Here is a 44,511-nt window from a genome sequence, read left to right as displayed (position 1 = left end):
TCAAAATTTAGCTAAATTAATTAAGAGTGAAAATGTTGAAGACCCAGAACTTTTTTCATCAGATGAAACCAGCAATGAAATAATAGAATATATATATGATGATGAAAATAGAATAATTCAAACAAAACAATCGATGTATTTAGCTGAGACCAAAAACAGAATTAATATGGATTGTTTTTTCATCAACCATAACAAGTATGGTGATTGGACAAAAGGTTATTGTTCCGCAAACAAAAAAAATCTAGGCGATTTTAAGAGAGAAATAGAATATTGGTAATTATATTAAAATGAATATTATCCTTTACTATATTTAATTAAAAATTTCTTTATGATAAAAATAGTAAAGATATTAATAATAAAAAGAGAATATAGATGAAAAACCTTTTGTTAGTAGTATGCTGTTTTTTTAATTTTTATGCCTTTGCATCCGTTGATGATGAACGTAACCATATTCGTATTACTAATAATTATCTCTTTCTTCTTTTTCCTGAGTATATTCCGCATTCTGTTCCTATAAAAAAACAAGAATTACTTCTTAAAAATATCCAACCAACATCTTCTGTCAGTAATTTAGAAATATATTCAGATGATAATGGTCTTATTATAGAAGAGTCTGCTCGTGATAAAAAAGGTCTGATTATGGATTATAAGATGCAAGTTTTAACACGAAATGAAAAAGGAACTTTCGTTAATTATTCAGTGCAGTTTGATGATCAAAAAAACGTTACTGAAATTAAAGATTCAAACCAAAAAATAACTTCTTATTATAAATATGATGAACAAGGAAAATTGATTTCTTCAAATGAAAATGTAGATGGGAAAAATTACATAGGCACTTATTTATATGATAAAAACAATAATCTTATTCAGCATAACGAGCGAGAAATCGAAACTATTAGGTCCAAAACAATACTTACTTTTCTGTCAACAAATTTATATTATTATGATGATGAAAATAGATTGGTTTCTTCCATTTCAAAACAGGAGGATCCATTATTAAATGGAAAAACGGCATCGTTACCAAAAGATATCAATGAGTCTAAGTATCGAACATCTACTTGTTACTATAGTCAATATAATGAACACGGTGATTGGACTTTTAGCCAATGTTTTAACGGTGATAGTGAATTAGATATGTCTATAACACGAAAATTAGAATATTAGTATGTATAAGGCAAAAAACTGATAGCGATGGAGCTAAGTTTTACTAGTTATTATACGTATGCTGAAGTAGATGGAGAGCTGTTTAATAAATATATAATTTTTTATATGTCACAAACGTCTCATTATTCTGAATCGATAAATTCGTAAGAAATAAATATTCATATCGTGGCGATAAAAAGTAAACATTTTGATACTCCTAATTTTTTAGTACCCAGACTCTTTTCTTGCAGATCAAATGATAATCAAATTCTTATTTGTTAACGGAGTTATTACCTATAGAGTGGAAAAAATACCTAACAAGAACCTTATGTCTAAGTTAAAAACTGATGATAAGAAAATAATTAATTTTTCTATGATGATAAAATAAGAGAAAATAATTTTATATGCTAATTAGATCAATCCTGAATTATTATCTATTAAATTCAGACCTTTTATCAATTTAAGACGATAATCTTTGTCTTTATCCAATTGATTTAATGTGAGAACTCTAATTTTGATGATGATACCAAAATATACATTAAGTCCTCACATTTGATCTAATAAATTACTCTACTGTCACCGATTTTGCTAGGTTACGAGGTTGGTCGACATCGGTACCTTTAATTAGGGCGACATGGTAAGCAAGTAATTGCGTCGGTACGGTGTAGTAGATTGGTGCAGTAAGTTCTTCAATATGGGGTAAGTTGATAATATGCATAGTATCGTCGCTAACAAAACCAGCATCTTGCTCAGCAAACACATAAAGTTGACCACCACGGGCACGCACTTCTTCAATATTGGCTTTGAGTTTTTCAAGTAAGTCATTCGTCGGCGCCATAACAATAACTGGCATATCTGCATCAATCAACGCTAAAGGCCCATGTTTTAATTCACCAGCTGCATAAGCTTCGGCATGAATATAGGAGATTTCTTTTAGCTTTAATGATGCTTCTATAGCGATTGGATATTCGTCGCCACGACCTAAAAATAGTGCATGATGTTTATCGACAAAATGACCAGCCAGTTTTTTGATTACAGGTTCGGCCATTAATACTTGTTCTATACGGTTTGGTAAAGTTTGTAATGCATGGACGATTGCTTGTTCAGTGATTTCTGCCATATCATTAAGTCGGCCTAACTTTGCCACTAACAGTAATAATACCGTCAATTGTGTGGTAAATGCTTTGGTTGAGGCGACACCAATTTCAACGCCCGCTTTGGTTAGTAAAACCAAATCAGCTTCCCGAACTAAAGTTGACGCTGCTACATTACATACCGCAAGAGTGCTTAGGTAATTGTTCTGTTTAGCTAAGCGTAAAGCAGCAAGGGTATCGGCAGTTTCCCCCGATTGTGATAGGGTAATAAATAAACTGTTTTTGCGACGAGCAGGTTTTCGATAACGGAATTCCGAGGCAATTTCCACATCACAAGGAATGCCAGCTAAGGATTCAAACCAATAACGAGCAACCATGCCTGCATTATAAGCTGTGCCACAAGCAACAATTTGGATGTGTTCAACTTGCTTGAGAATATTTTCAGCATTTGGGCCTAGTTCTGATAAATTGACTTTGCCATGAGCCATGCGACCTTCTAAGGTATTTTTAATCGCATTCGGCTGTTCATAAATCTCTTTTTGCATGTAATGGTTAAAACCTGCTTTGCTGCCAGCATCATATTTGGCATCTGATTCAATGCAAGAGCGATTTATTTGATTAAAATTTTTGTCATAAATCGTCACTGAACGTTGAGTGACAAGCGCTATATCACCTTCTTCTAAGAAGATAAACTGCCGAGTTACCGGTAATAAAGCCAGTTGATCTGAGGCAATAAAGTTTTCGCCAATGCCACAACCAATAACAAGTGGGCTACCAGAACGTGCGGCAACTAGGATATCAGGATTTCGAGTGTCCATAATTACTGTACCATAAGCACCTCGTAAAAGTGGAATTGCTTTTTGCACAGCTTCTAATAAGGAACACTCTTCAGTGCTGATGATGTCATGAATTAAGTGGGCAATGACTTCAGTATCTGTTTCTGAACGGAATTGGTAACCTTTCGCGATAAGTTTTTCACGAAGTGGTTCGAAATTTTCGATAATTCCATTATGCACAACGGCAATAAAGTCGGATATATGTGGGTGCGCATTATGTTCAACTGGTTCACCATGTGTTGCCCAGCGAGTGTGGGCTATACCGGTTGAACCGGCAACTGGTTGTTTGTTTACCGCATCTTTAAGCGCTTGTACTTTTCCTACCCGCCTTATTCGTTGTAATTCACCTGTTGGTGAAATAATAGCAAGTCCGGCAGAATCATAACCACGATATTCTAATCTCTTAAGTCCTTCTAATAAAATATCTGCCACATCACGCTTAGCGATTGCACCTACAATACCACACATCGTTTATCCCTCTTTCGATTTCGTTGGTCTTTTCCAACCCGCAAGTTGTTTTTGTTTTACACGACTAACCACTAATTCATTGTCGTTAACATCGTTAGTAACTGTTGTGCCAGCCGCAATAGTTGCTCCTTTACCTATTTTGACTGGGGCAATAAGCTGGCTGTCAGATCCAACAAAAACATCATCTTCGATAACTGTTTTAAATTTATTAGCACCATCATAATTACAGGTAATTGTGCCAGCACCAATGTTGACATTACTGCCAATTTCACTGTCACCTAAATAACTTAAATGTCCAGCTTTGGTTGCGTGGCCAAGATGAGCTTTTTTCAATTCAACAAAATTACCAACGTGGGCATGATCATCTAGTTTGCTGCCAGGCCTTATTCTGGCAAATGGTCCGATAGTACAGTGCTGAGCAATAATCGAATCTTCAATCACCGAGTATGGACTAATTTCGCTGTTATCGGCGATGGTACAGTTTTTCAAAATACAGCCTGCACCAATAACGACATTATTTCCTAAAGTCACATCGCCATAAATAATCACATTTGTATCAATGATGACATCTTTACCATGATTTAATTTTCCACGTAGATCAAAACGGGTTGGATCAAGTAAGGTTACTCCAGCAAGTAACAATTGCTCGGCTTGATACTGTTGATAATGGCGCTCTAAAGTTGCTAACTGTAATCGATTATTGACACCTTCAACTTCAAATTGCTTTATTGGATGTGAAGTTAAAATTTCATAACCATCTTGATGTGCAAAGGCAATAATATCGGTTAAATAATACTCTTTTTGCGCGTTGTTATTGGTTAAACGAGCTAACCACTGTTTAAGTAATTTGCCTGTAACTAGCATAATACCAGTATTAATTTCGGTGATTTTTTGCTGTTCGGCATTGGCATCTTTTTGTTCAACGATAGCCACAACTTTACCATCTTTGCGTTCGATTCGACCATAGCCAGTTGGGTCATCTAAAATCACTGTTAATAAGGCAATACCTTGTTTGGGTTTACTAGCAATAAGATTTTGCAAAGTTTCAACTGAGATAAGTGGCGTATCACCATATAAAATCAAGATATCTTCATCATCTTGAATGTAAGGGATAGCTTGTTGAACCGCATGTCCTGTCCCTAATTGTTCTGCTTGATAAACAAGTTGCACTAGCTGATTTTGTAACGATTTTTCAAGTTCGTTTTTGCCATGCCCATAAACAATGTTGATGCGATTAGTATTAAGTTGTTGAACTGTATCAATAACATGTTGTAACATCGGCTTACCACCGATTTTATGTAAAACTTTAGGTAGGTTGGAATACATCCGTGTGCCTTTTCCTGCCGCCAAAATAATAGCACTACGTTTTGGAGGTGAAATTGCCATAATCAGTTCCGGTCTGGTTAAATAAGGCTAATACTATAATCAAAGTTTTCCATGAAATCACCCCGAAATTGTTAATTTTTATCCTAAAAAAAGAATTATTGATATTTACCAAGAGTTTTAATAAAAGGGAGCATTGTTATGAATAGCATTATCAAGGTTTTATTGCTTTATACCACTCACGAAAAGCAAACCCTTAAAATTATGCAGCGAATAAAAACACAGCTTGCTGGTAAATGTGATTGTGATTTGATTGAGTTACTACCAAATAGCCACATAGATTTTGCTAGTTACCAAGCAGTATTGATTGGGGGGTCTATTCGCTATGGTTTTTATAGTAAAACCATGAAAAAATTTATTGATGCTAACTCTCTGCAATTAAACACACTCAAATCTGGCTTTTTTGGCGTGAATATGGTGGCAAGAAAACCGAATAAAAATACCCCTGAAACGAATATATATACTAAAAAATTATTAGCTAAAATTGCATGGCAACCAACGATTAAAGCGGTATTTGCTGGAGCACTTTATTATCCAAAATATAATTGGTTTGATCGTAATATGATTCGTTTTATTATGTGGTTAGGTAAAGGTGATACCGATGTGACTAAAGAAGTGATTGAGTACACAAATTGGGACAAAGTAGATGAGTTTGCTCATCAATTTGCGACACTTATCAATGAGTAATCTTAGTTATTTCTATAAAATAAGTCAGTATTCTCGTTAAATATCAAGTCTTAAAGTTCCTTTTAAGAAACTTTGTGATATAGATCAACATTTTTACTAAAAAGGTGTACAATATTGCGCCTAAAGAATTTATCTCCTAATTGGGATTTTAATTGTGATTGAAAATTTAAGAAATATAGCCATTATTGCTCACGTTGACCATGGTAAAACAACCTTGGTTGATAAATTATTAAAACAGTCTGGTACGCTTGATAATTTACGTGGCGACGACAATGAAAGAATAATGGACTCTAATGCGCTAGAAAAAGAGCGTGGTATTACTATTTTAGCTAAAAATACGGCTATCGATTGGAATGGTTATCGTATTAATATTGTTGATACTCCAGGACATGCCGATTTTGGTGGTGAAGTTGAACGTGTAATGTCGATGGTTGATTCGGTATTATTGCTAGTTGATGCAATGGACGGACCAATGCCACAAACACGTTTTGTTACTCAAAAAGCGTTTGCTCATGGTTTAAAACCGATTGTAGTTATCAATAAGGTTGACCGTCCTGGCGCTCGTCCTGATTGGGTTGTGGATCAAGTATTCGATTTATTTGTAAATCTAGGTGCAACTGATGAACAGCTTGATTTCCCAATTGTTTATGCATCAGCATTAATGGGATTTGCAGGACTTGATCATGAAGATATGGCTGAAGATATGACGCCATTATTTGAAGCAATTGTTGAACATGTTGAGCCACCAGCGGTTGACTTAGATGGTCCTTTCCAAATGCAAATTTCACAACTTGATTATAATAACTATGTTGGTGTTATTGGTATTGGCCGTATTAAACGGGGTCGTGTTAAACCAAACCAACAAGTCACTATTGTTGACAGTGAAGGTAATAAACGCACTGGTAAAGTAGGCCAAGTATTAGGTCATTTAGGTTTACAACGTTATGAAGCTGAAGTTGCTGAAGCGGGTGATATTATTGCAATCACTGGTTTAGGCGAACTCGGTATCTCTGATACAATTTGTGATAATAGTTGCGTTGAAGCATTACCAGCATTGAGTGTTGATGAACCAACTGTTACCATGTTCTTTAATGTTAATAGCTCACCATTTGCTGGCAAAGAAGGTAAATATGTGACTTCACGTCAAATTCTTGAGCGTTTAAACAAAGAATTGGTACACAATGTGGCATTGCGTGTTGAAGAAACTCCTGACCCAGATGCATTTAAAGTTTCTGGTCGTGGTGAATTACATTTATCAGTGCTTATTGAAAATATGCGTCGTGAAGGTTATGAGCTTGGGGTATCACGTCCTAAAGTTATCTTTAAAGAGATCGATGGCAAAAAACAAGAGCCTTTCGAACAAGTTACTTTAGATATTGAAGAACAGCACCAAGGTTCTGTGATGGAAGCTTTAGGTTTACGTAAAGGTGATTTAACCAATATGTTACCTGATGGTAAAGGACGTGTACGTTTAGATTATGTTATTCCAAGTCGTGGTCTTATTGGTTTTAGAACTGAATTTATGACGATGACCTCAGGTACTGGTTTACTTTACTCAACATTTAGCCATTATGATGATGTTCGTCCAGGTGAAATCGGCCAACGTAATAATGGTGTAATGATTTCGAATGGTACAGGTAAAGCGTTAGCTTATGCACTTTATAGCTTACAAGATCGCGGTAAATTATTCCTTGGTCATGGTGCTGAAGTGTATGAAGGACAAATTATTGGTATTCATACCCGTTCAAATGATTTAACAGTTAACTGCTTAACGGGTAAAAAATTAACTAACATGCGAGCATCGGGTACTGATGAAGCGACTACGCTTTCACCACCAGTTAAAATGACATTAGAACAAGCATTAGAATTTATTGATGATGATGAATTAGTAGAAGTTACACCATTATCTGTACGTTTGCGTAAACGTCATTTAACTGAAAATGATCGTAAACGAGCATTCAGAAGCAATAAAGAGTAATGTCAGTAAAACTAGCAAGTTTTAACTTGTTAGTTTAAATTAGAAATGAAAACCTCGCTAATTAGCGAGGTTTTTTTTGGCTTTCACTCTGGCGATAGCATCGGCAATTGATTGCTTGCGATCTTTTTGTGTAGTCGCATTACTATTGCTTATTGGCATCGATCTAGGGAATAAAATAGTTGGTGGTACCAGTTGATTGTGACTTAATCGTTGCTGTTTTTTTTGCGTTAACAGTAACTCTTCCTGTTCATTTAAGGCAACACCTAGTGTACTTAAGGTAATACAGTCAGTTGGACAAGTATTAATACAATTACTACAGGATGTACAATATTGTGGCAATATTGTATGTAATACTTGTTTGCTCCCTACAATAGCATCAGTTGGACAAACGCGTATACATTTGCCACAACCAATACAATTTTCTTCATCAATTAACGCTTTATATTGTGTTTGCATAATAATTTTTTAAATTAACTTAAACCAACAATATTACCATCTTTGTCAATATCGATATTTCGATAAGCCGGATTAGTACCAAGTCCAGGCATTGTCATCACATTACCTGCATAAACCCGAATAAAACCAGCACCGGCAGATATTGCTAAATGGCTGATATCAACATCAAAATCGGTTGGCACATTTTTTAAGTTTGCATCAGCACTAATTGACATTGGTGTTTTCGCGATACAAAGTGGTAAGTGATCTAATTTTAATGCTTCGATTTCTTTAATGTTTTTAAGCGCTGTGCCTGATAAATTAGCTTTATTTGCACCATATTTTTTTACCATTGTTTGGATTTTATCTATTAATGGCATACTGTCAGGATAAGGTAACTTGATTTCACTTGGCATATCACACGCTTTAATCACATGTTTGGCAAGTTTTTCTGCACCTTTACCACCTTGAGTAAATACTTCACTGACTTCACAAGCAAATGCACCGTGTTCAATGGCGTATTTTTGTAAAAATGCTAATTCTTCTTCACTATCATGTGGGAATCGATTGATTGCGACAATCACTTGTAAACCATAACTTTTAGCATTATTGATATGCCACGCTAAATTAGCTGCACCAATTTCAAGTAATTCTACATTAGATTCTGAAATCTCTTTTGGTATGGCTTGTCCTGGTTTGATATTATATTTACCACTATTGGATTTTAAGCTACGCACAGTTGCAACAAGCACTACACAAGATGCCTTGATACCAGCTTGACGATATTTAATATTAAAGAATTTTTCCATTCCCATGTCTGAGCCGAATCCTGCTTCGGTTATAACATAGTCAGCTAATTGCATAGCAATGCGGTCTGCAATTACAGATGAATTACCATGAGCAATATTGGCAAATGGGCCTGCATGGATTAATACAGGTGTATTTTCCACTGTTTGCATAAGGTTTGGATTAATGGCATTTTTAAGCAGAACGGTCATTGCCCCAGCAACTTCAAGTTGTTCAGCAGTAATTGGTTCACCACTAGTGTTATAGGCTAAAATAATTCGTCCAATTCGTGCGCGCATATCATGTAGATCAGATGCTAACGCTAAAATTGCCATAAGCTCTGATGCAGCGGTAATTTCAAAGCCATCTCGGCGTTCAACACCGTTAACACCACCACCGACACCAACAGTAATATTTCGTAGCGCACGGTCATTGTGATCGATGACTCGTTTCCAGACAATACGGTTTATATCGATATTTAGACGAGGCAAACCTGTTTGTGCTGTAAATTCCTCACCCAGACGTTCTTCATGGTAAAGTCGAGAATCTAATGCTGTTGAAGCCAGATCATGGGCTGCAGTTATAGCGTGGATATCGCCAGTAAGATGAAGATTTAATGTTTCCATTGGTAATACTTCAGCCTGTCCCCCACCTGCTGCACCACCTTTAACGCCAAACACTGGCCCTAAACTAGGTTGACGAATACAAGCGATAGCAGATTTTCCCAAATAATTTAAACCTTCACTTAATCCAATAGTATTTACGGTTTTTCCTTCACCGAGTGGCGTTGGGGTTATTGCTGTCACTAATACTAATTTACCTTGAGCTTTATTTTGATTTGCTTTAATAATAGATAAATCAATTTTAGCGACATATTTACCATGAGGCAGCACATATTCATCAGGGATATTACATTGTTTTGCGATTTCAGTTATTGGACGTAAAGGCATACTCGTTCTCGTATTAAATTAAACAGGTTGTCAGTATAAAGAATTTAAAATGCCGAATAAAGCAACAATTTTATCTTTATTGATTTTCGGCACAATCTTTAATTATATTGTTATAATGGGCAAATTTTTAAACTATAGGATAATTGTCAAATGAATTGGTTTTCACAGTATTCACTTTTCTTGGCTGAAACAGTAACTGTTGTTGTTGCTATTCTAGCAATATTAATATTTATTTTATGTCAGCGTCGAAAATCATCCACAGTTGCTGGGCGAATGTCAGTCAAAGATATAAGTAAAGAGTATGAACAAGCTAAAGATGAAATGTTAATGTCTAGTATGGACGAGACCGAAGCCAAACAATTCACTAAAAATCTGAAAAAACAGAAAAAACTTGAAAAGAAACAGGCTAAACAAACAGCTAAACTAAATAAGAAACAAACCGATAATGCGTCGTCGGACGATACTGTAAAATTATCCGAGACAACATCAGCTTTACAGACAAAACCTAAACTGTTTGTTCTATCATTCAATGGTAGTATGGATGCGCATGAAGTAGAAGAGTTGCGCCAAGAAATTACTGCCGTATTAGCTATCATCAAACCAGAAGATGAAGTTGTGGTAAAACTTGAAAGCCCTGGTGGGGTAGTGCATGGTTATGGGTTGGCCGCTTCGCAATTATTACGCTTTAGAACACGAAATATTCCTTTTACTGCGGTGGTAGATAAAGTTGCAGCCAGTGGCGGCTATATGATGGCATGTACAGCCAACAAAATAGTTGCAGCACCATTTGCTATTGTTGGTTCAATTGGGGTAGTTGCGCAAATTCCTAACTTTAATCGATTACTTAAAAAACATGATGTCGATATTGAATTGCAAACAGCAGGTGAATACAAGCGAACTTTAACCATGTTTGGTGAAAACACCGATGAAGGTCGCCAAAAATTTAAACAAGAATTAGAAGAGACCCATCTATTATTTAAAGACTTTGTAAAAGAGTATCGTCCTAATATTGATATTGAACAGATTGCTACAGGAGAACATTGGTTTGCAACACAGGCTAAAGAAAAGGGCTTAGTCGACGAAATTAGTACCAGTGATGATTTTATCTTATCGCATCTAGACACGCATAAAATCATAGCAGTTAACTATCAACGTAAACAAAAGCTATCGGAAAAACTCTCGAAAAATGTTGTAAAAGGTATGGAAAGATTATTCTTTAGACAAGGAAACGGACTATAACAGTCCGTTTTTTGATTAAGATAAAATCAAACTGTTCGCATGCGAACAGCATAAATAACCCTACGATAATATTGTAAAAAATTAAAAAAGCATTTTAGAATGTTAATATGTGTTACATTCAACCTAACTCAATTGTTAACAAGCAATTTTAATACTTAAAATTTGCTTGTTAGCATTATTAGATAATTGCTTTTAAATGATATTTTGTCGGTATTTTACAAAAGTTAATAATTTATACATGAAAATATTTTACGTCGATTTTTTGAACTATTAGAATTTTATCTGCTGAAGAAAATCAGTTAGAAAGCAATCAAATATAATAAAAATTAAAATAACACATTGTGTTAATTAAAAAATATCGAAATACATTATAATTTTCATCACCCAATTTATCCAACCAATAACTAAAGCCGTTTAATTTAGATCATCAAGATTCACTATTTCATTTTGGTTTATTTTTTAGTAAATTTTAAGCACTTTGCTAAAATCATTTCACTGCTATTGGTTATGCCGGTAGATCTTTTTAGTGGTATTACTTATTTTACTGTTATTGACCTCTTGCCCTAGTTAAGCGTTGATCATCAAAACATCAAAGATCATTCATGATAAAGGGTCATATTGCTTTATTTACGTTTGTGAACGAAAAAGCTAACTAAGGTTGCTATCATTGTTGGCGTTGAGTGAGAGAGTCATTGAGATAGGTTTATCTACCTTAGGAGGATTAGGTTTGAAATGATAGATTAAACTATGTATTTGCCTAAAATCTCATTTTATCCTTTTTTGTTAGTATCAACTTTTACTAAAGTTAAGTATTGTTATAACAACAGCGTTAAAAAAATTATGAATATTAATAATCAATTATCTCTCTTCACTCCTCTTTTGTTTAAGTTTTGATAAAAATAGTCTGTTTTCAGCTCTGTTGAGTTTGAGTCAAAATAATAATCAGTCATTTTATTATCGGGACCCAATATATATATAAAATGCCTATCATTTAACTCATCTTTTTGATAGCCAACAGCAATAAAATGATCTTCATCTAGCCAAAAAATGGCTTCTAAAAATTGGGTTGTACCAAACCAAAGCACGATCTTTTTGGTTTTATTTTTACGATCGATTAAATAGATTTCTTGGCAATCATCATTGCCGTAAAAAATATATTTATCAGATTGGGTATCATGATCAACATTTAAAAAACTAATATATTTTTGTTTACTTGGTGAATAGTCATACATTTGTGGTATGTAAACATCATCAGTAGCAGATTCAAACCTTTGGTTATGAATACCGTGATAATTTTTATCAAATAGCCAAGAACTTTCATTTCCAGTATAAAAATTTGTTATATCTAAATGATAATAATCGAGCCAATTTTCAATTAAGGGTTTAATCTTGTCGATTGTGGCATTAGATATTTTGCTTTTATTTCTGAACGGATTTGATGCTTGATTTTGTTGCTGCAGATTAATAGAGTTTAGATTATTAGCCGCTATCGCTGTTGATAAACAGCTATTTAACCCAATAAAGGCTATAAAAACAATAATATACTTCATATGATTAACCGATCGATTAGGTGAACATACAATTAATAATTTTTAATCAGAATGTTAATTATTTAATTTTCGAAAATTATAAATTTATAATTATAGTGTAATTAAAATAATGTGTATATTGCTAATAATCGTTAGGATGTAGATTTTAAGTTAAACAACTCTATGTTATTCTAAACTCAATATTCCATCGCAGGACGTTCTATATGAAAAAAGATCCATTTTATGATCGTGAGGCGCAAAAATATGATTCGCCGATCGCCAGCCGTGAGCTGATTTTGGACTATTTAACTCAAGAAGCAAAACCAGCTAATTTAGATAAAATAGCTCAAGCAGTATCAATTAAGAATGATGAACAAAAAGAAGCATTACATCGAAGATTGCGGGCGATGGAACGTGATGGCCAAGTGGTGTTTACACGTCGTAAGTGTTATGCCTTACCGGAAAAATTCGATATGGTGAAGGGGAGTGTTATTGCCCACCGTGATGGCTTTGGTTTTTTAAGGGTAGAAGGAAAACCGGAAGATTACTTTTTATCACCTGAACAAATGAAAAAAGTATTACAGGGCGATGTTATATTAGCACAACCAATTGGAAGCCAATATCGAGGTAAAACAGAAGCACGAGTAGTGCGTATTTTAGAACCAAGAACTAATCAAATTGTTGGACGATATTTTATTGAACAAGGTGTTGGTTTTGTGGTCCCCGATGACAGTCGATTAAACTTTGATATTTTAATCGCGGGTAAACCAAATCGCACCGTAAGAATGGGGTCAGTTGTGGTTGTTGAATTACAACAACGTCCTGAGCGTCGTCAAAAAGCAGTAGGTATTATTAAAGAAGTTCTCGGTGAGATTATGGGAACCAACTTAGCAATAGATATTGCGCTACGTAATCATGAAATCCCTTACGAATTTCCTAAAGCAGTTGAAAAAGAGGTCAACAAATTTAGTGATCAAGTGCCAGAAAGCGCTAAAAAAGGACGTAAAGATCTACGAAATTTACCGTTAGTTACTATTGATGGTGAAGATGCCCGTGATTTTGATGATGCGGTTTATTGTCAAAAAAATCGTGGTGGCGGCTATCGGTTATGGGTAGCAATTGCTGATGTGAGTTATTATGTTCGTAACGGTAAAGCTTTAGATAAAGAGGCTTGCTTACGGGGTACGTCGGTTTATTTTCCATCACGAGTGGTACCAATGTTACCAGAAGTGTTATCTAATGGCCTTTGTTCTCTCAATCCACAAGTTGATCGTTTGTGTTTAGTCTGTGAAATGACGGTGTCAAATAAAGGTCGTTTAACTGGTTATCAATTTTATGAAGCTGTAATGAATTCACATGCTCGCTTAACTTATACTAAGGTTGCCAAAATTTTAGAAGGAGATAAAGAATTACGTGAACATTATCGAGAGTTAGTACCTCATCTTGAAAATCTTTATGGCTTATATAAGGTATTAGATAATTCTCGAGTTACTCGTGGCGCAATTGGATTTGAGTCAGAAGAGCCAAAATTTATTTTTAATGCAGATAAACGTATTGAGAGTATTGAATTAGTACAGCGTAATGAAGCACATAAAATTATTGAAGAATGTATGATTTTAGCCAATGTTGCTGCGGCAAAATTGGTCATTAATGCTGAGATTCCGTCTCTATTCCGCGTGCATGATAGACCTGATGAAGACCGCATGAATAATTTACGCAGTATTTTAAGTGAACTCGGTTTATCACTTGGCGGTGGTGCTAATCCAACGCCTAAAGACATTGCCAAATTAATGGGTGATGTTGAAGCAAGGCCCGATCGTGAGATGTTACAGACTGTAATTTTACGCTCAATGAAGCAAGCAATTTATGATCCCGAAAATCGTGGTCATTTTGGCCTAGCGCTTGACGAATATGCCCATTTCACTTCACCAATTCGTCGTTATCCTGATTTATTATTGCATCGAGCCATTAAATGGGTATTGGCGAATGAACAACATAAAACCAGTAAAACTGGTGGACACCGTTATACCACTAGCGAAATGCTTTATTTTGGTGAACATTGCTCAATGACTGAACGTCGTGCGGATGAAGCCGTGCGTGATGTCGTTGATTGGCTAAAATGTGACTATATGCAAGATCATGTTGGTGAGGTATTTAATGGTACTATCTCTAGTGTGGTTAATTTCGGCTTCTTTGTACGGTTAGATGACCTGTTTATTGATGGTTTAGTGCATGTTTCGTCACTGGAAAATGATTATTATATTTATGATGCATCACGTAGCCGTCTAATTGGTGAGAATACTCGCTTTAGTTATCGTTTAGGCGATAAAGTTCAAGTAAAAGTCGATAATGTTAACCCAGAAGAGCGTAAAATTGATTTTTCTTTAGTTGGCAGTAATAATAAGCCACAACGTCAAGGTAAGACAGCAAAAGATAAAGCTAATAAAGCTGATATCAATTTTGATGCTGATTTACCAGTAAAACGCAAAACTAAAAGTCCAACAGATAGCAAAAAGAAAAAAGCGAACGCCAAAGTAGCAAATAAAGCAGAAGCTAAAGTGAAAAGTAAAAAGCGCGCAAAAGCTAAAACCAAATCTAAAGCGGCTTCTAAGACTAAATCTAAATCAACATCGACATCGACATCAACATCAAGTAATAAGAGAAAAAAGAGTAATTAATAGATGAGTGAAACAGTATACGGAATCCACGCCATTGAAGCATTGTTAACGCGTGCACCAGAAAGAATTATTGAAGTTTTTATCGCTAAAGGTCGAGAGGATAAACGCTTGACTGCTCTTGTTCAAGAATTAGAACAGTTAGGTTTAGCCGTGAAAGTAACCAATAGACAATATTTAGATGAAAAATCAAATAATGGTGTTCATCAAGGTATATTAGCGATGGTTAAACCAAGCCGTGGTTATCAGGAAAATGATATACCACTATTGATGGAACAACATCCTAATCCGGTTATTTTAATTTTAGACGGTGTGACCGACCCACATAATTTAGGTGCCTGCATTCGTACCGCTGATGCTGCTGGTGTCAATTTTATTATTGTGCCAAAGGATCGCTCTGCACCACTTAACTCTACTGCGCAAAAAGTTGCTTGTGGCGCTGCAGAAAGTGTGCCGGTAGTTAGAGTTACCAATTTAGCTCGAACTATGCGGATGTTACAAGATGAATATCAAGTCTGGATAGTAGGTACTGCCGGTGAAGCAAGTAGCACACTTTATCAAACCAATTTTTATAAAAGTTCAAAAAACTTATCTCTGGCTTTAGTCATGGGGGCTGAAGGTGAAGGTATGCGCCGATTAACTAAAGAGCATTGTGATGAGTTAGTCAGTATACCTATGGCAGGAATTGTCTCTTCACTTAATGTTTCGGTAGCGACGGGTGTTTGCTTATTTGAAATTGTTAGACAAAAAAGTAGATAGTTTGAGTGATATATCATGTTAGGATTTTTGAAGAAACTTTTACCCAACCCAAAAACACAGTCTTTATCGCAACGAGACTTAAATGGTCGTAATAATGTTGGTTATCCTACCATGCAATTATCTCGTGAAATTGATAGTTTAGTTAAGTCGAAATATAGTGCAGCTAAACCTATTATTAATTTGTATAAAGATACGTTGTTTTTTAAATGGGGACCGAGTGTTTTCAATAATAAATTGTCTGATGAACAGCTTGCTAGTTTATCTGGGCGAAATGTTCAAATGGTCTATTTATTATTGTTTCGAGATATGTTGAGGCACATTGCAAGCTTTGATAAATTTAAGCACTTTGCGGATGAGTGGCCAGAACAATTTGCCCAAGAATTATTAGATAACTGTAAAATGCTTAGCGACAGTGATGATGTAGATATTGTTAAAAAGCAAGATTTGTTTGCTAATACTCAGCTTTATACCATAGATAATCCGATTGATCCAAAACATCCGGAAACTACTGAAATACCTGATTGGACTGTACCGTTAGCCGAATTAGTGATGTTAAAATCTGACATGATTTATCATTGCCATCGTCCGCTAATGGTAGCCATTCTGAAAAAGTCGAATAAGCTAAAATAACCAGTTATTTGATTAATTATAGTTTGTTTGATTTTATGATAATGCCTATTTAAGCATAAATTATTTCTGGCAATTTGATATCCCAAGGTTGATTATCAATCTTGGCCAATTTTTGGCAGGCAAATGCGAGCCCAATGGGTAAGATCTGTTGTTGTTGGTAATTAGCTAACATTCGGTCGTAATAGCCACCGCCCATTCCCATACGATAACCTCGTTCATCAAAAGCAACTAATGGTGTAAAGACGATATCAAGTTGTGCAAACGGAATGACATTATTGACATTAAGTTTTGGTTCAAAGATACCAAAATGATTTTTTGTGAGTGGCGTATTTGTGGTGTACTTTAAAAAGAGTAGGTGATTTTTACAAAATGGATGGGTAATTGGTAAATAGACTGACTTGTTTTGTTGCCATAGATATTCAATAATCGGCTTAGTATCAACTTCGCCGTCAAATGACAAAAAAATAGCGATATTTTCAGCCTGATTTAAAGCTGGATGTTTTTCAATTTTTTGATAAATAATTTGTTGCGCATTATTGCGCTGTTGTGGAGATAAATCACGTCTTTTTTGACGTATCGCTTGCCGAATATTCATTAGTTATCTATTGAAAAAGAGAATAAAGAAGCACTCCAAGATGTCGTTAGGGTCGTAACCCTTGAACCCAAGGTTCAAGGTGAATAGCATGTTTTAATTTTTAGGTTTCCTAAATATATTAGGCATACACACCAATTAAAAATCACACCACTCTAAATTAAAGAATATCGGCTCAGGGGACTAACCCTTATCCCGAGCATCTCAGAGATAGTTAATATAATACAAAATTTAGAAAATCATACAATAGTCTTTGTTGATTATTTACGTTTAAACTAACTAATTGTTGGTATTTAAAGCGGAATCAAGTAACTGCTGCAACATTTTTAATCTATTAGCAAATTCATTGCTTTTTTCTTTCTCTTTCGTTAATTCGTAAGATATATTTAATGCAGCAGTCATGATCAATTGATCACTACCAATTTGTGATGATTTTTCCCGTAAATTTGTTAAGCGCGCATCTAAATCTTTAGCCGCATTTGTAAGTGCGTCAACTTCTTCGACAGGGCAATTAAACTTTAACGTTCGCCCAAAAATCTGAACCGTGACAGCTTGAGTTTCCATATTTAACCTATTGTTTTATAAATGTATTAATTTTTTCGATTATATGTTTTGCGTTTAATCCTACTTCATTTCGCATTTCTTGTTGCGATCCTTGTGGAATAAACTCATCAGGCAATCCGATGTTTAAAATATCAGATTTTGTTTTTTTCAATAATAAAAATTCATTGACGGCGCTTCCAGCCCCACCTTTGATACTATTTTCCTCGATGGTGACAAGTATATTATGGCTTTGACTAATGTGCAAAAGGACTTTTTCATCAAGTGGTTTCACAAAACGCATGTCTATCACTGTAGCATTTATTTGCTTGGCTGCTTGTAAAACTTCAGGTAATAATGTGCCAAAATTGAGTAAAGCAATATTTTCGCCTTCTCGACAAAGTTTCGATTTTCCTAACGGTATTGGGTTTAATGGTTGTAAGCTAGCACCACTACCTTCACCACGAGGATAACGGACTGCTGATGGGCCATTATGTAAATAACCTGTATATAGCATTTGTCGACATTCGTTTTCATCACTCGGAGTCATAATGACAAGATTAGGAATACAGCGTAAAAAACTTAAATCGAAAGCACCTTGATGGGTTTCACCATCAGCACCAACAATGCCAGCCCTATCTATAGCAAACAGGACAGGTAAATTTTGGATAGCAATATCATGGATAACTTGATCATACGCTCGTTGCAAAAAAGTGGAATATATGGCTACTACTGGTTTTAATTCACTGATAGCAAAGCCAGCAGCTAGTGTTACCGCATGTTGTTCAGCAATGGCTACATCGAAAAATTGATTAGGATAGCGTTTTGCGAATTCAGTCATACCAGAACCTTCGCTCATGGCAGGGGTAATTGCCATTAAACGTTTATCATATTCGGCTATCTCACACAACCAATCACCAAATATTTTGGAATAGGTTGGTGCAACTTTCTCTGAAATCGGTAAAGTCCCTTCATTGGGATTAAATTTGGGGACACCATGCCATAGAGTCGGGTTTTTCTCGGCAGGGCCATAGCCTTTACCTTTTTGAGTAATAATGTGCAGTAGTTGTGGTCCTTTTAACTGCCTCACATTTTGCAAGGTAGCTACAAGTGTTTCGACATCATGACCATCTACTGGACCAATGTAATTGAAGCCTAATTCTTCAAATAAAATGGCTGGAGTCACTAATCCTTTTAAATGTTCTTCGGTTTTTTTGAATAATTCTTTTAATGGCGGAATATTTGAAAGGACTTTTTTACCACTTTCACGAAAAGAGGTATAAGCTTTACTTGATAAAATCTGTGCTAAATGCTGATTAAGCGCGCCGGTGTTTTCAGAAATCGACATATCGTTGTCATTAACAATGACCAACATATCAGGTTTTATATGACCAGCGTGATTCATTGCTTCAAATGCCATACCAGCGGTTAATGCTCCATCACCAATAATTGCTGCTACTTTTTGCCCTGATTGCTTTTGTTGTTCAGCAATAGCAATACCTAGCGCAGCACTGATAGATGTTGATGAATGGCCTGTAGTTAACACATCGTATTCACTTTCATGACGATGAGGAAAAGGGTGCAATCCGTCTTTTTGGCGAATAGTTAGCATCTGATCACGTCGACCAGTAAGGATTTTATGCGGATAAGCTTGATGCCCTACATCCCATATAATTTTATCAAATGGTGTGTGATAGACATAATGTAAAGCAACGGTTAATTCGACTACACCTAAACCTGAAGCTAAATGGCCACTAGATTGACTAACACTATCTAATAAAAATTGTCGTAATTCCTGACAAATCGCTGGCAATTGCGATAGCGGATAACGTTTAAGATCCGTGGGAAAATTGATTTGCTTTAATAAAGGAAATTTATCTAAATTCATTTTTATCATCTAGTTATTAGGTTAACTATTTCGATTAATAATAAAACCAGCAAGATCTTGTAATGGTTGACTATTATAAGGTATTTGTCGCAGACTATCGATAGCTTGCCGATATAACGCGTTAGTCATTTCGATTGCATTTTGTAAGCCAATTAATGCTGGATAAGTACTTTTTTCAAGTGCAATATCTGAACCTTGTGGTTTACCCATTAGTTCTTGTTCACCAATAATATCTAAGATGTCGTCTTGAATTTGAAATGCTAACCCAATAGCTTGAGCATAGTCATCTAAGATTTGATAATAGGGTTTGGCTACCTCACCACTAGCATAAGCACCAAGCCTAACTGCTGCTTGAATTAAAGCACCGGTTTTATAATTATGGATATTTTGTAAATGTTCAAGGGTTACCTTTTGTTGTTCAGCCTGTAAATCAAGTGATTGACCTAAACACATACCCACAAGACCACTGGCGTTAGCGAGTTCGCTAATCATATTAATTTTACTTTGGTTATCAATATGTTGATTCTCGCATAATAAGCTAAAAGCTAGCGATTGTAAGGCATCGCCAGCAAGAATTGCTTCTGCTTGACCAAATTGAATATGACAAGTAGGTTTACCCCGCCTGAGGTTATCATTATCCATGGCAGGTAGATCATCATGAATTAAAGAATAAGTATGCATTGATTCGATAGCTGCAGCAATGGAATCAAGTTTGTCTAAAGGACAATTAAACATCTGCCCAGTTAGATAAACTAGAATAGGGCGGATTCGTTTGCCTCCGGCAAGCAGACTGTAACTCATCGCCTGTTGCAAGTTTGAAGGGGCAAATTGCGAAATATATGTTGTTAAATAATTATCAATACGTTCTTGTAATGGTTTTGTGCTATTCATTATTATCAATTGAAAATTCAGATAATTGAGCATCACTATTTTCAGATAACAAAATTTGGATGCGTTGTTCAGCCTCATTAAGTTGTTTTTGACCTGAACGGGCTAATTTAATACCTTTTTCAAACTCATTTAAAGCTTCATCTAATGGTAAATCACCATTTTCAAGTTGAGTGACAATTGCTTCAAGTTGTTTGATAGTTTCTTCAAAACTTGCTTCTTTATCTTGTTTTTTTGCCATATCGTCCCCCTCTGTGTTAAATGAGTATACACGTATTTTTTCTGATGGTGAATTAAGATATTTAAGTTAAATTATTATATTAATTAAAACGTCATTGGCCAATGAGTTGCGATTAGTTTTATTGAGTATCGTGGCAAGATGGATAATCTTTCTGTTCACGTTCAAGTTCATCAACTGATAGTTGGGCTATATCAGGATTGATCGGTTTTTTTACTTCAACTCCTAATTCCCTGAATCGTTCTATTTGACCAACAACATTACCTCGTCCTTTAGATAGTTTGTTCATTGAATTTTGATAGGTCTGTTGTGCTTTATCTAAACAGTTACCTAGGTTTTCCATATCCTCAATAAAACCGCGAACTTTATCATATAGTTTACTTGCTCTATCAGCAATAAGTTCGGCATTACGATTTTGGTATTCAAATCGCCACAAATTATGAATTGTCCTTAATGCAACCAATAAGGTTGTAGGACTAACAATCATAATATTGTTTTTTAGAGCATCATTAATTAATGCCGGATCTTGATCAATTGCTGACAAAAAAGCTGGTTCAACTGGAATAAACATTAATACATAATCTAATGAATTGATACCAATTAATTTGTGATAATCTTTTTGGCTAAGTTGTTTTAAATGATTACGAACTGAAGCTAGATGATCGGCAATAGCCTTAGTTCTAATATCATCATCATCGCTGTTAAAATAACGTTCATAGGCAACTAAAGTAACTTTTGAATCAATGACTACATCACCTCCTTGAGGTAGATGGACAATTACATCTGGTTGTAAACGTTTATTATTTTCATTGGTTAGATTAACCTGAGTGTGATACTCATGTCCCAAGCGTAGTCCAGAGTTATCCAAAATTTGACTAAGAATGAACTCTCCCCAGTTACCTTGAGTTTTGTTATTACCTTTTAATGCATTGGTTAAATTAATGGCTTCCTTCGTCATTAATTCATTAAGTTGTTGTAAATTGCGGATTTCATGGGTGAGGGTATGACGCTCTTTGGCTTCTTGTCCAAAGCTGTCTTGCACTTGTTTTTGAAAGCCTTCTAATTGTTGTTTTAGTGGTGAAAGTAGAAAATCTAAACTTTGTTTATTTTGTTGCTCAATCTTTTTGCCACTTTGCTCAAAAATTCGATTAGCCAAATTTTCGAACTGAGTTGTTAAACGTTGTTCACTTTGTTCAAGGATGGTTTGCCGTTGCTGTGCTGCATTCATCGTCTCTTCTAAACGAGTTTGCAACTCGCTGATTTTGATATTTTGGGCGATACTTTCCTGTTGATATTGATTTAACTCCTGTTCCAACTGTATTATTTGACTGTTTAAAACTTGATTTTCTTGTTTTTTCTGATTCAGTTGTAAATCAAATAAGGCATGCAGATTATTGGCTCTAAATTGTGCTTTTAATACAGCTATTAATAAAACTATAGCGATAATAGCAATTATTATCGCTGTCCATTCACTTAAGCCTAAACTTCCAAACATGATCAAGCCCTTGTAAAAGTGAATGAAATAACATCATCTAAATTCATGGCATCAAGAGCTAGCATAATTAAGCGATCTAGTCCTACAGCAACGCCAGCACAATCAGGTAAACCCGCTTCCATAGCTGCAATTAACTCAATATCAATATTTTGTGGTGGTAAGTTTAGATTTGCCCGATCGATATTATTTTGTTCAAAACGCATCTTTTGTTCTTGTGGATTGGTTAACTCTTTAAATCCATTAGCTAGTTCTACCCCTTTATAATAAAACTCAAAACGGCTGGCGACTCGATGGTCTTCCTTACTGATCGCTGCTAAAGCTGCTTGAGAAGCAGGGAAATTATATACTGCAACAGGTTTTTCTTGACCAATATGAGGTTCGACGCCGAAACTAAATAGGCATTGTAATAAAGTGTCTCGATCATAATCATCAGTATTGAGCTCGATATTAAGCTTTTTAATCGCATCAATTAGGCTTGCTTGATCAGCTTCTAAAGGGTCAATATTTAGATGGCGTTGAAATGCTTTTTGATAAGAGATACGCTCGGCTGGTTCGCAATCTAAAATGTTTTGTAACAGATCATCGACCTCGTTAATCATTTGCATCATATCGAATTGGATACGATACCACTCTAGCATGGTAAATTCAGGATTATGATAGCGACTCACTTCTTCATGATTACGAAAGCATTTACAGATTTGATAAATAGGGCCACTGCCAGCCGCTAATAAACGCTTCATATGATATTCAGGGCTGGTGATTAATGACATTTTTTGCCCTTGTTGTTCATTAGTTTCACCAGGTCGTAAAAACAGAGTATGAAATGAACTAAGATGTACATCTGTTACTGCATATTGGCTTAAGGTTGGTGTTTCGACTTCTAATATACAGCGGTCTGCGAAAAACTGTCTTACTTGAGATAGGATTTTAGCGCGCTTAAGTAAATTATTAATTGATGCAGTAGGTTGCCAAGTCATAAAAATATCCATGAATTTTGATTAATTACTAAAAGAAGAAATAGGGCATTAAGCCCTATTCCTTATTGCTGGCATTCATTTTGCCATAATGAGAACAAATTGTCGTATTTTTCTTGCTGATGCCAGATGTGACAATGAAGTGTAGAAAGAATAATTGGATCTTCTAAAATCGCTAATTGTTGTTCTTTACTGATTTTTTCTAAATCGACGTGTTGATAATGTTCAATCAACTGTTGACGCAATTGCTGATTTTTTGCATTAGGTAAATGACGAGAAGTCGATAATGCACAAGCTAAAGCATTATAAATAGGATCAACAAGCGCCATAACAAAGCCATGTTCCACAAAAGCAGCTTCGGTTCGGACTAAATAATCACCAGTCAGTTTTACTGCTCGTGAAGGGTGGGTTTCTTCAGGAGTTAAAAATAAGCCGGCTTTTTTAGCTTTCATTCCAATGCTGGATAAACCAGAAACACGAATTACCAGCGGTGAAATAGTTAATGGAATTAAAATTGCGATATACCAATAGGTAAATTGTGGATTTAACCAAATAATCACACATAACCAAACAATCCCCAATAACGATAAAGGCCAACAAAAATAGAATGATTCTCCCCAAGTTAAGGCGTCATCACTTCGTGATGGTGACTTCCATTGAATCTTGCTTCCAAGCCATGCTTTAACAACAAATTTGCTATGGAAGATCATACGGATTGGCGCAAGGATCATTGACCACACCATTTCGATGAGAATGGATAATGTCAGTTTAAATATTCCACCTACATCTTTTGCCCCTGTTCTGGCTATTATAATAGCGTAGCTAAATAGTTTAGGTGCAAACAGTAATACCATTGTGGTCGAAAGTAATTGAATGGCTAATTGTTCATCCCACCTTGGCCAAGTTGGATAAAATTGGTTGGGTTGGAAAAAATATTGTGGTTCAGAAATATTGAATACCAATAATAACAGTGTTGAGAAGATTAAAAATACTAACCACAATAGTGATGAAATGTAAGCCATACCACTGGTTAAAAACATGATTCGGTGGGTTAAAGTAATACCACTTTTGAACATTAAGCGAAGATTGATCAAGTTACCCATACACCAACGATTATCGCGTTTGAGATCTTCAATCATATTACCTGGCAACTCTTCATAACTACCGTTCATATCGTAAGCAATCCAAACTCCATAACCAGCACGACGCATTAAAGTTGCTTCAACTAAATCATGCGATAAGATATGAATAGGGCCTTTATGTTTTTGCAATGGCGATAAGATACAGTGTTCGATAAATGGTTTTAGGCGAATCATGGCATTGTGCCCCCAATATTGAGCTTCACTTAGTTGCCAGAAGTGAGTACCTGAACAAAAAATATCGCTATAAATTTGATTAGCAAATTGTTGAATACGACCGTATAAAGTTGTCATTCTGACTGATTTTGGTGGTGATTGTAATATACCAGCAGTCGGATTCATTTCCATCATAGCAATCATTTTTAAGATACAATCGCCAGTCATAATACTATCGGCATCAAGAATCATCATATACTCATATTGATGTCCCCAGCGACGACAAAAGTCATCGATATTACCGCTTTTACGTTTAACACGTCGTTTACGATGACGATAGAAAATATTACAACCATTATCAGCTTTTTTAGCATTAAAATCAGCCCAAGCCTTTAATTCATTAACATACAAATCAGGATCGTTAGTATCGCTAAGAATATAAAAATCACAACATTGAGCATGTCCTGTTTCAACCAATGATTCATAGGTGGCTTCAAGTCCAGCGAATACTCGTGAAACATCTTCATTACAGATAGGCATGACTAATGCTGTGCGATGTTTTACATCAATATGGGCTGCAGGATCGTTAGGAATGGCAATGGTAAAACGGTCTTTTTTTATCACCGCCAGAATAAGGCCCATGATGCTAGTCCAAAAACCGATTGAAATCCAACAAAATAAAATAGCAAAGAGACCAATAATGAAACCCTGTATGATATAAGGGATAATACTATAGATAGCCAGTTCTGGATTGATATCCCAATTAGCCATAAAACTAATCTTTTGCCAGCTTTGATATGGCAAAAGTGATGATAAGTAAACTGTTCCATAGTATGTTTGTACTGCAATAAGCACAAACATAATTAGACGACGAATAAGTGCGATAATATTTATACGTGGTTTTGATTTAGCTGTATAGCGTTCATCCCAAACTTGTGGTTGCACTGGCACACGTTCAACTTTGGGATAACTAGGTTGTTGTTGTCTTGCTTCATTAAAATGTTTAGTATTGCCAACTTGATTTAACCGATATTTTAAGAAATCGACATTATTGGCAAGTGAGTTATTTTTTTCCGAACTCTGACGCCATTGTTCGGCGTCAGATAGATTCTCGAAGTAATCTTTTTTCATATTATTAGCTATAATTATTGAGCAGGGTATTGTCCGCTCCATGTTTCGGACAAAACTTCACCTGTTTGAGAAGCGAGTTGAACTCGCAGATCGGTTGGTTTTTTGTTATCATCAACGCTGAATCGTATAAGAACACGCCAACCTCTAGTCACTGAATTGTATTGAGTATCACAACTAACAATTGAACCATTATTAATACTTGAAATAACTTTAACTGGCTTTTTATCTGATAACTGAGGTCCAGTAAAATCAATAATATATGCATTAGAGCCATCAAGTTTACGAATTAAGTTTGCTTGTTTAATATCACCTAATGATAAACGAGTACTTTCTGCTCTAGCAACGTTAGCTGGATAGCGATTTTGTTCGTTTAATGTGTAGTGTAATCGATATTTAAAAGTAAGTTGATCACCACTTTTATATTGTTTTTCCGGGACCCAAAATGAAACAATATTATCATTTGTTTCATCTGCTGTTGGAATTTCGACAAGTTCAACTCGTCCTTTTTGCCAATCATTTAATATTTCAACCCAAACACTTGGCCGTAATTCATAGTGGTCATCTAAATCTTGATAATCATCAAAACCTTTATCACGTTGGATTAGGCCAAAGCCTTTCGGATTTTCTAAACTATATGATGAAAACGATAAACGTTTTGGATTATTTAAAGGGCGCCAGATCCACTCATTATTATTGGCCAAAATAGACAACCCGTTTGAGTCATGCATTGCTGGACGATAATTAAGTAGTGGTGAAGGTTGATTTGGGCCATATAAGAACATACTAGTTAATGGCGCAATACCTAATTTTTTAACTGAATCACGGAAAAATACTTTAGCTTCTACCGTAACAGTGGTATCAATACTTGGTACTAAAGTGATTTTATAAGCACCTGTCACACTTTTAGAGTCGAGTAATGCATAAATGACTAAATGCTTTTGATTCGGTTCTGGACGTTCAATCCAATATTCTTTAAATCGTGGAAATTCCTCTCCTGACATTTCACCAGTATCGATGGCAAGCCCCCTTGCAGAAAGGCCATAACGTTGATCTTTACCAACGGCACGGAAGTAACTACCACCAAGCGCAGTAAATATCTCATCATCGGTTTTTGTTGGTTTATTGATTGGATAATGAACTTTAAAACCAGCAAAACCAAGATTTTTGGTATTTAAATTTTCTAAATGGAGTTGACTCAAATCAAAATAATCTGGATTGTATTTAATTTCATTAACTTGGTTATTGACAATTTCATTAATTTTAACCGGCATGTCGAAATACATACCTTCATGATAAAACTCAAGCTTAAAACGACTTTTGCGATCATTCCAATAAGCTTTATCATGTTTGAAAGAAATTTTTTGATAATCAGCAAACTGCAGTGAAGATAACTCACTAGGAATATTTTTAGATGGTTGGACATAAGACTTTTTTGATAATTTTTCTGCTTGTGCCACCACATCATTAAAAGTAAAAGCCCATGAAGAAAAACTCAAACAAGAGATTGATGCTATGCATAATATCTTGCAAGTTAGTGTTTTACTCAATCGACTAATAGGTAATAAATTGTACATAAAAAAGACTCACTTAAGTATTATCTAAAAATATTAATGTAATTGATAATATTGTCTTTAGGACTACTTAAACAATTTTCAAGATAATCGGTTTTCATTTCTTCAAGAATACTCGGGTTTTCATCAATTAAGAAATGAGAGTAGTTATCTTTGATAATTTTAGTTTGTAATGCAGCCAAATCTTGTTCTGACATTTTAAATAATGGTTGGTAGCGATTGGTTATATTTACTGTATCTTTACTATAGACTGCGGCAACAAAATCTGCTGACCACTGACAGTAGTTTTTCAGATTATTGTCAGTTGGATTAATTTTCTTTAACTCAATTTTATGTTCGGCTTGATTTTTTTCAATCACTTTTTTGAGTTGAAGATCATATTTTAATTTATAAAATTCGTTAAGATAAAAATCTAACACACAGGAAGATTCATTGCTATCATCTTTACAGTTTAAAATACCATGTTTAATTATATAACTGTCAAATTGTTTATCGCCAACTAATTGAAGTAATTGATTTTTGGCATTAAATACAAACGGGTTATTTTGTTCCGTTTTTTGTTTTAATATCGTTAACTGATCGACTTCAATATTTTTGCCATTATTTTTTGTTTTAGACATATTGTTTTTTACACAGCCTGTGGCAAGAATAAAGACAATGGTACATGTAAGGATATTGCTTATTTTCATATATCAAATTCCATGAACATATTCTTGAGTTGAAATTTCAGGTTGAGCAACTTAACACTCTCGAGTGAAGCCGTAACGTAAAATTATATACTCTTATTCTTTTAAAAACACTAGATGATTACATTAATTTTATAAAAAACGCACTAAATATCATTTTGTTGGTTTTATCTAATGTCGGCACATTTTTTTTATATCGACAGTAAATTGTGAATCATCGGTTAGAGCTGGCTTAAATTTTCCTTTTGCTTTTAAAAAAGCAATAAGCTGCTCTGATGTCATATCGGAGTTAGAGCAGGTATGAAATCTAGCTTCGGTACCAAACTTTTCATGAATAGCGTTAAGTAAAGATGATTCAGTATAATCGTTTCCATCCATCATCTGTAGTACTTCATGACCGTGAATTGATATCATGTGCCTCCCCTAGACTGCGATTTATCTTGCTCTAATTATTATTTTTTAAACGTTGAAAGATAACAGATTTTTTTAATAAAAAAAAGAGGTTAAATGTTAAAAATATCATTAATTCTATTTAGATTAACCCTGACTATTATCAGGGTTAAATAATCGTTGTGAAAAAGTTTAAAATGAAAAATAATCTTTATTTATTTTCACCAATTTTTACAATAATTGAGTTGTTTTCAGTTTTAACCTGATGGATCACTATTGATAATGTATCAGCTAGTTTAAGTGTTAGCTCATCTTTAATTTTAATTGAACCCTCATCAAGGTTTAAGGTTATTTCATCGCGAGCATTATGAATCATGGAGAGCGGTAAAAATGCGAAAGCACCTATCTCTGTTAATCGGACACGAGCACCGCCTCGATTAATATCAACTATTTCAGCAGTAAATCTGTGTCCTTGTTTATCGGACAGGTATTGGCTATAAAGGTTTTCAGCAATATCACGTTCGGCTAAACGTAATTTTTTACGACGATCTGCCATACTTTCTAATTGGTCGTTGGTTGGCACAGACAATGGTTGCTGTTTAAGCGAAGCTTTAAGTAAGCGATGGTTTATCATATCACCATATTTGCGAATTGGTGATGTCCAAGTAGCATAAGCCAAAAATCCTAAACCGTAATGGGGTTGTGGTGTTATTGAAAAATCAGCAGGACTTTGGAATTTACGCAACTTAGTTGATAGAAAATCATTATTATCAATTAATCGGCGTAATCTAATGTATCCTTCAAATGAAGTTAATGACTCTTTATCAAAATCAGAAATGCCATTATCAACTAATATTTTTAAAATTTGTTCAATGTATTTGCTATCAAAGCCGAAATGAGTATTAAAAACGCCGGTACCAACTTTTTCTGTTAAATATAAAGTCAAAGCTAAATTAGCAATAATCATCATTTCTTCAACGATATTATTAGCGATGCCACGTTCTTCTTTGAGGATTGTTAGTACTTGGCGATTATCATCAAGTACAAATCGGTAGTCATTATTTGCTTTAAAAATCAATGCATTTTGTTGTCGCCAATTGATACGAATTTTTGCTAGATCAGATAACAATTTTAATTGGCTTTTAATCTCTGTGTTAGCGATATTTAAATCACTTTGATTTTCAAGAAAATCAGAAACGTTGTTATAAGAAAGCTTAGCTTTCGATTCAATCCACGCAGAGGTAAAATAGATATCGTCACCAGTAAATTGTCCCGTTTTATCTAGGTGAATTTTACATACCATAGCTGGGCGTTTTTGATTGGCTTTTAATGAGCATAGATCATCAGCCAACTGTTTAGGTAACATTGGAATATTAAAATCGGGCAGATAAGTTGTAAAATGACGAATTTTTGCAATTTTATCCAGTTCGCTATCAGGTAAAATATAAGCTGTAGGATCGGCAATAGCTATCATTAAGTTATAATTACCCATTTCATCTTGGCAAATGGCAATCGCATCATCCATATCTTCGGTATCTTCATTATCAATAGTAAAAAATGATATATGGGTTAAATCTTGTCGATTTTGTTGTTCCGTATCAGAAATGGTGAATGATTCCGCTTGAGGTGCATTATCCTCTAATTGATAACGAGCTAAGGTTTTCAACCATAATTGGTAAATTGAGTCAGAACTTGCGATAAATTGTGTTACTTGAGCAAGAAATTGTTGTTTATCATTTTGCAATGGATGCGATTGTAATGTTGCGACAACCCAATCACCTTCGGTTAATTTTTGCTTAACTACGGCGTTAACTTGACAACGTATAGCAAACTTAGTTGGCATATTTTCAGGATAAATCACCATAGCGCGATCTAAAAAGCCTATTTTACCAATAAATTTTTGTAAGCTACTTTCAATTAATGTTTCAGGTTCAAATGACTCTTTATCATTATTGCTGATGATGGTTCCCGATACTTTATCTCCATGGCAAAGCTGCTTCATTTTGGCAACAGGAATAAAATAATTTGTTTTATTATCAACATCTAAAAAACCAAATCCTTTTTCGTGTGATCGGACGATACCTTCAACATGAGGTTTTTGTTCTGCAAATTCTTGTTTAAGTTGGGCGAGTAATGGGTTATTTTGAAACATATGGCTTAATATTAATTGAAAAATTTAGACTAAATTCTATCATACTTATGCTTTTAGGGGTTATTGAATTGTTCATCAATGACTGGCTATTAAAGTCAGTTACAATAAAAAAGAGTTAAAACATGAAATTAAATTATAAATTACAAGGCAATAAACAACCGATTTTATTAATGCATGGTCTATTTGGTAGTTTGGATAACTTAAACATGTTAGCGAAAGACCTTGTTGCAAATTATCAAACTATACAAGTTGATTTACGTAATCATGGCCAATCGCCATGGTCAAATATCATGAACTATCAAGCTATGGCGGAAGATATCGCGGAACTATGCCATGGTTTGCAATTACAGAACTTAATCTTAATTGGTCATTCAATGGGTGGCAAAGTTGCTTTACAATTAAGCCAACTTATTCCGCAACTGATTAGCAACATTTGTGCAATTGATATTGCGCCAGTTAAATATACTCAAACAATTAATACTCCGGTCATAAAAGCATTGGCACAATGCATTGATCAACAATTAGTTGATAGAAAGCAAATCGCTGAAGTTATGCGACAACATGGATTGAATGAACCAACGATTTTATTTTTGCTTAAATCCTTTAAACGTGAGCGTTGGCTATTTAATGCTGATGTAATTATTAATCAGTATGCCAATATTTGTGATTGGCAAACTATTTCAGCCAGTGCCATACCAACGTTATTTATTGGTGGTGGTAATTCTAGTTATATCAGTGATGAAAATTATCCAGCTATATTTAATCAATTTCCCAATGCACAAATTGATATTGTAGAAGGCGCTGGTCATAATGTTCATGCTGAAAAAACAGAGCAAGTATTACAACATTTATATCATTGGTTAGCTGACTGATTATAATTATTTCAACAATAAAATTAATCAGTACCACAATTGCTTAATTGATGGTTACTGATTTTTATTTTTAATTGAAACGAAAGATCGCATGATTTAATAAGCGATAACACTAAAAAATAAGATTGGTTGTTTGGTAAATTCAATTAACCAACATGCATAGCTATTTTTATCTAAAGGAATGAAACTCATCACGCTAGATTTAGCGCAACCGGGATGGGATATTGCTGTGGCATGGAATGAAAAAATAGAAAATAAACAGCGTGAGCTTTTTTTAGCAATGAACATTAATCACATAGCAAACGTTGCTGTTTAATTGTTGTATGATTGGGTGGTGTAACGTTAATAAAAACAATCTGACAAGACATAATGTATGGTTGGCTATAAATTTGATATTGCCAATTATTTGGTATGATTTGCTGTAAATTATGAGGATAACTATCAAGTAAAGCAAAGGCGATTTGCTCCGCTTTAAACTGTTTTTGGAAATAGTGGTGTTGACTAATGATTGCGGTTAAATAACCGATAAAACCTAGCATAATGATGGCAAACATTAAGCAAGAGATCATGACTTCAATTAAGCTGAATCCGGCTATATTTTTACTATTCACAATCAACGAGCCTTTTTTCTGGACAATAATCTAGCCAATGGCCTTTTTCAATAATCAAGTGATTATCAGCAAAATACGTTAACATATAAAGATAATAGTCATCAGCTTGAGCTCTCAGTAGAGTATAGTTATCAATTTTTAATCGTGATTTTTTGATGCAAGCCTTGAATTGATATTGATTATCTAATAAACATTGCCATTGCTCACTCGGTGGTTGCCATAGCTGTTTTTTTGCCCAATTTAAACTTGAGCTTGCTTGATTAAACTGACGATAATGTTGAATCTCAATCAAATAGGTTTTTTTTAATGAATTAACTAGAGCCTGAAAACCGGTTAATAAAATGAGGCCGACAATGGTTAGGATAATTACCATTATTAGCGTGCTAAAACCTTCGGCTTGCGTTGTTTTTTTATTAAAATGGATTTTCATTTTTGATAATGGTTACCGTTTGATAGATTATTTTTTTGTTTTTCTTTAATTGAGCAGCAATATTTATTACAAAATAGCTGTTTTGCTGTTTTATTGAAAATTGCGTTATTTTAATGTCATGTGGATCGAATATTTTCTCCCAATTTACGCCTTCACAACTTAGTACCCCTACCTTGTATTCCAAATTATTTTTGTAGAAATGATATGCAAAGATATCTGATTTACTTGGCATATTACGATCGTAAATCCAATCATTGCGAATCTCACTGTCATAACGGAAAATATAGCAATTGTTTGTGGTATTGATTTCAATTGGCGGTTTTTTCATTTTTTCAGGTTTGTTGGCAATAAATCCAGCACGTTTTAGATCTTTGGTTATACTAGCTAAACCTTGATGAATATTTTTTTCTAAATGAATATGCAAATTTTTTTCCAACAATATCGATTGTAATTTACTATAGAATGAGGTGATACCTATAAATATTAAACTGGAAAATGCAATACTTAACATTATTTCAAATAATGAAAATCCATTTTGTTTTAGCATTGCGGTAGTCCTGGTAAATAACTATTTTTCTTACAAAATCGGATCCTTCCTCGATAAGAAATGATGATTTGCGTCGTACCGATAGCATTTTTTAATTCAAATGTACCCGTTTGAGCCATGTTTTTACGTCCCCAAAACGAGATAACCTTCTTATCAGCTAAATTAACTAGTTCTACTGAGTTGTCTGGTTGACTAAAATAGGCAATACCACCTTGGCAAGTGGGTGGTTTTTCCCCTTTGCTGATAGTTAAGCACCAAGGCTTAAAAAAATAATATACGTGATAGTTTTCGTTAGTGTTGTAAGCTCTGGCTTGAGCCTCTTCCAAAAAATAGGCTAGCTGTTTTGTGGTGGTCGTTAGTTCATTACGCAATTGTAATTCTTTCCAATGTTGCACACCAATTGCGGCCAAAATAGCACTAATACTGATAACTAATAAAAGCTCTAATAAAGAAAATCCGCCGTTTTGCATTGTTTTTTATTGAGAAATTTAATAAGAATTAAACTTTATATCCAAATAAAATCACGGTATTAACTTTTACTAAGATTTTGTGAAAGGCATTCCAAATAATTAACTTTTTTTGAGAGATCTTAATGATATGATAAACCACTTAAAAATAGCTGCATATTATATTATACTGTTAGGCCAATTAAATTTGCTAACGGATTTAAAGTTAAAGGAAACGAGAAATGCAACAATTACAAACTATTATTGAGGCAGCATTTGAACGTCGTGCTGAAATTACTCCTTCAAATGTTGATACAGTGACACGTGATGCGATTAATCAATGTATCGCTTTATTAGACAGCGGTAAAATGCGTGTCGCAGAAAAAATTAATGGTGATTGGGTGACTCATCAATGGTTAAAAAAAGCAGTGTTGCTTTCATTCCGTATTAATGAAAATCAACTTATTGATGGTGGCGCAACGAATTATTATGACAAAGTACCATTAAAATTTGCTGATTATGATGAAGCGCGTTTCCAGCAAGAAGGTTTCCGTGTAGTTCCATCAGCAATTGCGCGTAAAGGTGCTTATGTAGCTCGCAATACAGTATTAATGCCTTCATATGTCAACATCGGTGCTTATGTTGATGAAGGGACTATGGTTGATACATGGGTAACTGTTGGTTCATGTGCGCAAATTGGTAAAAATGTTCACTTATCTGGTGGTGTTGGTATTGGTGGTGTATTAGAACCGTTACAAGCAAACCCAACCATTATCGAAGATAACTGTTTTATCGGTGCCCGTAGTGAAATTGTTGAAGGCGTGATTGTCGAAGAGGGCAGCGTTATCTCAATGGGTGTATTTATTGGTCAAAGCACTAAAATTTATGACCGTGCAACTGGTGAAGTTCATTATGGACGTGTACCGGCTGGTTCAGTTGTGGTATCAGGTAACTTACCAACTAAAGATGGTAAATACAGCCTTTATTGTGCAGTAATTGTTAAAAAAGTAGATGCCAAAACTCTAGGAAAAGTTGGGATTAACGAATTACTTCGTACTATCGATTAATCTTAATTTTAAAGCCGCCGTAAATATTGTGGCGGCTACAAAAAGAGTTATTTAGAATAGATTAATACTTATAACGATTAGAAGAGGAAAATTTATGCCTTCTTTTGATATTGTGTCAGAAATTCAAATGCCAGAAGTCAAAAATGGTGTCGATAATGCGACTCGTGAATTGGCAACGCGTTGGGATTTCAAAAATGTCGAAGCTTCATTTGAGCTTAACGAGAAAAATGAAACCATCAAAGCGACTAGCCAATCAGACTTCCAAGTACAACAGTTACTAGATATTTTACGTGATAAGTTGGCTAAGCGTGGTATTGATGGTGGTGCATTAGAAATTCCAGAAGAGATGGAACATAGTGGTAAGTTTTATAGTATTACTGTTAAGTTGAAACAAGGTATCGATAAAGAATTAGCTAAAAAAATAGTTAAATTGATTAAAGACAGTAAACTTAAAGTTCAAGCGCAAGTACAAGGCGAACAAGTTCGGGTTACTGGGAAATCACGTGATGATTTACAAGCTACTATGGCATTAGTGAAAAATGGAGAATTAGGTCAACCATTTCAATTTACTAATTTCCGTGACTAATCAACCTTTCCAATCATTATTATTGCCGATATTGTTTTGAGAATATTTCACAAAATTGTTCGGCAATATGTTTTTATTTATCCATAGAATCAACATCTAAAAAAATTGAGGAAAGCACTTTTTTTAGCCTAAATTTTTAATAATATGTGCTTTTATTTTAATTTTTGGTAAGGCATTATTTCAAATAACAAGATTTTTTTAACTAAATACGTTATTCTACCCGCTTGTCTATCCTCTGATAATACAACAATACTTATTATGATGAAAAAATTAGTTTTCTTTTTTGTTTTTTTTATTTTTTCATGTCCTTCATTTGCACAAAACCCCAATAACGAAGAAAAGAAAGTATTTATTGATAACTTATTATCAAAAATGACTATCAAAGAAAAAGTTGGGCAACTGCGATTAATCAGTGTTGGTGGTGATTTAAGCTTAGACAAAGTCCTTGATCAAATTCAAGCTGGTGAAATTGGTGGCATTTTTAATACTGTTGTAGAACCCGACCTTTCACGAATGCAAGAAAGAGCTTTAAAATCACCAAACCAAATTCCGGTTTATTTTGGTTTTGATATCATTCATGGTCATCGTACAATATTTCCAATTAATTTAGGTATAGCTGCAACTTGGGATCGTAGTGCCTTCGCTAAAGTGGCTGAGATCTCAGCTGATGAAGCTACGTCTGATGGGCTTAATGTTACTTGGGCTCCAATGGTTGATATAACTCGTGATCCTAGGTGGGGACGAGTTTCAGAAGGATTTGGAGAAGATCCTTATTTAGCTTCAGAAGCAGGGCGAATTTTTGTTGAAAAAATGCAAAAACAATCCTTAGCTGATAAAAAATCATTAGTTACATCGGTTAAACATTTTGCACTTTATGGTGCTGTCGAAGCTGGGCGCGAATATAACAGCACCGATATGAGTAAACGTAAAATGTTCCAAGAATATCTAGTGCCTTATAAAGCGGCAATTGATGCTGGTAGCCGAGCGGTTATGGTTGCACTTGTTAGTGTAAATGGTATTCCTGCTACTGCTAATCATTGGTTATTAACTGATGTATTACGAAACCAGTGGCATTTTGATGGAGTAGTTGTTAGTGACCACGGTGCTATCCGAGAATTAATTAATCACGGAGTTGCAAAGGATGCTAAAGATGCGGTGAGTATTGCTATCAAAGCTGGTATTGATGTGAGTATGAATGATGAATACTTTTTACAGTTTTTACCAGAATTGGTTGATGAAGGTTCAATCTCAGAAGATTTGATTAATCAAGCTTGTCGCCATGTGTTAGAGCTTAAATATGATATGGGATTGTTTAAAAATCCACATCGAAATTTAGATCCTAATTTTGATATTGAAACTATGTTTGCTAACGATCGCCTACATCGTACTGAAGCCAGAGATGTAGCTCGTCGTAGTATTGTATTATTAAAAAATGAAAATAATTTATTACCGTTAGACAAAAATAAAAAAATAGCTGTCATTGGACCATTGGCTGATTCAAAACGAGATATTTTAGGTAGCTGGTCAGGTGCTGGGCGTGCTAATTTAGCGGTAACACCGTTGCAAGGCATTAAGAATGCTACTGCAAATCCCAAATTAGTGAGTTACGCATGGGGTGCGAATCTCTCGGATGATCCTAATCTTTATAAATTCTTAAATTTATATGGCGAGAGCAGCAAATTTGATAAACGACCAGCCAATAATATGATAGCCGAAGCTGTTGCTCAAGCTAAAAAATCAGATGTCGTTGTAGTTTTTGTTGGTGAAGCACAAGGCATGGCACATGAATCATCAAGTCGAACCGATCTTGATCTACAAGATAGTCAAAAACGATTAATTAAAGCATTAAAAGCTACCGGTAAACCTTTGATTATTGCTTTAATGAATGGCCGCCCACTTACTGTGAAAGAAGAATATCAGCAAGCTGATGCTATGCTGGAAACTTGGTTTTTAGGTACTGAAGGGGGAAATGCTGTGGCCGATGTGCTGTTTGGTGATTATAATCCGTCAGCTAAATTACCTATGTCTTTTCCAGATAATGTCGGCCAAATTCCTGTTTATTATAGCCATTTAAAAACTGGTCGACCACATGGTACGGTTAATATGGGTAAATACACAACGTCTTACTTTGATAGCCCTAATGAACCTTTATTTCCATTTGGTTTTGGCTTAAGCTATACTGATTTTACTATTGATTTTTCATTATCAAAAACTGAAATGTCGCCAAATGGGGAAATTGAAGTTATTGCTAATGTAGAAAATACTGGTGAAAGAGAAGGTTCACAAGTAGTGCAGTTCTATTTGCAAGATGTGACAGCATCAGTAAGTCGACCAGTAAAAGTGTTAATTGGTTTTGAATCTATAGATCTTAAACCGCATGAAAAAGGTCAAGTAAAATTTGTTATCAAATATGACATGTTAAAATTCTGGAATGATAAAATGCAATATGTTGCAGAGCCCGGTAAATTCAATGTGTTTGTAGGCGCAGATTCTACAACTCAGGATAAGCAAACATTTACTTTACTTGATAATTAAAATTAGCATTCTCCGTCGACTTTGGTCGGCGGTTTTTGTCTCATGGGTATTGTTATGTTTGAGTTTGATCTTGTTCTACAGCTGTTGCAGCAAATGTGTGTGTATTTGGTTATTGCTTATTTGTTAAGTAAAACCCCGATTGTCATTCCTTTAATGCAAGTCACCATTCATTTACCTCATAAATTAGTCTGTTATTTTATTTTTTCTTTATTTTGCATTATGGGTAGCTATTTTGGTTTACATATTGAAGATACTATTGCGAATACTCGTGCTATTGGCGCTATTTTAGGAGGGTTGCTTGGTGGTCCGGTAATAGGCCTTTTAGTTGGCTTAACTGGTGGTATTCATCGTTATACATTAGGTGGTATTACCGCTGAAAGTTGTATGTTATCGACTATCTTGACAGGTTTAATTAGTGGATTATTTCATTATACCTTAATGAAAAAAGGTCGAATTGATTTAGTCTACAATCCATTCTTAGTCGGAGTATTAGGTGTTTTGGTTGAATCGTTAGAAATGATTCAAGTACTATTAATATCGAGACCCTTTGATGTTGTTCTACATGCAGTGCGTAGCATTGCCGCCCCCATGATTGTAGCTAATAGTATTGGAGCGGCGATGTTTATGCGAATTTTACTGGATAGACGGGCGATTTTTGAGCGTTATACATCGGCTTTTTCGGCTAAAGCTCTTAAAATCGCAGTGAGTACTGAAGGTCTATTGCGTGAAGGCTTCAATCAAGAAAATAGTACTAAAGTTGCAGAAATTATTTATCAACAGTTAGATATTGGCGCTGTAGCTATAACAGATCGGGAAAAAATTCTCGCTTTTATTGGGGTTGGTGACGATCATCATCTACCGGGTACTCAAATTACTTCAAATGTTACTTTAGAAGCTATTGAGCAAAATGATGTTAAATATCTTGATGGTACACATCAACCATATCAATGTTCAATCAATAAAAATTGTCGTTTAGGTGCAACTTTGGTTATTCCTCTTCGTGGGGAAAATAATAATGTAGTAGGTACTATTAAACTTTATGAAGCTAAAAATACGCTATTTAGCTCGATAAATAGGACTTTAGGTGAAGGTATTGCCAGCTTATTATCTGCGCAAATATTGGCTGGTCAAAATGAGTACTATAAACAGTTATTGTCTAAAACTGAGATTAAACTATTACATGCTCAAGTTAATCCTCACTTCTTATTTAATGCCTTAAATACTTTACTGGCTGTCATTAGGCGTGATAAAGAACAAGCATCACAATTAGTGCAAAATTTATCAACCTTTTTCCGTAAAAACTTAAAACGCACTGATGAAATAGTAACGTTAAAAGACGAAATAGAGCATGTAGATGCTTACCTACAGATCGAAAAAATGCGTTTTATGGAACAATTAACTATAAATTTTGATATTCCTGAACAACTTGAATATGCGCAATTACCAGCATTTTCATTGCAACCAATTGTTGAAAATGCCATTAAACATGGAACATCACATTTAATTAGTCAAGGGGAAGTAACGATTAGAGCCCATACAAATGATCAAACTTTAATTTTAGAGGTTATTGATAACGCTGGTAATTATCGAGAAAATAAAAAAGATAATAAAGGACTTGGTCTTAATTTAGTGGATAAACGAATTAAGATCCGCTATGGTGAAAACTATGGTATAAAGATAATCTGTAAACCAGACGAATATACAAATGTAATGTTATCTTTGCCTTTGCTAGAGGATGTTGTAGTTTAATGTTAAATGTGATTATTGTTGATGATGAATTACTCGCTCGCGAAAATTTACGTTGTTTGTTAGATAACGATAGCCAAATTAATATTGTCGCAGAATGTAATAATGCAATGGATGCTATACGTGAGATTCATCGATTAGCACCTGATGTCGTTTTTCTTGATATTCAAATGCCAAAGATAAATGGACTTGAAATGTTATCAATGCTTGATCCACAAACTATGCCTCATATTGTTTTTTTGACTGCTTATAGTGAGTTTGCAGTAAAAGCTTTTGAGGAACAGGCTTTTGATTATCTATTAAAACCTATTGAACAAGATAGACTAAATAAAACATTAAGTCGTTTACATAAAAAATGTCCTGTAGCAGATATAAATCAATTAGCAGGCGTTGATCAACAGTTAAAATATATACCTTGTATTGGCCATAATCGAATTTATTTACTATCTAATGATGATGTTTTTTATATTTCATCTAAAGTCAGTGGTATTTATGTGTTTAATCAAAATAATAATGAATATTTCACTGAGCTTACGCTAAAAACCTTAGAAGATAAAACTTCGCTAATCCGTTGCCATAGACAATATTTAGTTAATTTAAAAAAGTTAAAAGAGATTCGGTTTAATGATGCAGGTAGTGTTGATATTATTTTAAATAATGATGTTGCTGTTCCTGTGAGTCGTCGATATTTAAAATCACTTAAAGAGATTTTAGGGCTATAACCATTTTATTTAGGCTTCTCTCATTGATAGAGATACCGTTCACGAACTACTTTTAACCACTCAAGTAGTCATTTCAACCTGTAACTAAATTTCTTATATCATTCAATTAACTAAAAAATTACTATACCCTTGAGCATAAAGTAAGCTTTATCTCATGATTCAATACAACCAAATTCAAAAACAATTTGAAGTTAATATCAATAAAGTTTATCTACCTTTTTAACTACATAATTAAGTTAAAAATTAAATAGATGATATTAATCTTAAAGCGATAAAGAGAATTATTATGAATAATAGAATACTAAAGCATATACCTTGGGTTATTCTTGCTATTGTTGGTGCATGCTGTTTAGCAGTCATCGCACTACGTCGAGGTGAACATATTAGTGCATTGTGGATTGTTGCTGCTGCAGTGTCTGTTTATCTCGTTGCTTATCGATATTATAGTTTGTATATCACAAATAAAGTAATGCAGTTAGATCCAACTCGAGCGACGCCAGCTGTGATTAACAATGATGGTTTAAATTTTGTGCCAACCAATAAATATGTCTTGTTTGGACATCATTTTGCGGCAATAGCGGGGGCAGGACCGCTTGTAGGTCCTGTACTTGCCGCACAGGTAGGTTATTTACCGGGGACTTTGTGGTTGTTGGCTGGTGTGGTATTTGCCGGTGCAGTACAAGACTTTATGGTGCTATTTTTATCATCACGCCGTAATGGTTCATCTTTGGGTGAAATGATAAAAGAAGAGATGGGACCAATTCCAGGAACTATTGCCTTATTTGGTTGTTTCTTAATCATGTTAATTATTTTAGCTGTATTAGCATTGATTGTTGTTAAAGCATTAGCTGAAAGTCCGTGGGGCGTATTTACTGTTTGTTCTACAGTGCCAATCGCCTTATTTATGGGTATTTATATGCGATACCTCAGACCTGGTCGTGTTTTAGAGGTTTCAATAATTGGTATTGCATTACTAATTTTATCTATCTGGTTTGGTGGTATAATTGCTCATGACCCTTACTGGGGACCTGCACTAACTTTCAAAGCAACCACGATTACTTTTACTTTAGTTGGTTATGCATTAGTTTCTGCGATGTTGCCAGTATGGTTAATTTTAGCACCGCGTGATTATCTAGCTACTTTCCTAAAAATTGGTGTAATCGTTGGTTTAGCTATCGGTATTGTTATTTTAAATCCTGATTTAAAAATGCCAGATGTAACTAAATATGTTGATGGTACAGGTCCTGTTTGGAAAGGTTCTTTATTCCCATTCTTATTTATTACTATTGCTTGTGGTGCTGTTTCTGGTTTCCATGCCTTAATTTCATCAGGTACAACGCCAAAATTACTTGCTAATGAAACTGATGCACGTTTTATCGGTTACGGCGCTATGTTAATGGAATCTTTCGTGGCTATTATGGCTTTAGTAGCTGCATCAATTATTGAGCCAGGTTTATATTTTGCTATGAATACTCCACCAGCTGCGCTAGGAATAACTATGCCTGATTTACATAAATTAGGTACTGGCGATGCGGCGATGATAATGTCTCAACTGCAAGATGTGACTGCACATGCTGCGGCTACAGTTAGTTCGTGGGGATTTGTGATTTCACCTGAGCAAATTTTACAAACAGCCAAAGATATTGGCGAACCATCAGTGTTAAATCGTGCTGGTGGTGCACCTACCTTAGCCGTGGGTATTGCGCATGTGTTCCATCAAATTCTTCCTGGTGCAAATATGGGCTTCTGGTATCACTTTGGTATCTTATTTGAAGCTCTATTTATTTTAACAGCGCTTGATGCAGGAACTCGTTCTGGACGTTTCATGTTGCAAGACTTATTAGGTAACTTTGTACCATTCTTGAAAAAAACTGATTCACTTATTGCTGGCTTTATTGGTACTTTAGGATGTGTTGGTTTATGGGGATATCTACTTTACCAAGGTGTGGTTGATCCATTAGGCGGTGTTAAGAGCTTATGGCCATTATTTGGTATTTCAAACCAAATGTTAGCTGCTGTAGCGTTAGTATTAGCCACAGTTGTATTAATTAAAATGAAACGCGCTCAGTTTGTTTGGGTGACGATTATTCCTGCTGTTTGGTTATTGATTTGTACTACTTGGGCATTGGCACTTAAACTATTTAGTAATGATCCTAATTTAGAAGGGTTCTTCTATTTAGCTAATGAGTATAACCGTCGAATTGCCGAAGGTAGCGAACTAACTGCAAAACAGATAGATAATATGCACCACATTGTCATTAATAATTACACTAATGCTGGTTTAAGTATCTTGTTCTTAGTGGTTGTGTATAGCATTATCTTCTTTGGTATTAAAACTGCACTTAAAGTACGTAATAATAAACAAAGAACCGATAAAGAAACCGCTTATGTACCTATTCCTGAAGGCGGCGTTAAAACAACCATGTCACATTAATCATAATAAGCAGAATGTTAAATGAAAATAACATTCTGCCATTTATAACAATAACTTCCTAATTCCTTATATTTTGCCCAACAATAGTTGCTATCGTTGGGTATTTTTTTATTATTGGTTAAGTGTCTTGTTTTTTTTGATAAAAATACTTTAATTGAGAAAATAATAATTTAGAATAATAAGATGTTTTTATAAAAGTGATTAAGATTAATTAGGATGTTAATTTTACATAATAGAAATAGGAGATGAGGATGTTGGTAAGCAAAAAGCGTGCTTTTTTAGGCAGTTTATTCGTATTAGGTTGTGTATTTCAGACAGATGCAAAACAAATTGATGTTTCTATTTTAGCAACATCAGATGTGCATGGTCGAATGTTACCATGGGATTATGGTACCGACAAAGCAGACTCTTCTGGTTCTTATGCACAGATATCTTCATTTTTAAAAGAGTATCGTTCACAGCATACAAATGTTATTGTTGTTGATGCTGGTGATATTATTCAAGATAATCAAATCGAACGATTTTATAATGTGAAAAATCATCCGGCTATTGCAGCATTAAATGCCATGCATTATGACATTATGGTGCTTGGTAATCATGAATTTAATTTTGGTATGCCAATAGTCGATAAGGTTACTTCAGAATTTAAAGGCCAATCTTTAGCTGCTAATATTTATTATAAAGATTCCGGTAAACCTTATTTGCCAGCCACAACTATTATTGAGAAAGAAGGTATTAAGATTGGCTTTATTGGTGCAACTACGCCTTTTGTTCCAGAATATGAGAATAAAACTGGCTATGTAAATCAAATGGAATTTACTATGCCAATACCGGAAATAAAAAAACAAATTGCCAATCTCAAACATCAATCAGTTGATGCGATTGTTTTAGTTACTCATATGGGATTAGATAATGAAAACAATAAATCTGGTACAGGGGTTGCAGATGTTGCTAATCAATTGCCCGAACTTGACGTAATTATTGCTGGACATAATCATCAGAATATTAGTGAAAAAATCATTAATAATGTTGTTATTACTGAACCTCATCGCTATGGAACAGTAGTATCGGTGGTTGATCTTAAATTTGATATTGATGGCAATAAAAAAACGTTAAAAGCGAAAAAATCACAAACATTACCAGTAAAAACTTATCCAGCTGATCCTGAAATCGAAAAAATTTATTCGCCTTATCATCAACAATTACGAGAAATTTCTAATCAAGTTATTGGTGAAACTGATGAAGATCTTGTACCGCAACAGATAATACATGGTATACCGGCAGTGTATTTGCAAGAAAGTGGTTTAACTAATTTACTTAACTCTGTGCAAATTTATTTCAGTGGTGCAGATGTGACTGCTGTTTTAGTTGATAATAAAAAAGCGATATTAAATAAAGGGCCAATCGCTCGTAAAGATATTGCTAACAATTATCAATATACAGCCGGCGAAACCTCTATTTTTGAAGTTACCGGAAAGGATCTCAAAGATTATATGGAATGGTCAGCGGCATATTTTGCACAAGTACAGCCAACGGATAAAAATTATCAATATGATCCTGTTCGAGGTGCATCTAAATATATGACTTATGATATGTTTGGTGGTGTTAAATATATTATTGATTTAAGTGAACCGATAGGAAATAGAATCAAAAATCTAACCTTATTAAATGGTAAAGTTATTACTGATGATATGAAACTCAAACTAGGTATGAATGCTTATCGTTATGAAATGTTGGTGAAAAAAGGTGGACCATTAGAAGGGCGCCGAGTCGAGCCAATTTGGAATTCTCGCACAGCATTAGGTGATGAAGAAGGTACCATTCGTAATATGACCATTAAATATATAACCGATGTGAAAAAAGGCAAAATTACCGATGAATCAAATAATAATTGGAAAGTGATTGGTATTGATCCTAATCAATCAAATTAGTGTGAGCATTCTTATTGGCTTATTTTTACAATAGTTTTTAGTAAAACGATAATTACTGTTATAAGCAATTTAAATTTTATTTTGTGGCATGATTAACGGTGATTATCTTATATGATAATTACTAAGAAATTTTACTATAAAAGATATTTAGT

Annotated in this window: 38 protein-coding genes and 1 other RNA gene; 16 read left to right on the top strand and 23 right to left on the bottom strand. The window is 34.6% G+C overall.

What is annotated here, in order from left to right; genetic code table 11:
• On the top strand, window positions 1–277 hold a 277-nt coding region (locus B6D18_RS12595), incomplete at its 5' end, for a hypothetical protein (RefSeq protein WP_158092535.1).
• 95 nt (window positions 278–372) lie between these two features.
• Complete coding sequence (locus B6D18_RS06525) at window positions 373–1,164, top strand: hypothetical protein (RefSeq protein WP_086363707.1); 792 nt, start codon at window positions 373–375, stop codon at window positions 1,162–1,164.
• 544 nt (window positions 1,165–1,708) lie between these two features.
• On the opposite strand, the gene glmS is transcribed toward B6D18_RS06525, so the two are convergent.
• Together glmS and glmU are read right to left on the bottom strand one after the other, a co-directional pair.
• Window positions 1,709–3,541, bottom strand: a complete 1,833-nt coding sequence (gene glmS, locus B6D18_RS06520) for a glutamine--fructose-6-phosphate transaminase (isomerizing) (protein WP_086363706.1) — start codon at window positions 3,539–3,541, stop codon at window positions 1,709–1,711.
• Window positions 3,542–3,544: 3 nt separating this feature from the next.
• Entirely contained in the window at window positions 3,545–4,927 is a 1,383-nt protein-coding gene (gene glmU, locus B6D18_RS06515) for a bifunctional UDP-N-acetylglucosamine diphosphorylase/glucosamine-1-phosphate N-acetyltransferase GlmU (RefSeq protein WP_086363705.1), read from the bottom strand.
• Window positions 4,928–5,074: 147 nt separating this feature from the next.
• On the opposite strand from glmU, the gene hemG reads away from it, so the two are divergent.
• A complete protein-coding gene (gene hemG, locus B6D18_RS06510) occupies window positions 5,075–5,611 on the top strand; it encodes a menaquinone-dependent protoporphyrinogen IX dehydrogenase (RefSeq protein ID WP_086363709.1) in 537 nt (178 codons plus the stop codon).
• Between the two features lie 154 nt (window positions 5,612–5,765).
• A complete protein-coding gene (gene typA, locus B6D18_RS06505) occupies window positions 5,766–7,589 on the top strand; it encodes a ribosome-dependent GTPase TypA (RefSeq protein ID WP_086363704.1) in 1,824 nt (607 codons plus the stop codon).
• A 57-nt stretch (window positions 7,590–7,646) separates the two neighbouring features.
• Here the strand turns inward: typA and B6D18_RS06500 are convergent, their stop codons facing one another.
• Both B6D18_RS06500 and B6D18_RS06495 read right to left on the bottom strand, forming a co-directional pair.
• Window positions 7,647–8,045, bottom strand: coding sequence for an RnfABCDGE type electron transport complex subunit B (locus B6D18_RS06500; RefSeq protein ID WP_086363703.1), 399 nt, complete (start codon window positions 8,043–8,045; stop codon window positions 7,647–7,649).
• Window positions 8,046–8,059: 14 nt separating this feature from the next.
• Window positions 8,060–9,760, bottom strand: a complete 1,701-nt coding sequence (locus B6D18_RS06495) for a formate--tetrahydrofolate ligase (RefSeq protein WP_086363702.1) — start codon at window positions 9,758–9,760, stop codon at window positions 8,060–8,062.
• Between the two features lie 150 nt (window positions 9,761–9,910).
• Here B6D18_RS06495 and sohB point away from each other — a divergent pair, with 150 nt between their 5' ends.
• Window positions 9,911–10,999: a protease SohB gene (gene sohB, locus B6D18_RS06490; RefSeq protein ID WP_086363701.1), complete on the top strand. Its 1,089-nt coding sequence runs from the start codon at window positions 9,911–9,913 to the stop codon at window positions 10,997–10,999.
• Window positions 11,000–11,853: 854 nt separating this feature from the next.
• Here sohB and B6D18_RS06485 read toward each other — a convergent pair.
• Window positions 11,854–12,549 (bottom strand): hypothetical protein, encoded by a 696-nt coding sequence (locus B6D18_RS06485; RefSeq protein WP_086363700.1) that lies wholly within the window; start codon window positions 12,547–12,549, stop codon window positions 11,854–11,856.
• 203 nt (window positions 12,550–12,752) lie between these two features.
• Here B6D18_RS06485 and rnr point away from each other — a divergent pair, with 203 nt between their 5' ends.
• Genes rnr through B6D18_RS06470 form a run of 3 tightly spaced genes read left to right on the top strand, consistent with a single transcriptional unit; the run spans window position 12,753 to window position 16,592 of the window.
• Window positions 12,753–15,206, top strand: coding sequence for a ribonuclease R (gene rnr, locus B6D18_RS06480; RefSeq protein ID WP_086363699.1), 2,454 nt, complete (start codon window positions 12,753–12,755; stop codon window positions 15,204–15,206).
• 3 nt (window positions 15,207–15,209) lie between these two features.
• On the top strand, window positions 15,210–15,962 hold the full coding sequence (gene rlmB, locus B6D18_RS06475; protein WP_086363698.1) for a 23S rRNA (guanosine(2251)-2'-O)-methyltransferase RlmB: 753 nt from the start codon (window positions 15,210–15,212) through the stop codon (window positions 15,960–15,962).
• Window positions 15,963–15,989: 27 nt separating this feature from the next.
• Window positions 15,990–16,592, top strand: coding sequence for a hypothetical protein (locus tag B6D18_RS06470; RefSeq protein WP_144063959.1), 603 nt, complete (start codon window positions 15,990–15,992; stop codon window positions 16,590–16,592).
• 49 nt (window positions 16,593–16,641) lie between these two features.
• On the opposite strand, the gene B6D18_RS06465 is transcribed toward B6D18_RS06470, so the two are convergent.
• The 13 genes from B6D18_RS06465 to B6D18_RS06405 form a co-directional block, all read right to left on the bottom strand.
• Window positions 16,642–17,187, bottom strand: a complete 546-nt coding sequence (locus B6D18_RS06465; protein WP_086363696.1) for a 5-formyltetrahydrofolate cyclo-ligase — start codon at window positions 17,185–17,187, stop codon at window positions 16,642–16,644.
• A 28-nt stretch (window positions 17,188–17,215) separates the two neighbouring features.
• A non-coding RNA gene (gene ssrS, locus B6D18_RS06460) (6S RNA) lies at window positions 17,216–17,398 on the bottom strand.
• A gap of 65 nt (window positions 17,399–17,463) precedes the next feature.
• Window positions 17,464–17,748, bottom strand: coding sequence for a cell division protein ZapA (zapA, locus tag B6D18_RS06455; protein WP_086363695.1), 285 nt, complete (start codon window positions 17,746–17,748; stop codon window positions 17,464–17,466).
• A gap of 7 nt (window positions 17,749–17,755) precedes the next feature.
• On the bottom strand, window positions 17,756–19,618 hold the full coding sequence (gene dxs, locus B6D18_RS06450; RefSeq protein ID WP_371328879.1) for a 1-deoxy-D-xylulose-5-phosphate synthase: 1,863 nt from the start codon (window positions 19,616–19,618) through the stop codon (window positions 17,756–17,758).
• 15 nt (window positions 19,619–19,633) lie between these two features.
• Window positions 19,634–20,503: a (2E,6E)-farnesyl diphosphate synthase gene (gene ispA, locus B6D18_RS06445; RefSeq protein WP_086363693.1), complete on the bottom strand. Its 870-nt coding sequence runs from the start codon at window positions 20,501–20,503 to the stop codon at window positions 19,634–19,636.
• Window positions 20,496–20,741: an exodeoxyribonuclease VII small subunit gene (gene xseB / locus B6D18_RS06440; RefSeq protein WP_065614071.1), complete on the bottom strand. Its 246-nt coding sequence runs from the start codon at window positions 20,739–20,741 to the stop codon at window positions 20,496–20,498. Before xseB ends, ispA begins: the two co-directional genes overlap by 8 nt.
• 118 nt (window positions 20,742–20,859) lie before the next feature.
• On the bottom strand, window positions 20,860–22,233 hold the full coding sequence (gene rmuC, locus B6D18_RS06435; RefSeq protein ID WP_086363692.1) for a DNA recombination protein RmuC: 1,374 nt from the start codon (window positions 22,231–22,233) through the stop codon (window positions 20,860–20,862).
• 2 nt (window positions 22,234–22,235) lie between these two features.
• Entirely contained in the window at window positions 22,236–23,210 is a 975-nt protein-coding gene (epmA, locus tag B6D18_RS06430; protein WP_216818884.1) for an elongation factor P--(R)-beta-lysine ligase, read from the bottom strand.
• Between the two features lie 62 nt (window positions 23,211–23,272).
• The gene (gene mdoH, locus B6D18_RS06425; protein ID WP_158092534.1) at window positions 23,273–25,633 is read right to left on the bottom strand and encodes a glucans biosynthesis glucosyltransferase MdoH; all 2,361 of its coding nucleotides are present in this window, start codon (window positions 25,631–25,633) and stop codon (window positions 23,273–23,275) included.
• 14 nt (window positions 25,634–25,647) lie between these two features.
• On the bottom strand, window positions 25,648–27,207 hold the full coding sequence (locus B6D18_RS06420; RefSeq protein ID WP_086363689.1) for a glucan biosynthesis protein G: 1,560 nt from the start codon (window positions 27,205–27,207) through the stop codon (window positions 25,648–25,650).
• 20 nt (window positions 27,208–27,227) lie between these two features.
• Complete coding sequence (locus B6D18_RS06415; RefSeq protein WP_086363688.1) at window positions 27,228–27,893, bottom strand: hypothetical protein; 666 nt, start codon at window positions 27,891–27,893, stop codon at window positions 27,228–27,230.
• A 168-nt stretch (window positions 27,894–28,061) separates the two neighbouring features.
• On the bottom strand, window positions 28,062–28,304 hold the full coding sequence (locus B6D18_RS06410) for a YecH family metal-binding protein (RefSeq protein ID WP_086363687.1): 243 nt from the start codon (window positions 28,302–28,304) through the stop codon (window positions 28,062–28,064).
• A 187-nt stretch (window positions 28,305–28,491) separates the two neighbouring features.
• A complete protein-coding gene (locus tag B6D18_RS06405) occupies window positions 28,492–30,432 on the bottom strand; it encodes an exoribonuclease II (RefSeq protein WP_086363686.1) in 1,941 nt (646 codons plus the stop codon).
• Window positions 30,433–30,554: 122 nt separating this feature from the next.
• On the opposite strand from B6D18_RS06405, the gene B6D18_RS06400 reads away from it, so the two are divergent.
• Window positions 30,555–31,304: an alpha/beta fold hydrolase gene (locus B6D18_RS06400; RefSeq protein ID WP_086363685.1), complete on the top strand. Its 750-nt coding sequence runs from the start codon at window positions 30,555–30,557 to the stop codon at window positions 31,302–31,304.
• A gap of 96 nt (window positions 31,305–31,400) precedes the next feature.
• Here B6D18_RS06400 and B6D18_RS06395 read toward each other — a convergent pair whose 3' ends face one another.
• From B6D18_RS06395 to B6D18_RS06375, 5 genes are read right to left on the bottom strand one after another with little or no spacing between them, the layout of a single operon-like run.
• On the bottom strand, window positions 31,401–31,592 hold the full coding sequence (locus tag B6D18_RS06395; protein WP_086363684.1) for a hypothetical protein: 192 nt from the start codon (window positions 31,590–31,592) through the stop codon (window positions 31,401–31,403).
• Window positions 31,592–31,915 carry a prepilin-type N-terminal cleavage/methylation domain-containing protein gene (locus tag B6D18_RS06390; protein WP_086363683.1) on the bottom strand — a complete coding sequence of 108 codons (324 nt, stop codon included), beginning with the start codon at window positions 31,913–31,915 and terminating at the stop codon, window positions 31,592–31,594. Before B6D18_RS06390 ends, B6D18_RS06395 begins: the two co-directional genes overlap by 1 nt.
• On the bottom strand, window positions 31,908–32,288 hold the full coding sequence (locus B6D18_RS06385; protein WP_158092533.1) for a DUF2509 family protein: 381 nt from the start codon (window positions 32,286–32,288) through the stop codon (window positions 31,908–31,910). The genes B6D18_RS06390 and B6D18_RS06385 overlap by 8 nt, the downstream gene beginning before the upstream one ends.
• Window positions 32,289–32,328: 40 nt before the next feature.
• A complete protein-coding gene (locus B6D18_RS06380) occupies window positions 32,329–32,892 on the bottom strand; it encodes a prepilin peptidase-dependent protein (protein ID WP_086363681.1) in 564 nt (187 codons plus the stop codon).
• Window positions 32,886–33,362 (bottom strand): prepilin-type N-terminal cleavage/methylation domain-containing protein, encoded by a 477-nt coding sequence (locus B6D18_RS06375; RefSeq protein ID WP_086363680.1) that lies wholly within the window; start codon window positions 33,360–33,362, stop codon window positions 32,886–32,888. The genes B6D18_RS06380 and B6D18_RS06375 overlap by 7 nt, the downstream gene beginning before the upstream one ends.
• 218 nt (window positions 33,363–33,580) lie before the next feature.
• Here B6D18_RS06375 and dapD point away from each other — a divergent pair, with 218 nt between their 5' ends.
• The 7 genes from dapD to B6D18_RS06340 all read left to right on the top strand — a co-directional run bounded on the left by dapD (window position 33,581) and on the right by B6D18_RS06340 (window position 44,359).
• Window positions 33,581–34,405 carry a 2,3,4,5-tetrahydropyridine-2,6-dicarboxylate N-succinyltransferase gene (dapD, locus tag B6D18_RS06370; protein ID WP_065563367.1) on the top strand — a complete coding sequence of 275 codons (825 nt, stop codon included), beginning with the start codon at window positions 33,581–33,583 and terminating at the stop codon, window positions 34,403–34,405.
• 94 nt (window positions 34,406–34,499) lie between these two features.
• A complete protein-coding gene (locus tag B6D18_RS06365) occupies window positions 34,500–34,991 on the top strand; it encodes a YajQ family cyclic di-GMP-binding protein (protein WP_034882710.1) in 492 nt (163 codons plus the stop codon).
• 258 nt (window positions 34,992–35,249) lie between these two features.
• On the top strand, window positions 35,250–37,526 hold the full coding sequence (gene bglX / locus B6D18_RS06360; protein WP_086363679.1) for a beta-glucosidase BglX: 2,277 nt from the start codon (window positions 35,250–35,252) through the stop codon (window positions 37,524–37,526).
• A gap of 54 nt (window positions 37,527–37,580) precedes the next feature.
• Window positions 37,581–39,275, top strand: coding sequence for a sensor histidine kinase (locus tag B6D18_RS06355; RefSeq protein ID WP_086363708.1), 1,695 nt, complete (start codon window positions 37,581–37,583; stop codon window positions 39,273–39,275).
• Window positions 39,275–39,994 carry a two-component system response regulator BtsR gene (gene btsR, locus B6D18_RS06350; RefSeq protein ID WP_086363678.1) on the top strand — a complete coding sequence of 240 codons (720 nt, stop codon included), beginning with the start codon at window positions 39,275–39,277 and terminating at the stop codon, window positions 39,992–39,994. Before B6D18_RS06355 ends, btsR begins: the two co-directional genes overlap by 1 nt.
• A gap of 286 nt (window positions 39,995–40,280) precedes the next feature.
• Window positions 40,281–42,428 carry a carbon starvation CstA family protein gene (locus tag B6D18_RS06345; RefSeq protein WP_371328878.1) on the top strand — a complete coding sequence of 716 codons (2,148 nt, stop codon included), beginning with the start codon at window positions 40,281–40,283 and terminating at the stop codon, window positions 42,426–42,428.
• Window positions 42,429–42,679: 251 nt separating this feature from the next.
• Window positions 42,680–44,359 carry a bifunctional UDP-sugar hydrolase/5'-nucleotidase gene (locus B6D18_RS06340; protein ID WP_086363676.1) on the top strand — a complete coding sequence of 560 codons (1,680 nt, stop codon included), beginning with the start codon at window positions 42,680–42,682 and terminating at the stop codon, window positions 44,357–44,359.
• Window positions 44,360–44,511 lie beyond the last annotated feature (152 nt).

It is taken from the genome of Gilliamella sp. A7, from assembly GCF_002142015.1.
Classification (GTDB): domain Bacteria; phylum Pseudomonadota; class Gammaproteobacteria; order Enterobacterales; family Orbaceae; genus Gilliamella; species Gilliamella apis_A.
This window is presented reverse-complemented; position numbering and strand designations above follow the sequence as displayed.

Bases quoted from the DNA above. Each gene is read 5' to 3' on its own strand.
- B6D18_RS06340 (WP_086363676.1), top strand. From the start codon at position 42,680: ATGTTGGTAAGCAAAAAGCGTGCTTTTTTAGGCAGTTTATTCGTATTA.
- B6D18_RS06395 (WP_086363684.1), bottom strand. From the start codon at position 31,592: ATGTTCATTGCTAAAAAAAGCTCACGCTGTTTATTTTCTATTTTTTCA.
- B6D18_RS06485 (WP_086363700.1), bottom strand. From the start codon at position 12,549: ATGAAGTATATTATTGTTTTTATAGCCTTTATTGGGTTAAATAGCTGT.
- B6D18_RS06410 (WP_086363687.1), bottom strand. From the start codon at position 28,304: ATGATATCAATTCACGGTCATGAAGTACTACAGATGATGGATGGAAAC.
- B6D18_RS06400 (WP_086363685.1), top strand. From the start codon at position 30,555: ATGAAATTAAATTATAAATTACAAGGCAATAAACAACCGATTTTATTA.
- B6D18_RS06385 (WP_158092533.1), bottom strand. From the start codon at position 32,288: ATGGTAATTATCCTAACCATTGTCGGCCTCATTTTATTAACCGGTTTT.
- B6D18_RS06355 (WP_086363708.1), top strand. From the start codon at position 37,581: ATGTTTGAGTTTGATCTTGTTCTACAGCTGTTGCAGCAAATGTGTGTG.
- ispA (WP_086363693.1), bottom strand. From the start codon at position 20,503: ATGAATAGCACAAAACCATTACAAGAACGTATTGATAATTATTTAACA.
- xseB (WP_065614071.1), bottom strand. From the start codon at position 20,741: ATGGCAAAAAAACAAGATAAAGAAGCAAGTTTTGAAGAAACTATCAAA.
- B6D18_RS06420 (WP_086363689.1), bottom strand. From the start codon at position 27,207: ATGTACAATTTATTACCTATTAGTCGATTGAGTAAAACACTAACTTGC.
- sohB (WP_086363701.1), top strand. From the start codon at position 9,911: ATGAATTGGTTTTCACAGTATTCACTTTTCTTGGCTGAAACAGTAACT.
- B6D18_RS06465 (WP_086363696.1), bottom strand. From the start codon at position 17,187: ATGAATATTCGGCAAGCGATACGTCAAAAAAGACGTGATTTATCTCCA.
- epmA (WP_216818884.1), bottom strand. From the start codon at position 23,210: ATGACTTGGCAACCTACTGCATCAATTAATAATTTACTTAAGCGCGCT.
- B6D18_RS06345 (WP_371328878.1), top strand. From the start codon at position 40,281: ATGAATAATAGAATACTAAAGCATATACCTTGGGTTATTCTTGCTATT.
- B6D18_RS06495 (WP_086363702.1), bottom strand. From the start codon at position 9,760: ATGCCTTTACGTCCAATAACTGAAATCGCAAAACAATGTAATATCCCT.
- btsR (WP_086363678.1), top strand. From the start codon at position 39,275: ATGTTAAATGTGATTATTGTTGATGATGAATTACTCGCTCGCGAAAAT.
- glmU (WP_086363705.1), bottom strand. From the start codon at position 4,927: ATGGCAATTTCACCTCCAAAACGTAGTGCTATTATTTTGGCGGCAGGA.
- rlmB (WP_086363698.1), top strand. From the start codon at position 15,210: ATGAGTGAAACAGTATACGGAATCCACGCCATTGAAGCATTGTTAACG.
- zapA (WP_086363695.1), bottom strand. From the start codon at position 17,748: ATGGAAACTCAAGCTGTCACGGTTCAGATTTTTGGGCGAACGTTAAAG.
- dapD (WP_065563367.1), top strand. From the start codon at position 33,581: ATGCAACAATTACAAACTATTATTGAGGCAGCATTTGAACGTCGTGCT.
- bglX (WP_086363679.1), top strand. From the start codon at position 35,250: ATGATGAAAAAATTAGTTTTCTTTTTTGTTTTTTTTATTTTTTCATGT.
- B6D18_RS06380 (WP_086363681.1), bottom strand. From the start codon at position 32,892: ATGCTAAAACAAAATGGATTTTCATTATTTGAAATAATGTTAAGTATT.
- glmS (WP_086363706.1), bottom strand. From the start codon at position 3,541: ATGTGTGGTATTGTAGGTGCAATCGCTAAGCGTGATGTGGCAGATATT.
- B6D18_RS06375 (WP_086363680.1), bottom strand. From the start codon at position 33,362: ATGCAAAACGGCGGATTTTCTTTATTAGAGCTTTTATTAGTTATCAGT.
- B6D18_RS06405 (WP_086363686.1), bottom strand. From the start codon at position 30,432: ATGTTTCAAAATAACCCATTACTCGCCCAACTTAAACAAGAATTTGCA.
- B6D18_RS06500 (WP_086363703.1), bottom strand. From the start codon at position 8,045: ATGCAAACACAATATAAAGCGTTAATTGATGAAGAAAATTGTATTGGT.
- rnr (WP_086363699.1), top strand. From the start codon at position 12,753: ATGAAAAAAGATCCATTTTATGATCGTGAGGCGCAAAAATATGATTCG.
- B6D18_RS06525 (WP_086363707.1), top strand. From the start codon at position 373: ATGAAAAACCTTTTGTTAGTAGTATGCTGTTTTTTTAATTTTTATGCC.
- mdoH (WP_158092534.1), bottom strand. From the start codon at position 25,633: ATGAAAAAAGATTACTTCGAGAATCTATCTGACGCCGAACAATGGCGT.
- B6D18_RS06365 (WP_034882710.1), top strand. From the start codon at position 34,500: ATGCCTTCTTTTGATATTGTGTCAGAAATTCAAATGCCAGAAGTCAAA.
- rmuC (WP_086363692.1), bottom strand. From the start codon at position 22,233: ATGTTTGGAAGTTTAGGCTTAAGTGAATGGACAGCGATAATAATTGCT.
- B6D18_RS06415 (WP_086363688.1), bottom strand. From the start codon at position 27,893: ATGAAAATAAGCAATATCCTTACATGTACCATTGTCTTTATTCTTGCC.